At 57.6% G+C, this 55,981-nt stretch carries 40 protein-coding genes, 1 tRNA gene and 3 pseudogenes; 12 read left to right on the forward strand and 32 right to left on the reverse strand.

Annotation, left to right across the window (positions count from 1 at the left end; translation table 11 throughout):
• Positions 1 to 68 precede the first annotated feature (68 nt).
• The 6 genes from CUU80_RS07655 to CUU80_RS07680 form a co-directional block, all read right to left on the reverse strand.
• Positions 69 to 2,144 (reverse strand): LTA synthase family protein, encoded by a 2,076-nt coding sequence (locus tag CUU80_RS07655; RefSeq protein WP_100496718.1) that lies wholly within the window; start codon positions 2,142 to 2,144, stop codon positions 69 to 71.
• 273 nt (positions 2,145 to 2,417) lie between these two features.
• Complete coding sequence (locus CUU80_RS07660) at positions 2,418 to 3,311, reverse strand: metal ABC transporter solute-binding protein, Zn/Mn family (RefSeq protein ID WP_100496719.1); 894 nt, start codon at positions 3,309 to 3,311, stop codon at positions 2,418 to 2,420.
• Positions 3,312 to 3,502: 191 nt separating this feature from the next.
• Positions 3,503 to 3,895 (reverse strand): Fur family transcriptional regulator, encoded by a 393-nt coding sequence (locus CUU80_RS07665; protein ID WP_100496720.1) that lies wholly within the window; start codon positions 3,893 to 3,895, stop codon positions 3,503 to 3,505.
• 6 nt (positions 3,896 to 3,901) lie between these two features.
• A complete protein-coding gene (purK, locus tag CUU80_RS07670; protein WP_243388694.1) occupies positions 3,902 to 5,140 on the reverse strand; it encodes a 5-(carboxyamino)imidazole ribonucleotide synthase in 1,239 nt (412 codons plus the stop codon).
• Positions 5,124 to 5,624: a 5-(carboxyamino)imidazole ribonucleotide mutase gene (purE, locus tag CUU80_RS07675; protein ID WP_165775887.1), complete on the reverse strand. Its 501-nt coding sequence runs from the start codon at positions 5,622 to 5,624 to the stop codon at positions 5,124 to 5,126. The genes purK and purE overlap by 17 nt, the downstream gene beginning before the upstream one ends.
• Before the next feature lie 458 nt (positions 5,625 to 6,082).
• Positions 6,083 to 7,075, reverse strand: coding sequence for a zinc-binding dehydrogenase (locus CUU80_RS07680; protein ID WP_100496722.1), 993 nt, complete (start codon positions 7,073 to 7,075; stop codon positions 6,083 to 6,085).
• Positions 7,076 to 7,491: 416 nt separating this feature from the next.
• Here CUU80_RS07680 and CUU80_RS07685 point away from each other — a divergent pair, with 416 nt between their 5' ends.
• Positions 7,492 to 9,555 (forward strand): 1-deoxy-D-xylulose-5-phosphate synthase, encoded by a 2,064-nt coding sequence (locus CUU80_RS07685; protein ID WP_100496723.1) that lies wholly within the window; start codon positions 7,492 to 7,494, stop codon positions 9,553 to 9,555.
• Positions 9,556 to 9,755: 200 nt separating this feature from the next.
• Here the strand turns inward: CUU80_RS07685 and CUU80_RS07690 are convergent.
• Positions 9,756 to 9,829 (reverse strand) — tRNA-Arg (locus tag CUU80_RS07690).
• Between the two features lie 171 nt (positions 9,830 to 10,000).
• On the opposite strand from CUU80_RS07690, the gene CUU80_RS07695 reads away from it, so the two are divergent.
• Genes CUU80_RS07695 through CUU80_RS07710 form a run of 4 tightly spaced genes read left to right on the forward strand, consistent with a single transcriptional unit; the run spans position 10,001 to position 14,798 of the window.
• Positions 10,001 to 10,795: an ABC transporter ATP-binding protein gene (locus tag CUU80_RS07695; RefSeq protein ID WP_100496724.1), complete on the forward strand. Its 795-nt coding sequence runs from the start codon at positions 10,001 to 10,003 to the stop codon at positions 10,793 to 10,795.
• Entirely contained in the window at positions 10,792 to 11,925 is a 1,134-nt protein-coding gene (locus CUU80_RS07700; protein ID WP_100496725.1) for a COG1361 S-layer family protein, read from the forward strand. Before CUU80_RS07695 ends, CUU80_RS07700 begins: the two co-directional genes overlap by 4 nt.
• Before the next feature lie 14 nt (positions 11,926 to 11,939).
• The gene (locus tag CUU80_RS07705) at positions 11,940 to 13,439 is read left to right on the forward strand and encodes an ABC transporter permease (protein WP_100496726.1); all 1,500 of its coding nucleotides are present in this window, start codon (positions 11,940 to 11,942) and stop codon (positions 13,437 to 13,439) included.
• Between the two features lie 54 nt (positions 13,440 to 13,493).
• Positions 13,494 to 14,798: an ATP-binding protein gene (locus CUU80_RS07710; protein WP_243388695.1), complete on the forward strand. Its 1,305-nt coding sequence runs from the start codon at positions 13,494 to 13,496 to the stop codon at positions 14,796 to 14,798.
• A gap of 66 nt (positions 14,799 to 14,864) precedes the next feature.
• Here the strand turns inward: CUU80_RS07710 and CUU80_RS07715 are convergent, their stop codons facing one another.
• Entirely contained in the window at positions 14,865 to 15,734 is an 870-nt protein-coding gene (locus tag CUU80_RS07715) for a MurR/RpiR family transcriptional regulator (protein ID WP_100496728.1), read from the reverse strand.
• A 175-nt stretch (positions 15,735 to 15,909) separates the two neighbouring features.
• Positions 15,910 to 17,088: an anion transporter gene (locus tag CUU80_RS07720; RefSeq protein WP_100496729.1), complete on the reverse strand. Its 1,179-nt coding sequence runs from the start codon at positions 17,086 to 17,088 to the stop codon at positions 15,910 to 15,912.
• A gap of 603 nt (positions 17,089 to 17,691) precedes the next feature.
• On the opposite strand from CUU80_RS07720, the gene CUU80_RS07725 reads away from it, so the two are divergent.
• The 4 genes from CUU80_RS07725 (at position 17,692) to phnX (ending at position 23,757) form a co-directional block, all read left to right on the forward strand.
• Positions 17,692 to 18,504: an ABC transporter ATP-binding protein gene (locus CUU80_RS07725; RefSeq protein ID WP_100496730.1), complete on the forward strand. Its 813-nt coding sequence runs from the start codon at positions 17,692 to 17,694 to the stop codon at positions 18,502 to 18,504.
• Between the two features lie 3 nt (positions 18,505 to 18,507).
• A complete protein-coding gene (locus CUU80_RS10870) occupies positions 18,508 to 21,390 on the forward strand; it encodes an extracellular solute-binding protein (RefSeq protein ID WP_207760104.1) in 2,883 nt (960 codons plus the stop codon).
• 198 nt (positions 21,391 to 21,588) lie between these two features.
• On the forward strand, positions 21,589 to 22,797 hold the full coding sequence (gene phnW, locus CUU80_RS07735; protein WP_100496731.1) for a 2-aminoethylphosphonate--pyruvate transaminase: 1,209 nt from the start codon (positions 21,589 to 21,591) through the stop codon (positions 22,795 to 22,797).
• 177 nt (positions 22,798 to 22,974) lie between these two features.
• Positions 22,975 to 23,757 (forward strand): phosphonoacetaldehyde hydrolase, encoded by a 783-nt coding sequence (gene phnX / locus CUU80_RS07740; RefSeq protein ID WP_100496732.1) that lies wholly within the window; start codon positions 22,975 to 22,977, stop codon positions 23,755 to 23,757.
• Between the two features lie 136 nt (positions 23,758 to 23,893).
• On the opposite strand, the pseudogene CUU80_RS07745 reads toward phnX, so the two are convergent.
• The 9 genes and pseudogenes from CUU80_RS07745 to alr form a co-directional block, all read right to left on the reverse strand.
• A pseudogene (locus CUU80_RS07745) lies at positions 23,894 to 25,210 on the reverse strand (aminotransferase-like domain-containing protein); the annotation flags it as partial.
• Between the two features lie 141 nt (positions 25,211 to 25,351).
• Positions 25,352 to 25,585, reverse strand: a pseudogene (locus tag CUU80_RS11265) (GntR family transcriptional regulator); the annotation flags it as partial.
• A gap of 110 nt (positions 25,586 to 25,695) precedes the next feature.
• Positions 25,696 to 26,337, reverse strand: a complete 642-nt coding sequence (gene pdxT, locus CUU80_RS07750; protein WP_100496734.1) for a pyridoxal 5'-phosphate synthase glutaminase subunit PdxT — start codon at positions 26,335 to 26,337, stop codon at positions 25,696 to 25,698.
• Positions 26,338 to 26,423: 86 nt separating this feature from the next.
• Complete coding sequence (pdxS, locus tag CUU80_RS07755; protein ID WP_034526836.1) at positions 26,424 to 27,299, reverse strand: pyridoxal 5'-phosphate synthase lyase subunit PdxS; 876 nt, start codon at positions 27,297 to 27,299, stop codon at positions 26,424 to 26,426.
• A gap of 208 nt (positions 27,300 to 27,507) precedes the next feature.
• Positions 27,508 to 27,705 carry a helix-turn-helix domain-containing protein gene (locus CUU80_RS07760; protein WP_100496767.1) on the reverse strand — a complete coding sequence of 66 codons (198 nt, stop codon included), beginning with the start codon at positions 27,703 to 27,705 and terminating at the stop codon, positions 27,508 to 27,510.
• A gap of 77 nt (positions 27,706 to 27,782) precedes the next feature.
• Positions 27,783 to 28,430 (reverse strand): hypothetical protein, encoded by a 648-nt coding sequence (locus CUU80_RS07765; RefSeq protein ID WP_100496735.1) that lies wholly within the window; start codon positions 28,428 to 28,430, stop codon positions 27,783 to 27,785.
• A gap of 273 nt (positions 28,431 to 28,703) precedes the next feature.
• On the reverse strand, positions 28,704 to 30,806 hold the full coding sequence (gene dnaG, locus CUU80_RS07770) for a DNA primase (RefSeq protein WP_100496736.1): 2,103 nt from the start codon (positions 30,804 to 30,806) through the stop codon (positions 28,704 to 28,706).
• 82 nt (positions 30,807 to 30,888) lie between these two features.
• On the reverse strand, positions 30,889 to 32,175 hold the full coding sequence (locus tag CUU80_RS07775; protein WP_100496737.1) for a deoxyguanosinetriphosphate triphosphohydrolase: 1,287 nt from the start codon (positions 32,173 to 32,175) through the stop codon (positions 30,889 to 30,891).
• Between the two features lie 155 nt (positions 32,176 to 32,330).
• Complete coding sequence (gene alr, locus CUU80_RS07780; RefSeq protein WP_100496738.1) at positions 32,331 to 33,689, reverse strand: alanine racemase; 1,359 nt, start codon at positions 33,687 to 33,689, stop codon at positions 32,331 to 32,333.
• Between the two features lie 282 nt (positions 33,690 to 33,971).
• Between alr and CUU80_RS07785 the strand changes: the two genes are divergently transcribed.
• Positions 33,972 to 35,414, forward strand: coding sequence for an APC family permease (locus tag CUU80_RS07785; protein WP_100496739.1), 1,443 nt, complete (start codon positions 33,972 to 33,974; stop codon positions 35,412 to 35,414).
• A gap of 103 nt (positions 35,415 to 35,517) precedes the next feature.
• Here the strand turns inward: CUU80_RS07785 and CUU80_RS07790 are convergent, their stop codons facing one another.
• From CUU80_RS07790 to CUU80_RS07800, 3 genes are all read right to left on the reverse strand, one after another.
• Positions 35,518 to 36,075 carry a GNAT family N-acetyltransferase gene (locus tag CUU80_RS07790; RefSeq protein ID WP_100496740.1) on the reverse strand — a complete coding sequence of 186 codons (558 nt, stop codon included), beginning with the start codon at positions 36,073 to 36,075 and terminating at the stop codon, positions 35,518 to 35,520.
• A 262-nt stretch (positions 36,076 to 36,337) separates the two neighbouring features.
• Complete coding sequence (locus tag CUU80_RS07795) at positions 36,338 to 36,844, reverse strand: S-ribosylhomocysteine lyase (protein WP_100496741.1); 507 nt, start codon at positions 36,842 to 36,844, stop codon at positions 36,338 to 36,340.
• 138 nt (positions 36,845 to 36,982) lie between these two features.
• On the reverse strand, positions 36,983 to 38,983 hold the full coding sequence (locus CUU80_RS07800) for a RecQ family ATP-dependent DNA helicase (protein ID WP_100496742.1): 2,001 nt from the start codon (positions 38,981 to 38,983) through the stop codon (positions 36,983 to 36,985).
• A 143-nt stretch (positions 38,984 to 39,126) separates the two neighbouring features.
• Between CUU80_RS07800 and CUU80_RS07805 the strand changes: the two genes are divergently transcribed.
• Positions 39,127 to 40,839, forward strand: a complete 1,713-nt coding sequence (locus CUU80_RS07805) for a L,D-transpeptidase (protein WP_100496743.1) — start codon at positions 39,127 to 39,129, stop codon at positions 40,837 to 40,839.
• A 93-nt stretch (positions 40,840 to 40,932) separates the two neighbouring features.
• Here CUU80_RS07805 and CUU80_RS07810 read toward each other — a convergent pair whose 3' ends face one another.
• From CUU80_RS07810 to CUU80_RS07840, 7 genes are all read right to left on the reverse strand, one after another.
• Entirely contained in the window at positions 40,933 to 42,117 is a 1,185-nt protein-coding gene (locus CUU80_RS07810) for a cystathionine gamma-synthase (protein WP_100496744.1), read from the reverse strand.
• A gap of 115 nt (positions 42,118 to 42,232) precedes the next feature.
• Positions 42,233 to 43,255, reverse strand: a complete 1,023-nt coding sequence (locus CUU80_RS07815; RefSeq protein ID WP_100496745.1) for a pyridoxal-phosphate dependent enzyme — start codon at positions 43,253 to 43,255, stop codon at positions 42,233 to 42,235.
• A gap of 658 nt (positions 43,256 to 43,913) precedes the next feature.
• Positions 43,914 to 44,762, reverse strand: coding sequence for an ABC transporter ATP-binding protein (locus CUU80_RS07820; protein WP_100496746.1), 849 nt, complete (start codon positions 44,760 to 44,762; stop codon positions 43,914 to 43,916).
• Positions 44,752 to 45,564 (reverse strand): ABC transporter ATP-binding protein, encoded by an 813-nt coding sequence (locus tag CUU80_RS07825; protein WP_100496747.1) that lies wholly within the window; start codon positions 45,562 to 45,564, stop codon positions 44,752 to 44,754. The genes CUU80_RS07820 and CUU80_RS07825 overlap by 11 nt, the downstream gene beginning before the upstream one ends.
• A complete protein-coding gene (locus CUU80_RS07830) occupies positions 45,561 to 46,415 on the reverse strand; it encodes an ABC transporter permease (RefSeq protein ID WP_165775892.1) in 855 nt (284 codons plus the stop codon). Before CUU80_RS07830 ends, CUU80_RS07825 begins: the two co-directional genes overlap by 4 nt.
• 89 nt (positions 46,416 to 46,504) lie before the next feature.
• Complete coding sequence (locus CUU80_RS07835) at positions 46,505 to 47,482, reverse strand: ABC transporter permease (RefSeq protein ID WP_100496749.1); 978 nt, start codon at positions 47,480 to 47,482, stop codon at positions 46,505 to 46,507.
• Positions 47,483 to 47,659: 177 nt separating this feature from the next.
• Positions 47,660 to 49,306, reverse strand: coding sequence for an ABC transporter substrate-binding protein (locus CUU80_RS07840; protein WP_100496750.1), 1,647 nt, complete (start codon positions 49,304 to 49,306; stop codon positions 47,660 to 47,662).
• A gap of 183 nt (positions 49,307 to 49,489) precedes the next feature.
• Here CUU80_RS07840 and CUU80_RS07845 point away from each other — a divergent pair, with 183 nt between their 5' ends.
• The gene (locus tag CUU80_RS07845) at positions 49,490 to 50,263 is read left to right on the forward strand and encodes a type III pantothenate kinase (RefSeq protein WP_100496751.1); all 774 of its coding nucleotides are present in this window, start codon (positions 49,490 to 49,492) and stop codon (positions 50,261 to 50,263) included.
• A gap of 51 nt (positions 50,264 to 50,314) precedes the next feature.
• Here the strand turns inward: CUU80_RS07845 and CUU80_RS07850 are convergent, their stop codons facing one another.
• From CUU80_RS07850 to CUU80_RS07865, 4 genes and pseudogenes are all read right to left on the reverse strand, one after another.
• Positions 50,315 to 51,736, reverse strand: a complete 1,422-nt coding sequence (locus CUU80_RS07850; protein WP_165775888.1) for an ABC transporter substrate-binding protein — start codon at positions 51,734 to 51,736, stop codon at positions 50,315 to 50,317.
• 128 nt (positions 51,737 to 51,864) lie between these two features.
• On the reverse strand, positions 51,865 to 53,208 hold the full coding sequence (locus CUU80_RS07855) for an ABC transporter substrate-binding protein (protein WP_100496752.1): 1,344 nt from the start codon (positions 53,206 to 53,208) through the stop codon (positions 51,865 to 51,867).
• 373 nt (positions 53,209 to 53,581) lie between these two features.
• Positions 53,582 to 55,660, reverse strand: a complete 2,079-nt coding sequence (locus CUU80_RS07860) for a beta-galactosidase (RefSeq protein ID WP_100496753.1) — start codon at positions 55,658 to 55,660, stop codon at positions 53,582 to 53,584.
• A 153-nt stretch (positions 55,661 to 55,813) separates the two neighbouring features.
• A pseudogene (locus CUU80_RS07865) lies at positions 55,814 to 55,981 on the reverse strand (carbohydrate ABC transporter permease); the annotation flags it as partial.

Genomic DNA, 55,981 nt, shown 5'->3' on the forward strand with positions numbered 1-55,981 from the left:
CGGCCGCTCCCCTCACCTACGGACAGTCCACCGGACTGTCCGCTTCACGGCTCGGCAGGTTGTTTGCTTTACGGCAGTGTCATGAAATCGGTGGTTTTGAGGTAGTTTTTGCCGGTGGTGATGTCGTATTGAATGAGCTTGTAGTCGGCCAGCAGCTGCTTGGTCTCCTCATCGAAGTCGGTCTCGCTCATCGGATTGCCCTCGGCATCCAGATAGATGGACTGTCCTTCGGGGATACGGTCCCAACCTTGGATCTTGTTGACCACCGGTGGTTCCATCGCGGAAATTTTCGTATGCATCTCGGTCAGGAAGGCCAAATATGGCGAAACCTTGGCATTCATATGTTCGGCGGCTTGCGCCACAAAGAAATTCGGCGAGGAATAGTCGGCATTCTCGATTGAAGTGCCCTGAGACTTGGAGGCTTTGTTCGACCAGATGAAGTAGTCGGTCAGGTGCAGGGCCAACGAGTTGTTCTCATCCTGGCTGGCCGAAGAGTAGATGCCCGGCAGATGATCGCCGTAGAATACTACCGTAACCGGCTTATCCAGCTGATCAAGTTCATCAAGGAATTCCTGCGTGGCCTGATCGGTGAGTTCCACACCCTTCTGATAGGTCTCGATCGACTCCTTCTCATCCTCCTCCAGCGGAGTGCCGGTGGTGGATTGAGCAGTGTAATCGTTATGTTCATACCATTCGTGGTACGGCATGTGATTCTGCATCGTTATGATCTGAATGAACTTGCTGGCAGAACCGTCCTTGATGCCTTCAAGCGCGGAATCATAGGTGGACTTATCGGAGACGTAAGGCGACTCGTCGATCTTATCCTGATACTTGATTATATCGGGGCCGGTGAGCGTATAGAAATGCGAGAAGCCGAACTTCTTATAGTTCGTGGCACGTGAGTACATACTGGACTCGTACGGATGATAGCCCAATGAGTTGGCTGGCGCACCCCATAGCTGGTTCACGGTGGGGGTCCAATGTTCGGACGGCACGAGCTGCTGATATGGACTGGTCAATGAAGAGTCGAAATTGGCCATTGACAAACCGGTCAACCCCATATATTCGAGGTTGGCGGTGCCACCGCCGTATCCGGAAGAAAGCATAAGACCGGAGGTGGTGCTCTCCTTGATCTTGCGGATATTGGGCATCGAATCCTTGTTGACCTTGAGTCCGGGGACGCGGGAAGGATCGGAGAACGACTCCGACAACACGTACACCACGGTCGAGTCATTGAGATCGTTGGCTCTGGTGGCGTTAATCTTTTCAGCCGCCTTCTTATAGCGCGCAGCCACCTCTTTCATAGTTTCTTCGGAATAATCCGCCGGCTTGTCCATGACTTTCGGATTGAGCTGACGCGTGAACGACACGAGAGGGCCATTACGCTGGGCATCGTACACCGAATCCCACACGGAAGGCTTGTCTCCCATGACGGAGGAGAGCTTGTTGGCCCATGAATCGGTGACGCCTACCTGTAAGCAGTACAACGAGAAGCCGAGTACCGGCAGCAATATCAGAATCAGTCGCGTGGATATGTTCAATCCGACGTTCGCCGTACGAATCATACGGCCTTTACGTCCATCAAAATAACGCAATACCAGCACCAACGCCAGAACAACAGCAAATGCACCTAGCGCAACAAGAATGGCCACATGGGCACCAGCGGGAATGAAGGTGAGCATATTGCCAGTATTCGAGCCGAGGAATCCGAGATCCGCAGGCAGAATGGCCTCGTAACGAATTTCTATCTTGAAGTGTTCGATAGTGGCCACGAAAATTCCGGCACCCATGATGATCGCACTGGCAGTCCAGAACCGGTTGCACAGCATCAATACCGCCAGATACAGCAATCCGATCAACAGGACGTTAAGCAAGATCACACAATTGCCGTTAGTCCATAGTTTGGTGATGAAGTCGAAACCGGTACCTCCCGGATTAGAGAGCTGCACACGATCGGCACTGGCGGAAACACCTACCTCCAGCGTAAGCACGGTGATGATGTCGAATACGACAAACAGCACGCCATATAGCCAGCCCGGGAAAGGCTTATGCGGGTGCTTCGGAGTGACCTCATCCGCTTCGGCACGGTTTATCCAGAGCCGCCAATGGGACTTCGATGTGGTTTTGCTGATATTTTCGCTCATTCGCCTACAGTCTCTACCATGTGTAATTGTTCATTCCCATGGCATATTGTTGCCATGCAACCTTGGAAAATCCATATTCCCAAGATAGTCCTTACCGTTTCCTAACGTTTGCCCACTATTCACCCTAACGCAAAGGGTGCCTCGGATCACCCCGAAGCACCCTGAAATGTCCCTAATAGCGTGCCATTCTTTCACAACGATCGGCGCTAACCGGACAATAGTCTGCCAGCAGGCCCTTCCTACACGCCAATCGACCGGCGATCGATCAGCGACCTACTTGGCGGCAGCGGCGAAACCATCCACCAGCGCGCCCATCCAATCAAGCAGATTGCTGTACTCGGATGGCATCTGTTCGGTCAAATCCACAATCGGCACACCGGCATCCTTGGCGGCGCTGGTGATCTGATCGGTCGCGGCACTGGCCTCCTGGGAGTTGAAAATCAACATTGTGATACCGTCCTGCTTCAGCTCATCCTGGAAATCCTTGATATCGGACGGCGTAGGTTCACTTTCATTGGCCACGGCCTGAGCGTACCCCTGCGGAGTGGAGTCGTCCATGGTGAGATCGTCGGCCAAATACCAAGCCACGGACTCGGTAGCGGCGTACTTCAGGCCTTTCACCGTACCGGCGACTTCCTGAATCTTCGCCTCCAGCTGATCCTCCTTGCTGTGCCACGCCTTGTTAAGTTCGGCGTATTCGTCACTGTGATCCGGATCGGCTTTCTGATAGGCGGCGGTAATTGCATCCGCAGCGGCGACACGGACCTTGGAGGAGAACCAGACATGCGGATTGGACCCGTCCTCAATGCCGGCCGATTCGGCGGCGTTCACCAGATTCGCATTAGTCGATTGCGCGGCCTTGACCGCCCACGAATCGTAATCGGCACCGTTCACGATGGAGACCTTAGCCGACGTGAATTTCGCGATGTCTCGACTGGTCGGCTCATAATCATGCGCCTCCACATTCGTTTTGCTCATGATATTGGTGACGGCAACATACTCGCCACCGAGATCCTGCGCCACAGACCCCCATTGATTAATCGACGCCACGACTTCGAGCTTGCCGTCATTGGCACCGTTACTTGCACCGTTCGAACCACAGCCAGCCAGACCGGCCACCAATACCGCGGATGCCATGATCGCTGTGATTTTCTTCCATGCAGTCATACCGTTGTTCCTCTTCTACCTCACGATTGATTCGGTTGACGCATTGCAGTGTAACACATATTGAGAACCATTTTCATTTTCATATCGTCGGCGTGTCACCCACCACTCACACAACGCAAAAAGCCGGGCTCCGCATCAAACGGAGCCCGGCTTTCATCAGTGCCAACTCATAGCGTCAGTCTCGGTCGTCCTCAGTGTTGACGACAGTCAGGGCACAGGCCGAAAACCTCCAGCGTATGTGATTCCACGGTAAAACCGTGACCCTCGGCCACCTTTCGCAACCATGCTTCGCTGGGCGGATCGATTTCCACAGTTTTGCCGCACTTCTTGCACACCAGATGATGATGGTGCCCGTCGTCGCCGCACAGACGGAACAATTGCTGACCATCGAGACGAATCGTATCGGCCGCTCCGGCATCGGACAGCGCATTAAGCTGCCGATACACCGTAGCCAGACCGATTTTCAACCCCTCATCCTCCAACCGACGATGCAGATCCTGCGCGGAGATAAACTCCTCGCAACCGGCGAGCGCCGCACGGATGGCGTCTTTCTGTTTGGTCTGACGTTCTATATGTTCAGCCAAAACGGGTCACGCCTCCTGGCCAGCCAGGCCTTCACCGGTTGCGGAAGTCGTGGGTTCAACGAACGGGCGTGCATACGGCTTCAAATCATCCCAGCAGCCGGTCGCTTCCAGCTCGGCCACGGTACGTGCGGTGTCGTCCGTAAGCACGGTGATATGCCCCATCTTGCGATCATGCCGCACTTGGGCCTTGCCGTAGTCATGCACATTCCATTCGGGATGATCGGCAATCAGCGCACGAGTGGGAGCCACATGCTGTCCGAGCACATTGACCATCACGGCGGGGCTGAGCAGTCGCGGTTGGATCAGCGGCCAGCCGGCTATACCACGAATATGCGCATCGAACTGATCGATCGAGCAGGCTTCGATGGTGTAATGACCGGAATTGTGCGGACGAGGCGCGAGCTCATTGACGATGACACGGCCATCCTTCGTAACGAACAGCTCGATGGCGAGCGTGCCAGCCAGCTCAAAGCCCTTAGCCAGCGCCAACGCCATCTCATGCGCGGTTCGAGCGACGTCATCGCTGACTTCGGCCGGGGCGATGGTCATATGCAGAATGTTGTTGCGGTGATCGTTGCGCACAATCGGGAAGGTCACATAGTCCTTGCCGTTGCCGGAGACCAGAATGGAGGCTTCGAACGCGAAATCCACAAATCCTTCGAGGATCGAGGGAGGGAAACCGCCGCCGCGGTCGGAGCGGGCGCGAATCTTCTCCAGATCGGCATCGTTCTTCAGTACACGCTGACCGTGGCCATCGTAACCGCCCGAACGCGTCTTGAGCACGCACGGGTAATGGATTTCATCGATGGCCGATTCCAGCTGATCAAAGTCATTGACTTCACGCCAGGGCGCGGTTTCGATGCCGTGCTGGTTGATGAAGGTCTTCTCGTTGATGCGATCCTGCGTCACGCGCAGCAAGTCAGTGCCCTGCGGCGCAGCGACCAGATGACGCACCTCATCGATGGACTCGGCATCCACATTCTCGAACTCGTAGGTGAGCACATCGGATTTCTCCGCCAGATCATGAATGGCGGTTTTGTCGTCATACTCGCCAACAATCTGGAAATCCGCCACCTGAGCAGTCGGACAGTCCGGCGTCGGGTCAAGAACCCCGATGCGGAACCCCATGTATCGGGCGGACAGGGCCATCATACGGCCAAGCTGGCCGCCACCGATGATGCCGATCGTAGAGCCCGGCTGCAGCATCTGCACCGCGCCATGAGTTTCCTCAAACAAGCTGGGCATTAGACTCGGCCACCTTTTCCTTCAGTTCGTTGCGGTAATCCTCCAACTTGGAGGCCAGATCCTCATCGAATGCGGACAGCATCTGCACCGCCAGCAGACCGGCGTTCGTAGCTCCAGAGTTACCCACGGCAGTGGTGGCCACGGGGATACCGCCGGGCATCTGCACGATGGACAGCAGGGAATCCCAGCCGGAGAGGGCGTGGGAGCGCACCGGCACACCGATCACCGGCAGCGTGGTCTGAGCGGCAATCATGCCCGGCAGATGAGCAGCACCACCTGCACCGGCGATGATGACCTTGAGGCCGTTCTTGCGGGCGTTGTGTGCGAAGTCCGCCATAAGTTCCGGAGTGCGGTGGGCAGAGATGACCTGCTTATGGTAGGCCACGCCGAACTGGTCGAGGATATCGCAGGCGCGCTTCATGGTCTCCCAGTCGCTGGAGGATCCCATCACGACGGCGACTTCAGGCTTGGATTCGTTTGCCATTATCATTTACTCCCTAGTTATTGAGAATGATGGTTTCACTGTACTCCTTCGTTACGAACTTGCACGAGCACGGTTCGTTCCAGCCCCGGAGAGTATGGCGAGTATATGAGGGTGCACACAGCACCGCACGCAGCATCTCCTACAAAGTGTCGCGCTGGACCTCTCTTTACGGGGGGGCGTCACATGGGGTAGCTCTTACGGAGCATCACGCGAGTTACCATGCACGGCATCGCCAGCCCCAGCCCAAAGTCAGAAAAGTTAGATCCGAACCGACATGTTCCAGCGCAACAAATTCTCGGGTTATTCCTTAATCTCGCGAAAAAGTCACACTGCCTTCCTGTCAGCGAGACAAATTCTCGACGATGTCCCTCTTGGCGAGAATATGCCGCACTTAGCGATGGGAGTAGGTGCGGCGAAATCACGAAAAGGCCTCTGTCGCGACTCAATCGCAACCGCAATCACAGCTCAATTGCCACCTTGCCGAATACATCGCCACTGTTCAGCTTAGCGAACGCCGCGGGTGCTGCGTCAAGCCCAGTAAAAACGCTGTCAATAGCCGGATGAATATCGGCATGTTCCACGAATCGCAGCAAACGGGCAAAATCTTCGCGCGAGCCCATCGTATTGCCCTGTACACGGATATCTTGGAAGAAGATGCGCGTCAGTTCGGCACCGGGCTGGTCTCCCGTAGTGGCACCACAGATTGCAATCGTGCCGCCAGGGCGCACGGATTTGACCGAATGACTCCATGTCGCCGCCCCGACGGACTCAATGACCGCGTCCACCTTGCGAGGCAACCGCGCTCCAGCTTCGAATGCGGCATCAGCTCCCAACTCCATCGCCTTGGCACGCTTCTCCTCCGAGCGCGAAGTAACGAACACCTCAAGTCCCGACGCGTGGGCAAGCTGAATGGCTGCAGTGGAAACACCACCGCCAGCCCCCTGGACTAACACGGTGTCGCCAGGCTTGACTCCGGCCGCGTTGAATAGCAGCGAATAGGCGGTCAGCCAGCTAGTTCCAAGCGCAGCCGCCTCAACAACACTGAGATTCGAAGGCTTGGCAAACACGTTGGCAGAAGGCACCGATGTCTTACTCGCCATGGTGCCCGGATATTTTTCGGAAAGAATCGACCGCCGCTCCCCCGGTGCCACGCCGTTGCCGTCTGTTCCGATAAACGTATACAGCACCACTTCGCTTCCCGCTTTGAGCCCGTGCCTGCCGGGAATGTCTTCATCAAGAATGCCAACAGCATCAGTGCCGAGAATCATTGGCGTTTGTTCGGCAGCGAGTCCCACACCTCGCAAAGACCACAAATCATGATGATTCACGCTCACGGCGCGCACCGAAATCGTGGACCAATAGGGTCGAGACACCGGTTCGGGCTGGTCTCCGACCGCGAGCGCAGCCAGTGGATCGTCATTATTGATAGTGGATGCGTATACGGCCTTCATTGGCTTCGCTCCTTTATATATGCGTGATATGGCAACAGCTAGCTCTCATTCTTCCATACCGCAACGGTTTGTGTGGAAGCACTCGCGCGATATCTGCGTTGCAAGGGGTAGATTGGCGGAGTTCGGAACATCTATCTGCTTTACAAGGGGTACCTCACCCGTCTATGCGCATCTATAAACGGCATCAGATCTACGCCATTCCGCCATTTTGGAACACGGTCTACTCAGCAAGCAACCCCTTGTAAAGCAGATAGACCTTTCCCGACCATGAAATCAACCCCTTGTAACGCAGATAGCCGCTCATTTGATGAATATACGGAGATGTTGGGGGTATTGCCGCGTCGCTGAATCGTTCGACTGCACATGGCACTAGCATGTCGAATTCGGAAGTTTTATGAGAGGGGAGCCACACAAGTATGAGCGATGTGCTGGGTAAAGAGCTTGATGCAGCCGATTTCGATGACGTGAACGGCACGCCCGCCCCCGCAACCGACGCTCCGCTTTTGCACAACATCAGCTCCCCTGCCGACGTCAAGGCATTACCCGCCGATCAGCTCACAGAGCTATGTCGCGAAATCCGCACCACGTTGCTCAAATACGGCCATGAACACGGCGGACATATCGGGTCCAATCTTGGCATGGTGGAAGCCACGGTTGCCTTGCACCGCGTGTTTGACTCCCCTCGCGACCGTATCGTTTTCGATGTTTCCCACCAAAGCTACGTGCATAAGATGCTCACCGGCCGCGCTCTCGCCTATCTCGATCCATGCCATTTTCAAGATGTGACCGGTTTTACCAATCCCGATGAAAGCGAACACGATCAGTTCGTACTCGGTCACACCGGCACGTCGATTTCCTTGGCTTGCGGCATCGCCAAAACCCGTGATGCAGAACTCGCCGGCAACGGCACCAGTGACATCGGCAATGTCGTAGCCGTGATCGGCGACGGTTCTTTGAGCTCCGGCGTGGCATTCGAAGGCCTCAATAATGCTGCCGAGCAAGGCGGCAACCTCATCATCATCTTTAACGACAACGAGATGTCCATCGCCGGCGATTTTGGCGGCATGTATGGTCCGCTCGCCCGGCTACGCGCATCCGGCGGCACCGCGCAGCCGAACCTGTTCAACGCGTTCGGCTTGGATTATCGTTACGTCGAAGCCGGCAACGATGTGAACACACTGGTCAGGGCTTTCGCCGAGGTACGTGACATCGATCATCCGGTGGTGGTACATATCCATACGCTGAAGGGTGCAGGCTATGAAGGCTCGACCGGCAATAATCAGCCGCTTCAGCACGCCACTGCGACACAGCAGGCCGAAGGCATCCCCGCCACCAACAATGTGCTGCATGGCGAACCATGGCATTCCGATCACTGCAACCTGTCCGACCATGAACCTCACGAAGGCCAGTGCGAGGCTTCCCATTGGCAGAATCCGGATGCATCGCTCGGCAAGCCCGAAGATCCGCGCAAGTACTACGGCAAAATGGCTATGGCGGCACTTGAGCCGCGCTTCGCAACAGAGCCCGGTTTGGTGGTGATTTCTCCGGCAACCCCTGGCTCCAACGGCATTACGCACGAGTTCCGCGAGCGCGCGAATACGCACTATGTAGACACCGGCATTACCGAATCGCATGCGGTGGCGTTTGCCGCTGGCATCGCACGCGCCGGCGGCACTCCGGTAGTGGCCACTACCGCTTCGTTCTTCCAGCGCGCTTATGATCAGTTCTTCCAAGAGATGAGTCTGAATCGTTCACGTGTAACGGTGCTTGATTTTTTAGGTGGATTGTCCGGCTCCGACAACACCCACTCTGGCGCGTATGACTTGTCGATGTTCTCCAATATTCCTCAGGTGACGATGCTAGTGCCAACTTCCGGCCGCGATTACCTGGATGATCTGGCTTGGGCCACGTTGCCTGCCGATGATGCCGATGCCCCCGATGGCGCCGTGGTGATTCGCGTGCCGGGTGAAGGTATTCTAGCGGCGGAACGCGATCCGAATTTGCTGCCCATTACCGGCGGACATGAGGTTGCGCGATCCGAATTCACGACCGCCGACATGCTGGCATGGCGCGTCAATCAGTTTGGCTCGCAGGTGGCAATCGTGGGCTTGGGCAATACGTATCCATTGGCCGAACGCACTGCGGCAGCTTTGGCCGCAGACCATGGCATTGTTGCCACCGTAGTTGATCCGAGGCAGTGTACGTCACTGGATACTTCAGCGTTGGAATCTCTGCGCAGGGAGCATAGTCTGATTGTCACCCTTGAAGACGGGCAGTTGGAAGGCGGATGGGGTGAGAAGATCACCGCGTATTACGCGAATCACTTCTCGACCGACCATTCCCGCACCCCTCAGGTACTGAACTTCGGAGCATCCAAGGAGTTCACCGACCGAGTCCCATTGGCCGAATTGAATGCACGCTACGGATTGACGGTTGAGCATCTGGTTAACACCATCGCTGATGCCATCGCACGTCGCTGAATATAAAAAAGACCGGGAAACAATACGCGGCGTGAGTCCCAGAGACAATGCTGTGCTGTGGCCGGACAGGCTGGATGAGGTGGCCGAGGCCATGGAGCGGAGAAGGGCCGAGACAGTCCATCAGGGACTATCAGGGACGAAAGCAGTATAGGAGGAATAAGCAAACCCCTTGGAACCTAATGATTCCAAGGGGTTTCTCGTGACCCCGGCCGGGCTCGAACCGGCGACCCTGAGATTAGAAGTCACATGCTCTATCCAGCTGAGCTACGGGGCCAAACCTGCAACATTGTAACCGCTGGGGTGTAAAAACCCGGAACAGGCGAATCTCCGGGAACACCCTTAGGGGGTGCGCATCCTTGGCAACGACTATAGACTGGCTGAAGATGCGCTGCATACCCGGCGCAGCTCATGCCCGCCAATGGCGACGAACAGGGAAGAAGGGGTCGTGTCGCGAGCGATTATCGAAGTGAGAAACCTGCGCAAGGAATACCCCGTGGAGGATGAGACGGTGGTGGCGCTCGACCGTGTCAACCTTGCCATTCCCCAAGGCCAGATCTGCTGCATTTTCGGCGAATCCGGGTCCGGAAAATCAACGTTGCTCAATCAGCTCGCCGGCATGGAGAAGCCCACGCGAGGTGGGGTGCGCATCGGCGGAGTGCCCGTAAGTCACCTGAGCGAGCGTGAATTGGCTGCGTTCCGTCAAAAACATCTGGGATTCGTATTCCAGTCCTACAATCTGCTGCCGAATCTCACCGCAGTGGAGAACGTGGCGATGCCGCTGATGTTCCGAGGCGTTCCCAAACAACAGCGGGAACGCGCGGCTCGCGGCGTGTTGAAGCGCGTCGGGCTCGGACACCGGCTCAACCACTATCCGCGGCAGATGTCCGGCGGACAGCAGCAGCGCGTCGGCATAGCCCGCGCATTCGTCACCCGTCCTGAAGTGGTGTTCGCCGACGAGCCGACCGGCAACCTTGATTCAAAAACCAAAACCGAAGTCATGGATATGATCTGCGCGTTCGCCCGGGACTTCCACCAGACGATCGTACTGGTCACGCATGATCCGCAGATGGCCTCCTACGCGGATCGCATCGTCACGCTGCTTGACGGACGGATTGTGGACGACCGGCTGAACATGTCGCATCAACAGTCAATCACAAATGCTTCCGACAGCTCAGCGCCGCCAATCAAATCGACAACATCGACCGAACCAACCGCAAACCAGAGGAGCTCACAACGATGAAACACCTGACCAACCGCACCCTAGCTGTCATCGTCGCGCTGCTCGCAACCATCGCGTTGGCGCTGACCGTCATTTCTTTGCCGACCCCACAGGCATATGCCGTGGATGGTAGCGACGGCACGGCACAGACCGACGGCGCGGACGCCACGCCGACGGCCGGCCCCGTACCCAACATCATCATCTCCAATTTCACCTATGGCGGCGATTCGGTGGCGGCCGGCGCCAACTTCAATCTCGACTTCACTTTCCAGAACATGGGTCAGGTTGCCGTCACGAACATGGTCATCACTGTCGATGGCGGCGAAAGCTTCGCCATCGCAGGCGGCACGAACACGTTCTACGTGGACGCACTGTGGGCCGGGTATGCGATGACCCAGACTGTGCCGATGCAGGCGCTATCCTCCGCCAAGTCCGGTGCACAGCCGGTAACCGTAAGCTTCAAATATGAGTATGTGGATGCGAACGTCCGCTCCTCAAGTCAATCCGATATCAAGATTTCCGTACCGATCAGCCAACCGGATCGTTTCGAGGTCAACGATCCGGTGATGCCCGAACAGTCGTTCGCCGGCGAGGAAACCACCATCACGTTGGATTACGTGAACAAAGGCAAGGGCGATATTTCGAACGTCGAAGCCACGATGGAGGGCGAAGGCTTCGACGCCACTATGAAAACCCAGTATGTCGGCAATGTGGCTTCCGGTACGACCGGTTCCATCGGCTACGCGTTCACGCCTCAGGCTGCCGGCGAGCTCGACGCCAAACTCAAAGTCACGTACGAGGATTCCGACGGCCAGTCCAAAACCAAGGAGTTCCCGGTCAAACTCACCGTATCCGATCCGATGCCTGTCGATGATGGCACCGCCGTTGATCCGAATATGGAGGTGGACGCCAATCAGGGTCTGCCATGGTGGGTATGGGCTGTAGTCGTTGTACTCGCAATCACGGTGATCGTGGTGTTGGTGGTACTGGTGCGCCGCAAGCGCAAGAAGAAGGCTCAAAGCGACATCGACGAGGAATGGGACGACTGGTCGGCCGCCAACAGCTCCAGCGACGCTGGCAAAGACGACGGTTCTACGGCTTCCGGTTCGGCGAACACCGAAGTGATCGAACCTGCCGCCCACAAGTCCTGACGAAGGGCCCTGCCATGCGATTCGGCGATATTCTGCGACTTTGCCGCCAGAACCTCTGGCGGCGCAAATCCCGTACCATACTGACCGTGCTCGGCGTCATCGTGGGCTGCAGCTCCATCGTGCTGATGATCTCCCTCGGTCAAGGCATCAATGAACAGAACGAAAAAATGATTCAGTCCATGGGCGACCTGTCCATCGTGACCGTCTACACCGCCGGCAGCGGCATGGTGAACACCGGTTCCGGTACGGAGAGCGTCAAACTCGACGACAAGGCCGTGGAATCCTTCCGCACGCTCAGCAACGTCTCTGGTGTGACCCCGATGATGAACTTCCCATACAATGTGACGCTCAAGGCCGGTCCGGGCGGGCGCTACATCGCCGATTACGTGCAGGTCATGGGCATCGACATGGCTCAGTTCGATCAGATGGGCTACAAGACCATCGAGGGTACGCAGCCGACCAAAACCGGACAGGCCATGGCCGGCGAGTGGCTCGCCTACGACTTCATGGATACGTTGCACGGCGGCGACATGCGCTACGCCAACCGTGGTGACGGCGGTTACTCATGCACGTACAATGCCGCCACCGGGCAGTGCGAGGAGCCCGAAGATCAGGATCCGTTTTTCGACCCGATGAACACCCAGATCACTCTGGTCACCGGCACCGACTATCAGGGTGATTCGTACACAATGCAGATGTATGGCAGTAAAGGAGGAGGCTCAGGCTCCGCCACGCAATCGGAAACCATCGACGAGACCCTGTCCATCTCAGGACTGACCAAAGCCGACCAGAGCAAGGGATACGCCACTTCCAGCGGTCTGGTCATGGATTTGAAGGATCTCAAGGCGCTGATCGCGAAAGCGGATCCCTCCGCCGCCAAGAAAACCACCACATACGATCAGGTGTTCGTCAAAGCATCCGACCTGTCATCGGTACCGGAGGTGGAGTCGCAGCTCAAAGCGATGGGATATGAGACCTCTTCCTATGAGGACATGCGTAAGAGCATGGAGGAACAGTCACGTTCGATTCAGCTTATTCTAGGCGGTATCGGCGCGGTATCGCTGCTGGTGGCCGCCATCGGCATCGCCAACACCATGGTGATGTCCGTAACCGAACGCACACGCGAAATCGGCATCATGAAAGCGCTGGGATGTTATGTACGAGATATTCGCGTGATGTTTTTGGCCGAAGCCGGTGCGATCGGCTTCCTCGGCGGCCTCATCGGCTGCATACTCAGTGGATTGATATCGTTGGGCATCAATCTGGTGGGCATGACATTGTTCGCGTCAATGTACGGGTTCAGTACCCGCGACGCCGACTCATTGTCGTTTGGGCAACGGGTCTGGCAGATGCTGGTCGGAGGCGAGGATGTCACGCGCTTCTCGGTAATTCCTTGGTGGCTATTCCTGTTCGCCATTCTCTTCTCCACGTTGATCGGTCTGCTCTTCGGATTCGGACCGGCCAACAAAGCCGTGAAGATACCGGCGCTGGACGCCATTAAAAACAACGAATAGCGAACAGCAACAAGGCAATCCGCACACCGCCCCTATCGTTGCAAGCAAATCCGCGTGTCTGCTCGCAACGATACCATCGCAATCATGGGGACAAGAACAGATGCAGCGTATCGCACCGTAGACGGACAGGACGGTCATACCTCCTCTCCCCACATCTCGGATAGCTCTGGTGACAGAGCCGCCACCGCTGATCGTCGTACAGTCACCGATAACGCCAATCATGGCACTGATCATGATGCCGAACCCAACGCAACTGTGCTGACGTTCCAATACGCACAGCAGAGTTTCGCCAGCGCCGGCCTGACCTGGACTGCCGATCGACTCAAATCTTCTTTCCCGTCCGCCGCCGGTTCCAGCAACGACTCCGCTCCCCTCGACTTGTTGCTTGCCGATCAATGCCCGTTCATGACAAAGGCCGTGGTGTTCGACGGAGATGACAAAAACATCATTCGCGAACGTCATACGTTCACTGGATCGGTGCTTCGTCAACTCAACGAGGCCAGCGTTCTGTTGGCCAAACTCAACAGTGGCCGGTACCCGGCCACTGCGCTGCGCGAATCGCTGGTCAACGCGCTGGAGCATCGGGATTACACCTATTCCGGTCCGACACTGATCAACATATTTGATTCACGACTGGAAATCGTCTCTCTGGGCAGTCTGGCCGACGGCATGGCCATCAACGATCTGCTCAACGGCGTATGCCAGCCACGCAATCCCCGGTTAGCCGTCACATTTGCCGATCTGAACCTTGCCGAGAATTGCGGCACCGGTATGCAAAGGATCATGGATTCCTACGCAGGCAATGACATCAGTCCACAATTGCGCGTCGGGCCGACTTCCGTGGCTATCGTGCTGCCATCCGTGATTCATGCGGAAACATCAGACGACAACGGCACCAGCCCCTCTGACGCGCCTTCCAAGACACCTGCCAAGCAGACCAGCGAGCAAGGAACACACGCCAAGCTCTATTCGTTCCCAGCCATTCAACGCATGACCGACTACATCCCGGATGCGTTGGCCGGTGCCCGTATCTGCGGCTGTGCCCCGCTGCAGATGGTGACGTTAGGCAGCTACGGATTGGAGCTGCCCACACCAATCGATACCACGTCGGGCGAGGCGTCACAGGAGAACGCCATCGACACCGCGCTGATCAACCATGCCAATGAGACACTGGAACAGATCACATTGAACCTGCTGGCGTCAAGTGGCGTAAGTCTCAGCCGGAAAACCATCGAGCAGCAACTGGGACTCAGCCGCGATCAGGCCGCGCATCTGTTACGACAGTTGGAATTAGACGGCAAAATCGAACGACATGGCCGCTCCCGCGCCACCACATATTCATTGGCCTCACAGGCCTGAGGGCTTTATCGCCCATACGCTCGCAATTTCATTTGCGTTTCGCGGATAGGCCGCACGACACTTGTGCTAACCTTCGAACACTCGGTCGCGAATCATACGACCCGACTCGTCCAGTGCGGTGGAGAACCGTCCATAGTCGGACAGAATCACGCCCATATACAGCATGTCCACCAGCGCAATATCCGGAATACGCGAAAAAATGGCATTCCCGTAAATCGTATGCGAGTCTCGACCGGTCAGCAGCGTCACATCAGCCCACCCGGCGAGCGGCGTATTGGCAGTATTGGTGATGGCCACGGTATGCACGCCACGGGATTTCGCCAAACGCAACGCCTTCACGGTATCCGATGAACTGCCGGAATGGGAGAAGGCAACGGCCACATCATTCGTCTGCAAATGCCCGGCTCCAATCTGCTGAAGATAGGCATCCGTATTGAGTCGGCAAGACAGTCCCAGATAGCTGAGCTTGGTGAACAAGTCCATCGCCGGAACCATCGAGTTCTCCACACCGAGAATATCGACGAGATTCGCCTGGGCAATCAACGACACCGCCTTGCGATAGGCCTTGTCATCCACCGTATGACGCAACTCATCGATCAGGGCTTTGGCACCGTCTGCCGCCTTGTCGGCAATGGCATCAAGCGTATCCCACGGGTTGAGATCGAATCCGACCAACGGGTCGAACGTCACCTGATGCTCGGCCAACGGATGACGCAGCACATAACGCAGCTCACGATAGCCGCCGAATCCCAACTTGCGGGAGAATCGAATCACCGTAGGTTGGCTAACATGCGCGGCGTCCGCCAGCTGCCCTACCGTCAGCTCAGCGGCTTCATCAAGATGGTCGCGAATATACTGTGCCACCGCACGCTCCGCCGGGCGCAACGTTGGATAGACGTGGTCAATCCGTTCACGTATGCCCACTGAGGATTGCACGGCTCACTCCTGACTCTGGCCTTGAAGTATGGTGTGTTTCCGTTATCCGAGCGTACCGGGTCGAAGAACACGGCACCGCACTCTGGATTACCGCCACGTGAACGATGGTTGAATTCTGCATCCTAAGAACCGAACCACATCAGGAAGGCGCACGAAAGAATCGCTCTCGCGCAAATTATTCGATCACCCAGCTCAAACCCACCAGAGCCACCAGGAACAATACGTTCACTGCGGAGTAGACAGCCAGATAGTGGCCCTTGCGATCCGGATATTGGCGTACCACGTTTTTGTACGAGATCAGCGAAGCCATCGAGGCGATCAGCGTGCCCATACCGCCCAGATTGGTGCCGATGATCAGTTCACGCCACTGATCGCAGAAGCCGGACAGCAGAATCGTGGTGGGTACGTTGCTGATCATCTGGCTGGAGACCACCGCCACCTCCAGCGGATGACCACCGACCAGCGAGCGCGCCAATTCGTAGAATTCCGGAACACGCTTCATATTGCCGATGAAGATGAAGAACATGCAGAAGGTGAGCGGCAAGCCCCAATCGACATAGCGGAATACACGGCGATCGGTGAACAGGAAGGTGATGATTACGATCACGCACATCGCCCACAACGGAATGATGTCGGAAACGGCCAGCAGACATACGGCGAACAGCAGCGTGTAGACGACGGTGCGCCAACCGCCATAACCGGCACCGTACCCGGTGATGCGAATCTCATCCGGCTGATGCTTGCTGCGTTCGGGGGCCAGTACGCCGGTTTCGAGATTGCCGAGATTACCGACCTCCTGTCGGCCGAACACCACAGAGATCACGATGACCAACAGCACGGCCGCCGTACATGAATATGGAGCCATAATGCCAATCATCTCCATCGCCGGCATGCCGGTCAACGCTTTGAGATACAGGTTATGCGCGTTGCCGATCGGAGTGAGCATGCTGCCCACATTCGCACCGATGGTCATCAACGTGACCACCAGAATCGTCTTTTCACCTTGCCCGGCCATGATGAGCACGGCCACGGCGAACGGCACGAAGGTGACAAGCGCCACATCGTTGGTGATCAGCATCGCAGAGAAGAACGTCAGAGCCACCAGAGTGATCACAAGCCCGCGCATGGTGCTGGTCTTCTCCAACAGACGCGAACCGATGATACGAAACACACCGATGCGCTGGAAGCCGCACACCACGATCATCAGGCAGATGAGCAGGCTGATGGTGCTGGCATGGATGTAGTCCTTGTAATCAGCGTCCGGGGGAACGATGAAGCAAGAGATCAGCGCAAGCGCTGCGGCGACTATGAGAATCGTTTCACTTTTGGCCAGATTGATGAGCCAACGCCGCATCGATTCCTCCGTTTTTCAGCCGTTTGTCGGTGTCCATAGTATCGGAACACGCCGCCTAGTACGTAGTATCGGCGTGCTGTTTTCCGACGGTTTCCAAGCGAATTAGCCGCTGACACCTACTGCTTTCTGGGCTTTGCCTCCGACTTTTTGAGCGATGCCTGAGTTACGCCATCATGAACTGACGGTTAATTTCACATATGCCTAGGCTCTGGTCGCCGTCTGCCTCGCCGAGTTTCCGAACGCAGTGCCGTCACTGTTCTCTCCTGTGCCGCCGGCATCGACCTGTCCTTTAGTCTCAATCACATACGGTTCGGAGCAGAGCAAAACTACGCCAACTACATGCCGAATCTGTAGTTTTACTCGCTGTTCACTATCGCTTCGTTCAACTTTCTCTAACGTAAGATTCCCGTCGCCTGTCTTTGCCCGACTATGGAAGTACGGCGTGAGGTTCAGCCGCGATAACCGAAAAACGATAACTCAATCCATTACGACCGAACACCAATCCCGATGCCGACAATCCACGCGGCACCAATCAAGCGGACCGCCAACGCGGATGTTCATGAACGTTCGCGGCAGCCCGATCAGAAGGCAAGTTGACGAAATATGCTCGAACTGAAGAACATCACCAAATCGTTCGGTGACACCCATGTGCTGAACGGTATCTCGCTCACGCTCGCAGATGGCCAGATCATGTCCATCCTCGGCCCTTCCGGCGGCGGCAAGACCACGCTGCTCAACATCATTCTGGGCATCACGGACGCCACCAGCGGTCAGATCCTGTACAACGGCGAGGATCTGACCCAAGTGCCTATGGAGAAACGCGGCTTCAACATCGTATTCCAGGATTACGCACTGTTCCCGAATCTCACGGCCTACGAGAACATCACCTACGGCCTGAGGAACAACCCCGGCATCTCCTCCGAAGCGGAGATCAAGGAGCTGATCAGCTTGCTGGGACTTGAGGAGCATCTGGGCAAGCGCATCGACGAACTGTCCGGCGGCCAGAAACAGCGTGTGGCACTGGCTCGCACGCTGGTGATGAAGCCGAAGCTGCTGCTGCTCGACGAGCCGCTGTCCGCATTGGATGGCGTGATCAAGGAATCCATCAAGGCAAAGATCAAGCAGATCGTGGACCAGTACAAGCTCACCACCATCATGGTCACGCACGACCCGGAGGAAGCCTGCACAATGAGCGACCGGGTGCTCATCATCAATCACGGCAAAATCGCCCAGTACGATACGCCGGAGAACATCATCGAGCACCCGGCATCCGACTTCGTCAGGAAGTTCATCCTGCACCAGCTGGAAGTCAAACGCAACAACATCTACTCGCTGTTCAGCGAAGCCGAAGCCGATAGCCAAGCGGCGGCCGCGAACGGCGCCCCGGCTCACGCTCTTGCCGGGCAGGAGGCCTGAGTCATGTCCGTCGAATCCATCCAAGCGGGCAAGCAACTGCCCAACATCCGCCCGGAGATCGTCAATTACGAGCGTCGCCCCTCCAAGCCGAAGCAGACCGAACTATGGACGCTGCTGGCCATAGTGGCCTTCTGCTTCGCCGCGTTCCTCGTGGTGCCGATGGTGCTGGTCATCGTCCGCTCGTTCACTACCGCTTCCGGTTCGGCCACGCTGTCCAACTATGCGGTCGTGCTTTCCCAGCCTGAATTCGTACGCTCGATCACCAACTCTCTGGCCGTTTCGGCCACGTCCGCACTGGTGGCGGTGCTGCTCGCGTTCCTGCTGGCGTACACCATCAACTGCACCAACGTGCCGACCGGATTCAAGAAAACCGTGGGACTGCTCGCCCAATTGCCGATGCTGCTGCCGACCATCACGTACGGCTTCGCCATCATCTACTCGTTCGGCAAGCAGGGCCTGATCACCCGACTGCTCGGCGGCCACCAGCTGTTCGACATCTACGGGTTCAACGGCCTCTTGATAGGTTATGTGATCTACACGCTGCCCACCTGCTTCCTCTTGATCAACAACAGCTTCCAGTTCGTGGATAAGAAGTTCATCATCGTCTCGCACATCATGGGAGACAAGCCACTGACCACGTTCCTCAACACCGTGCTGCGCCCGTTGATCGGTACGCTGGCCGTGGCGTTCATTCAGTCGTTCTTCCTCGCATTCACCGACTATGGCATCCCGACCTCGGTTGGCGGCGAATACGACGTGCTGGCCATGACACTGTTCAACCAGATGCTCGGTTCCATACCGAACTTCAACCGTGGCGCAGTGATCGCCGTGTTCATGCTCATCCCCTCGATCATCTCCATCATTTTGATGACCGTGCTGGAGCGTTTCGCCATCCGTTACAAGCAGATCAGCCAGGTCGAGCTGCCGAAAGGTCCGAGGCGCGATTGGGCATGCGGCATCGCATCCGTGGTGGTGCTGGTATGCACGCTTTCAGTGTTTGCGGTGATCCTGTTGATCCCGTTCGTCACCGAATGGCCGTTCAACGTGGTGCCCACCCTCTCGCACATCACCAACATGTTCACCGATTCCGAGCTGACGCAAGTGTTCACCAACTCGCTGTATGTGGCCGTGATGACCGCCATCGTGGGTTGCCTGTTCGCTTACGCCGCAGGCCTGGTGACCTCCCGCTCCAAGCTGCCGAATTGGGCGAAGCGTTCGGTGGACGCGATCTCCGCGATCATCAACACCGTGCCTGGCATGGTGCTCGGCATTGCTTTCCTGTTCGCCTTCTCCGGTTCTTCGCTGCAGAACACGTTCTGGATTCTGATCATCGCGAACATCATCCACTACTTCGCCACCCCATACCAGATGATCAAGGATTCCCTGTCCAAGATGAACGCCGGGTGGGAGACCACGGCCAAACTCATGGGAGACAACTGGATCAAGACGATCGTGCGCGTGGTGACGCCGAACGCGTGGCCGACGATTCTGCAGGTCTTCGGATACTACTTCGTCAACGCGATGGTGACGATTTCCGCGGTGGTCTTCCTGACCGGTGCCCGCACGCAGGTCATAACCACCAAGATCTCCGCGCTGCAGCATATCGCCAAGTTTGATGACGTGTTCGTTCTCTCACTGCTGATTCTGGTGACGAATCTGGTGGTCAAGGGCGTGATTGCTTTCGCCACGCGTGACCGCTCCGCCGAGCGCGCTCGCGCGGCTGCACGCGTCACCGTGAAGACTCCGCAACTGGCTGCCGCCCGTGCCACAGTTGCAGCCGACACCCGACTGACCGCCGCCGCGCAGACAGCGCATAATGGCACACCAGACTTCCCGCTGCCGACTTCCGGCAACCGCAGGGCGCGCAACGCCCTCACCGCCGGATTGTCCGCCGTGCTCGCCGTGCTGCTGGTTGGGTTCGGATTCGGCTCCACTGCCACCGCCAGCACGAACGGTCAGGTGGTGATCTATACGAACGCCGACGATGAGGCCGTAGTGGCCTTCCAGCACGCTTTGGATAACAACGGCTTCAAGGACCAATACATCATCCAGAGCTTCGGCACCTCCGAACTCGGCGGCAAGATGCTGGCCGAAGGCAAGGCGTTGGAAGCGGACATGCTGACGATGAGCTCCTACTACATTGATTCCGCCCAAGAGCGCAACCACATGTTCGCCGATCTGACCGATGTGCGCTCCAAGTTGCTCGGCACCTCCGAAAACTCCAAGGCTCCCGCCTGGCGCTCCCCCACCACCGCTCAGGAAGGCGCGATTATCGTAAACACCACCGCGCTGAAGGAGGCCGGAGTCCCCGAGCCGCAAAGCTTCAAGGATTTGGCTGACCCGCAGTACAAGGGCTTGATTTCCGTGCCCGACATGGAAGGCTCCTCCACCGGCTGGCTGATGATTCAGGCCATTGCCGATGCATACGGCACCGGGGATGAAGGCCGGGCAATTCTGACGGCAATCTACCGCAACGCAGGCCCGCATCTCGAACAGTCCGGTTCCGGACCTTTGAAGGCCGTACGTTCCGGCGAGGTGGCAATCGGCTTCGGCCTGCGTCATCAGGCCGTGGCCGACAAGAAGAAGGGCCTGCCGATCGATTACGTGGATCCGGTGGAAGGCAACTACTCGCTGACCGAGTCGGTGGCTGTGCTGGACAAGGGCGCTGCCACCAACCCGAAAGCGCAGAAGATGGCCGGCGTGATCATCGACAAGGGCCGCGAAGAGCTGCTGAAGACCTACCCGACGCCGCTCTATCAGGGAGAACAGGCACCCGCCAACGCCTCCAAGCGTTCCAAGACCTTCCCCAAGCCCCTGACCGTGGACCTGCTGCAAGAGCATCAGGACTTCTCGTCCGCGTGCAAGCGCTTGGCGCAGGATGAATAAGTCCGCTCGTTGCGCTCAGTCAGTGTTTGGTTGGCATGTGTGTCGGGCATCATACATGCCAACCAAACACGCCAACACTCATCACATACAGAACTACATACGACACTCCGTCTGTCTTTATAAAACTACGTAGAAGATTACAGCAACTACGCAGCTGATTAGACTCAGCCGCAGAACCCTAAGAAAGGAAATCCACCAATGGCTAACGAATACAAGCTGCTGACCCCCGGTCCGCTGACCACCACTCGCACGGTCAAGGAAGAGATGCTCTTCGACCACTGCACCTGGGACGAGGACTACCAGCAGATCACCCAGAAGATTCGCCGTCAGCTGCTTGAACTCGCCCATGTGAACGCCGACGACTACACCGTCGTGCTGATGCAGGGCTCCGGCACTTTCGGCGTGGAAAGCGTGCTGACCTCCGTGATCGGCAAGGATGAAAAAGTATTGCTGTGCACCAACGGCGCATACGGCGACCGCCAGGCCAAGATCTGCGACCACGCCGGCATCGCCTACACCCAGTACGCCGAGCCGTACGACCGCATTCCGGATGCCGCCAAGGTTGAGGAATACCTCGCCGCCGATCCGACCATCACCCATGTTTCGATGATTCACTCCGAGACCACCTCCGGTCTGCTCAATGACATTCAGGCCGTGGCCGCCGTGGCCAAGAAGCACGGTTGCACCTTCATGGTGGATGCCATGAGCTCCTTCGGCGGCGTGGACATCCCGGTGGCCGACTGGGGCATCGACTTCCTCGTCTCCTCCGCCAACAAGTGCATTCAGGGCGTACCGGGCTTCAGCTTCATCATCTGCAACAAGGCCAAGTTGGAGGCTTCGCGCGGCAAGGCCCGCTCCCTCTCCCTCGACTTGTGGGATCAGTGGAACACTTTGGAAAAGGCCAACGGCAAATGGCGTTACACCTCCCCCACCCACGTGGTGCTCGCCTTCTCCAAGGCCCTCGACGAGATGTTCGCCGAGGGTGGCATTCCGGCCCGTTCCGCCCGCTACGCGCTGAACAATCACCTGCTCATCGCCCGCATGAAGGCGCTCGGCTTCCGCGTGTTCCTCAAGGATCATCAGGGCCCGATCATCACCACTTTCCTCTACCCGGAAGGCACCAAGTTCGACTTCCATGACATGTACGAGTTCATCAAGGAACGCGGTTACGCCATCTACCCGGGCAAGCTCACCAACGAAGACACCTTCCGCTTGGGCAACATCGGTGAGATCTACACCGACGACATCGAAAAGGTGACCGAGCTGCTGGCCCTCTATATGGGCGAGCGTGGACTGCTCGCCGCGGCAACTGGCTCTGACTCCGTGCCGGAAGCCATCGCCGCCATGGATGCCGCGGGCGCTCCGATCAAAGCCGCCGCCCCCGCCAACGTCAAGCTCGTCGCCTGACTATTGCCAGCTTGGTGATGTGGTGTGTGCTTCCCAACACACTCAAGGCCGTTTGGCCTCGCTCCGGCGCGTGCTCGCAGAGCTTAGCACACGCCTACGCTGCTTACAGTCGGGAAGCACACACCACATCACCAAGCCTTCCTTACATACCGCATTCAACGATAAAGGAATCCTCAAATGACCAACCGTTTTGAAGCTGTTATTTTTGATTGGGCCGGCACCACTGTGGATTATGGCTGCTTCGCCCCGGTCCGTGCCTTCCAGGAGGCATTCAAGGAGTTCGGCATCGAGCCTACGATGGCCGAGACCCGCAAGCCGATGGGCATGCTCAAGCATGACCATATCAACACGATGCTGCACATGAATCGCATCGCCCGCGCTTGGGAAGACGAACACGGTGCTGCTCCCACCGATGCTGACGCGGATGCCGTCTACAGTCACTTCGAACCAAAGCTGCTCTCCATCCTCGACGGTTTCGCCGATCCGAAGCCGGGCGTGGTGGACGCTGTCGCCGCATTGCGCGGGGCAGGCATCAAGATCGGCTCCACCACCGGATACACGGACAAGATGATGGAGATCGTGGTGCCGAAGGCCGCCGAAAACGGCTATGCTCCGGACTTCTGGATCAGCCCGGATGGCACCAACGGTTTCGGACGTCCATACCCGTACATGGTGTTCAAGAATCTCGAAAAGCTTGGCGTTACCGACGTACGACGCGCGGCTAAGGTGGGTGACACCCTTTCCGATATCCGCGAAGGCAAAAACGCCGGCGTCTTCACGATTGGTGTCACTGAAGGCAGCTCCCAGATGGCGTTGTCCGAGGATGAGTTCAATGCGCTGTCTGATGCCGATAAGGCCAAGGCTCGTGCCGCCGCCCGCGACGCGTTCGTGAATGCCGGCGCCGACGCCGTCATCGACACAATGGCCGAACTGCCGACGCTCCTCGCTCAGCTCGCCTGAAGTGGTTTCGAGAATTTACCGCACTGACGAACTCTTAGCGCGGTGAAATCTCGAAAAGAACCCATTGCCCGAGAATTTACCGCACTGACGACTGCTCAGCGCGGTAAATTCTCGAAATCCACAGTATTTGGCACTATCACATCGATTCGCAGATCATCCGGATGCCGCGTTCAATATCGCCGGCATCCGGATGCACGATATTCAGGCGAATATGTGAATCATCCGTCTCATCCACATCAAATACGCTGCCGGGCATGAACGTGACGCCCTCGGCACGGCAGCGGTCAAGCACATCCAGCGAACGTACCCCATCGGGCAATGTCACCCAAATGTAATAGCCACCCTCCGGCACATTCCACGTCATACCTTGCATCGCATACCGTTCCAAAGCGGCCACAGCCGTGTCCCGTCTGCCACGGTAGGCGGCGGTTAATGTGGTGACATGTTCCGCGATGCGCCCTTCTTTGAGCAGTTCCAGACAGATGCGCTGTGATGATGTGCTCGTATGTTGATCGACCATGCGGCGCAATGCGGCCAGCCGGTCAATCACATGCGGGTCGGCCACGATCCACCCAGTTCGCAGCCCCGAGGTCACCGTTTTGGAGAACGTGGATAAATACATCACATATCCTGCGTTTTCCATGCCCTTCAGCGGCACCGGGCGCTGGCCACTATGGCCACCAGCCTCGTCACTAGCCTTGCAACGGTTCTCGCCACCAGTGGCCCCACGGCTCTCTCCACCAACTGCACCGCGGATCACCCCGTCAGCTACGGCAGCGCTCTCCTCATCCGCTCCCCCATACCACAGCTCACCATAGGCATCGTCCTCAATAATGAGGCACTGATAACGACGTGCCACATCGATGAGTTCCTTGCGGCGCGCGGCAGGCAGCGTCGAACCGGTCGGATTCTGGAACGTTGGGATCGTATAAATAAACTTCGGATGGAAGCGGGCACAGTAGCCTTCCAGCAAATCAGTCCGCATGCCATAGTCATCCATGGGCATGCCCACAATGCGGGCATCAGCGGAGCGGAAGGCCTGCAACGCTGGGAAGAACGTGGACTGTTCCACCAGCACACAGTCACCAGGGTTGATGAACGCGCGCACGCACAGGTCGATGCCTTGTTCCGAACCGGACAGCACCATCACATTGCGCGCATTGCAGTGCACACCACGTGTACGCATGTGCGCGGCAAGCAGCTCACGCAGTTCCGAGAATCCTTCAATCGGCGACTCCGGTTGCCCATCGAACTCATGCGAGGCGAATGCTTCCAGACTCACCGAACGCAGCAGGTCATCCGGAATATCGGCCGGATTGGGCGATCCAGTGGCGAAATCGATTACCGTATCACCCCGCTGCGCGCGTTCCGCGGAAGCGATGTCATGGTAGGTGAATCGGTTGGAATAGTCCGAGAACAATACGGACCACGGAGGACGAACAACAATCGGCTCGGCGTGATCCGACGATGACACACGACGTATAACCTGCACTTGCGTATGCGCTGACGAACCGGCGTTCGGAATTGCCGCCGAAATCGGAGAAGTCAACAACGCCTGTTCCGAAGATGCCGGCAAAGTAGACTCAATTGCTTGAGGTAGCACGAACGTGCCTTTGCCTACTTTGGAAGCGATAAGGCCTTCATCTTTCAATTGCTGATAGGCCTGCAATATGGTAGTGCGGTTGACTTCAAGACGTGCGGCAAGCTCACGCTCAGGCGGTAAACGGTAACCTTCGGCAAGTTCTCCGGAGATAATCTGCTCACGCAGTTGGGTGGCCAGCTGCCGATACATCGGCACACTGCTGCGCCGGTTCAACTGCAATTGCATGAATCACCTCCCATGCCGCGCCACCCCATTCCCGTACTTTTCGCACGAATCGTACGTTAAACCGTCTCTCTGGAGGCTATTTACGTACTTTTCGCGCGAAAAGTGTGATTTTACAACGAAAGGAACAGCTCGTGGATGCGGGTGTCGTCCGTAAGCTCGGGATGGAACGCAGTGGCAAGAATATTGCCTTGTCGCAAGGCCACAGGATGGCCATCAACCTCGGTCTCCACCGTAGCCTCCGATCCCACGGAGACCACGTATGGTCCGCGAATGAACACCAGCGGGAAGTCGGCGATATACGCATCCCCGTCTTCAGGACTGCCGAAGTCGGCGTTAGCGGCGAAACTTCCCAACTGACGTCCGTAGGCATTACGACGCACCACGGCGTCTAACGCACCGAAGTACACGTTCGGATCGTTGTCCAGTTCCCGAGCGAGCAGGATCATGCCGGCACAGGTGCCGAATACAGGCTTGCCGGCCTTGATATGTGCATCGATCTTGTCGAACAGACCGGTGGAGCGCAGCAACTTCCCTTGCGTAGTGCTTTCGCCACCGGGCAGAATCACACGGTCGATGGACTCGTCGAAGTCTTCGGCGGCACGCAGCAGCTTCCAAGGCGCGCCCAGCCGGTCCAGCACGGCCGCATGTTCGGCGAATGCGCCCTGAACCGCCAGGATGCCGGTCACACCGTGCTTTACAGCCTCGGCACCGTCGGATTCTTCTTTAGATATGTATTCAACAGCTACAACCATTGCTTACCTCTGTGCACAATGATGATCGTCCCAGTCATCTCCACCGGCAATATCACTGATCCGCCGGCTTTCGGACAGGAAAGCCATCACTCGCCGCGAGCGGCCATGATGGTCTGGATTTCGTCCTCGTTGATACCGACCATGGCCTCGCCCAAGTTCTCGGAGAGCTTGGCGAGCAGGTCTGCGTCCTGCCAATTGGCGGTGGCCTTCACAATGGCGGCGGCGCGCTTGGCCGGATCCCCGGACTTGAAGATGCCGGATCCTACGAACACACCTTCTGCACCGAGTTCCATCATCAGGGCGGCATCGGCCGGAGTCGCCACGCCACCCGCGGCGAAGTTCACCACAGGCAGACGTCCGTTGTCGTGCACATACTTGGCCAGATCGTACGGTACGGCCAACTGCTTGGCCGCTTCGTAGACCTCATCGTCGCGCAGGGAGACAAGCTCGTGAATCTGCTTGTTCATCGTGCGCATGTGACGTACGGCCTGAATCACGTCGCCGGTGCCAGGCTCGCCCTTGGTGCGAATCATGGCAGCGCCCTCGGCGATACGACGCAACGCCTCGCCCAGGTTCTTTGCGCCGCACACGAACGGCACATCGAACTGGTTCTTGTCGATGTGATACACATCGTCGGCCGGCGAGAGCACCTCGGATTCGTCAATGTAATCGATGTCGATGGCCTGCAGGATGCGAGCTTCGGCGATGTGGCCGATGCGCACCTTGGCCATGACCGGAATGGACACGGCTTCCTGAATACCCTTGATCATGGCCGGGTCAGACATACGGGAGACGCCACCGGCTGCGCGAATGTCGGCGGGGATACGCTCCAGCGCCATCACGGCGCATGCTCCGGCGTCCTGGGCGATCTTCGCCTGCTCGGGCGTCGTCACGTCCATGATCACGCCGCCCTTGAGCATTTGGGCCAGATTACGATTGAGTTCCGCACGATTCTGCGTCATGAGTTTCCCTTCGTTCGACGCTGTTTGATGCCGCGCTTTATTATTGAACGAATTGGATTGCCCCACCCAAACCAGTCCAATTTGGATGGGGCCAATTCGCAACTTCTACACCCATCCAATCCATATAACGCCTGAAGCGTCCGCCCCTCTGCACCAGCGTTGAACATCGCAGCGCCTGATCATCCACCAAGCAACCATGCCGTTCGGCTCAATCCTTCACGTATTCGAGGATGTCACCGGGCTGACAGTCAAGGGCTTCACAGATGGCGGCGAGGGTGGAGAAACGAATGGCGGAGACACGGTTGTTCTTGATTTTCGACAAATTGACGTTCGTAATGCCCACCTGCGCGGCCAGCCAGTTCAGCGAGCGCCCACGCTCCACCATGATGCGGTCAAGCCGAAGCATGATGCGCCCACCATCTTCATGCTCCGATGCATCAGGTTCATGCGGCTCGCGAAGCCCGTAATCTCCACTCACCGCGCTCATAGCAGACCGTCCACCTCCTGCTCCAGCGACATGCCGTAGTCGAAGATGCGCGACAGCAGCAGCAACATAATGCCGATCATCACCAGCAGACCACTGAGCCATACTCCTGCACTGCCGGAAGCTCCAGCAAGCGTGCACACGATGTAGTTGGCCAACGCCACGACCGGAGTCGCAATCAGATACCACCCCATATGGGAGAGCCGTTCTGAAATCACCGCGCGGAATGGCGATGTCGATGGTTGTTCGGCATGCCTCACCCAAGTGTTCAGTTCATCGCACAAGGCCGCAACCTGACCGAACGCCAGTGCCAGCAGGGCAAAGATGGCCGTTCTGGACACGCCAGTGGCAATGACGGCCACCGTGTTGATCGGGGCATCGTCATACTGCTGCAGGTATATCGAATAGTCAAGAACCTGACCAGTGATGCTGATGCTGAATACACCACCGACGTTGAGGCTCAGCCGGTTGTAATCGGCGGTCAACGTCCCGGATGCCACGATAAAGGCCACCAACACGACGGCCGTCGTCGCAGCCGCTATCCACAAGAACACCGTACCGATGCGCGCGATGACAAGAGCCGCCGTGCCCGCACGTCCCAGCAGCTCGGTTGGTGCGGAAATGGAGTTGCCGTTTTTCGCTGCCATGATGCCCTCCGTTCAACCCTTTCCTCAGAGACGGGAGCCGTTCAGCTGACATCGCCTCAATCAAAGAGAAAAATCGGACTATATTGGCATCATTATAGCATGATTTATCGTTTGTCGTTAAGTATTTAATGACAAACGAATATAAGACAGTCAATGAATCAACGATCTTCAGCACTCCACTTGTGCCCTCAACACTAATTGTCGCAATCGGCGGAAACGCATTCGCACATAAGCACACAAGCACATAAGTCAAGCGGGAGCCGACGCACACCGTCAGCCAACGGTATTGCCGTACACCTGTGCCTGAAGATCCTTGCGGGCGGTTTCCATACGGGCGATTTGCCCAAGCAGCGCGATTTTCTCCTCGCCATCCGGCAATTGGGCCATGTGACGCCTCGCCAAGCCGATCTGACGCATGAAGCCCATATCCAGCAGACGAGTGAGCAGTTCAGCGGCATACCGCTGTTCTTCCTTGGTGGCGGGACGCAATTGCACAGCGGCCGCCTCTCCTGGCATGCCCTGCGAGCTCGGCGGTATCGGCTGGGCTCCGCTGCCTTTGTCATCGCCAGGCAGCGGCAACGGCATGACAGCCAGCTCGTTGATCACTTGATTGAGCATCGGCCCGCCGGCCTTGGTGAGGTTGTGCATCCACAACCCTTGGGGAGTATCATCGGTCGGCAATCCCCCTGCAGCCACAATGGCCTGAAACAACGTGCGAAACACCGGACTCATGAAATGATCCAACGTAAGCTGGCTGAACATGGTGCGGTCGATGGCACGCGGCACCTGAATAAGCGTGGCCATGAACTGCTGCTCAGCGATGAACACGGCATCATCAATCTTGAAATATGTCTGCTCAGCGGCATCACGGCGCTCCAAAGCCTTACGAACGGCTGGATTGGCGTACGGATTGGCCCCCGGCTCCATGCGCGGCTCATCCTCACGGACGGATTTGCGGCGAGACGCATACGCATCCTCATCACGAACCCGCAGTTGACGGCGTGCGGACATGACCTCGCGGCGCATCACCTCCAAGTCCACGCCGATGCGTCCAGCGGCCTTGCGCGCATAGGCGTCCCACAGCGAGCGATCGCGAATCTGCGCCACCAACGGCGCTACGGCTTTCATGGCACCCACCTGACCGGGAGTATAGGTCAGGTCGAAACGGTTGATGGCCGCATCAATGACAAAATCGTACAGCGGCTTGGCTCCGGCAATCAACGAACGCACCGCTTCATTGCCGCGTTCGATGCGTAAATCGCAAGGATCGAGGTTGCCGTCCGCCACCGCGACAAAGGTCTGCGACAGGAACGCCGAATCCAGCCCGAAAGCATGCAATGCCGCCTTCTGCCCGGCCGCATCACCGTCGAACGTGAACACGATGCGCGAGCTCAGCGGCTGATCCTTGACCTTCAGAGGACCGACCAGCTGAACCGCTCCCAGCGAATCATCAGCAATGAGTCGGCGTACGATTTTGGCGTGCTCGGCACCGAACGCCGTGCCGCAAGTGGCGATAGCCGTGTCGATGCCGGCCAAATGCATGGCCATCACATCCGTATAGCCTTCGACGATCACCACCTGCCGCTTCTTGACGATGGCGGACTTGGCCAGATCAATGCCGTACAGCACCTGATTCTTGCGGTACAGCTGCGTATCAGGCGTATTGATGTACTTCGCCGCTATCTGGTCGTCCTCATACAGCTTGCGAGCGCCAAAACCGAGCGTACGACCGGTCGAATCACGGATCGGCCATGTCACACGGCCGCGGAAATAGTCGTAGATGCCCCGTTGCCCTTGCCGTGCAAGCCCGGCATCCAAAATCTCCTTCTGCGTAAAGCCCTTGGATGACAGGTGTCGGACCAGATTATCCCAGCCTTGCGGCGCATATCCGCAACCGAATCGCTCGCAATCCGCCTGCGAGAAATTCCTGCCTCCGAGCAGCTTTCGGGCGGGAAGTGCCTCTTTAGTGAAAATCTGGGCGACAAAAAAGCGTTGGGCTTCCTCGCAGGCCTCCAATAGTCGCGTACGCTTGGAACCGGTGCCGTCCGGCCGCCCAGAGGCATTGCCGGAATTCTCGTAATGAAGCTCGATGTGGTATTTATCCGCCAGAAGCTCCACAGCTTCACGGAAGTCGATGTTCTCAACCTGCTCGACATACTTGAACACATCACCGCCCAAGCCGCAACCGAAGCAATGCCACACGCCCAAGGAAGGCCGCACATTGAAGCTGCCGGTCTTTTCATCATGGAATGGGCATAACCCCACATAGGTGCCGGTGCCCGAAGGCTTGAGCGTCACGGTCGCGGATACGATGTCATACAGGTCCGCGGCGGCGCGCACCTTCTCAACGTCTTCTTTCTTAATCATCCCGACCATAGCTCACTAGACTACCGCCAGAACCGGGACACGGTAAAATTTTACCGTCAGCGACACAGTCAAGCCGTTTCCGCCTGTCGGCTCAACACAGAATAGAGTGCAGCGCCAGCGCCGAGTTATCGGTCAACGATGCGACCTGATCGATGGCCACGCGCAAACGTTCATCGTCATTAGTCGCCTCATACCAGTCATCCAAAAACTGATTCTCCAGCGCATCAGACGGCCGTGGCGAGGCTGCCATCAGCACATCCACCAAATCTTCCACAATCTTGAGCTCTTGCTCGTGGAATGGCTCTCGCTCCCTCGGTTCCATCACAAAGTACACGGCAATGCCTTTCAGCGCCACAATTTCGTATGAGGTGGCTTCGGGAATCACCACGTTCGCAGAATACCGTGTTAACGGGCCGGTGCCGTATGTATCGCGCGTGGCGGTTTCAACGGACCAGCAGAAACGTCCGATCAGATCGGAGGTAATGTTCTTCAGCTGTGCGAGCGCGTAGCGAGACCCGTTGAAATGAGCGGGGAACAGCTGTTCCTGACGCAATCTGCGGTAGGCGGCGAGCAATCCGTCCGGATTCCACCGTACCCCGTACCAAGCACGTGTGGCTTCCACGATATGGTCCAGCACCTTCGGATCGTTCAGCACAATCGGGTCGAACGCCCCTGTGGCAATGGAATCCTCCACATCGTGTACGGAGTAGGCGATGTCGTCCGCCAAATCCATGATCTGGCATTCCATCGGCTTGGTCGCCTTGGGCGCGTGTTGCTTCAGCCAGCGGAATACCGGCTCATCATCGGGATAGACACAGAATTTCTTGGACCGCTCCCCTTTGGGATGCTGGTCGGCTTCGGCCAAGGTCCATGGATATTTGACCGCTGCGTCCAATGCCGCACGCGTGAGATTCACGCCGGCCGAGCGACCATCCGGATGAAAGATCTTGGGCTCCAATCGGGTCAAGATACGCATAGTCTGCGCGTTACCTTCGAATCCACCGATATTATTGGCGATTTTAGCAAGCGCACGTTCCCCGTTATGTCCGAATGGCGGATGCCCCAGGTCATGGGCAAGGCAAGCGCAATCCACCACGTCCGGGTCGCAGCCCAACAGAGCGCCGATCTGGCGGCCGATTTGAGCGACTTCCAACGTATGCGTCAGACGGGTTCGGGCAAAATCATCGGTGCCGGCCACCAAGATCTGGCTTTTTGCCCCAAGGCGGCGAAGCGCCGAGGAATGAATCAGACGAGCGCGATCGCGTTCAAAAGCGGTGCGTGATTTGGATTTCGGCGGCTCCGGAGCCCAGCGCTCCTCATCAAAGGCGCTGTACCCTTCGTTGACCAATACCGGTTCCCCATCCCGCGTCATTTCCATAAGCCCATAGTACGAAATGATTCCCCGTCGCGAGAAAAAACCGCGCTGAGCAGCTGTCAGTGCAAGAAATTCTCGCGCTCAAGCCGCATTTCGAGAAAAAACCGCGCTGACAGACGCTCAGTGCGGCTTTTTCTCGGGAACCTCATCTCATGGCCTCACAGTAGCGTCGAAGCATCAAGCTTGACCAAATCCTCGGACGGCAACACTTCGGCGGCATGCTCGTAGAGACGCGGGATGCGGTTTCTCAGGCAGGTGAAAATCTCGTAGCTGATGGTGTCGGCCGCACGAGCCCAATCATCGGCGGTCGGTTCAGCGAAGTCCTCGCCGCGCCCCGGGCCGAACAGTTCGACCGTATCACCCTCGTGTACTCCAAGCTCGTCGGCGGAACCGTGCAGATCCACAATGAATTGGTCCATGCACACACGACCGCACACACGCAGCAGACGCGCACCCTGCGTGGTCATGATACGTACCGGGCCGCCGTGCTTCTCCACATGCTTGGCACCTTCCATATCGAAACCGGAGGCGGAACGATGAATACCATCGGCGTAACCAAGCGGCACGATGGCGGTGGAGGTGTTGTCCGGCGTGAGGTACGTACGGCCGTATGAAATGCCGTGACCGGCCTCCACATCCTTGACTGTGCCCAGCTGCGCCTGAAGACGCATGGCCGGTGTCAAATGCCAGTCACGCGGAGTGCCCATGGCGGGATCAGGCTCATAACCATACAGCCCGATACCCGGACGAGTCAGTTCAAAATGGATTTCCGGACGATCCAGTGTGGCAGCGGTATTCGCCAGATGACGGATTTGGGGCGCAATACCGGCCGCTTCCATACGCCGGGTGAAGTCTTTGAACGTTTCAATCTGACGATCGGTGGAGGCCACGAATTCAGGGACATCCGGCGAATCAGCTACGGCCAAGTGGCTCCACTGGCCGATAATCTCAATCACGCCTTCCTTAGCGAGCGGCACCAGCTTGGCGAGCGCCGCATCAAAACCGGCCGGAGTGAACCCGTTACGTCCGAAACCGGAGTCGACCTTGACGTGCACACGAGCCGGCTTGCCAAGCTTACGCGCGGCAGCGGCCACGGCATCAATACCGGGCAGCGAGCCGACGGACACATCAATGTCGGCAGCGATCAATTCATCGAACGGCACCTGCGTACCGTTGTAAACCCAAGTCAAAATATGGCAACGCTCCGGACCGATGCCGAGTTTGCGCAGCAGCAACGCCTCATGAGACTGCGCAGTACCGAGCCACGTGGCACCGCCGGCAAGCGCAGCCAGCGCGGAGGGCAACAGACCGTGGCCATAGGCATCGGCCTTGACCACACCCATCACCGCCGTACCAGAATGAGGGCCGCCAACCACGGAAACCAAGTGTGCCATATTGTCTCGCATGGCTTTAAGATCCACAATGGCCTGCGCGGGGTATTGCCGCAGGGCGGCCGCGTAATTGACCTTGCCCTGTTCGCCGGAGAAACTAATTTCGGGTGCTACATTCATGCTCATGATTCCCTATTCTTGCGCGACAATGTGACGTGTGAACGAAGAGGCCACATTCCAGCGAACTTTGAACGAAAAGTAACCCAAAAGTTACACATACACGACCCTTATCGCGGACTCAAGGCATCGTTGTCCGCAAGTCAAGCGTAGACTATCCGAACTATACAGCTCTTAAGCATTATTACTTGATTGCGCGAACTGTTGTCTGATTCCCGGCGTTGAGGCGTGCCGGGATCCCGGAAATCCGTCCGGTTTAGCCCCATAAACCAAGTTCATGAGAGAAGAACTATGGATCTCTTCCGCAAAAAAAGCGTGGATCAGCTTGTATCCGAATCCACTCCGCTCAAGCGCACCATGCACACCTTTGATCTGACGATGCTCGGCATCGGCGCGATCATCGGTACCGGTATCTTCGTGCTCACCGGCAAAGGCGCACTTACCGCCGGCCCGGCACTGTCCGTCTCGTTCCTGCTCGCCGCCATCTGCTGTGGTTTCGCAGGCCTGTGCTACGCCGAATTCGCTTCCATGGCACCGGTTTCCGGTTCCGCTTATTCCTACGCCTATCTGGCATTCGGCGAACTCATCGCCTTCATCATCGGCTGGGACCTTATCTTGGAATACGCTCTGCAGGCGGCCACCGTATCCGCCGGCTGGTCAGGCTATTTCAACAAACTGCTCGAAAATTTCGGCCTGCATCTGCCGGTTGAATTGACCGCCGCCTACGGCACAACCCCCGGCGTCACCACATACTTCAACCTGCCCGGCTTCGTGATTGTGCTGCTGATCACCTGGGTGCTGTCCATCGGCATCAACCAGACCAAGCGCACCAACGACATCATGGTGATGATCAAGCTCATCATCATCGTGCTGTTCATCGTCTGCACAGTGTGGTTCGTGAACCCGGCCAACTGGCACCCGTTCTCCCCGTACGGCATCTACACGTTCCAGCCCGGCTCCACGCAGCCATACGGCATCGTGCCGGCCGCTTCGATTGTGTTCTTCAGCTTCATCGGCTTCGACGCCGTCTCCTCCTCCGCCGAGGAGACCGTGAATCCGAACAAGACGCTGCCGAAGGGTATTCTGCTCTCCCTGGCCATCTCCACCGTGCTCTACATCGTGATGACGCTCATCATGACCGGCGTGGTGCCATACGAGAAGTTCGCCGACTTCATTGACGCCCCGGTCGCCGGCGTGATTCTGGCCACCGGTCTGAACTGGCTGGCCGTAATCGTGAACCTCGGCGCCCTGATCGGCATGACCACGGTGATGCTCGTGCAGCTCTACGGTCAGTCCCGCATCTGCTATGCCATGAGCCGCGATGGTCTCTTCCCCGAGTTCTTCGGTCACGTGCACGAGAAGTACCGCACCCCGTTCAAAGGCACCTGGTTCTTTGGCATCCTGACCGCCATCGCCGGTGGATTCATCAACATCAATGTGCTGTTCGAGCTGGTGAACATCGGTACGCTCTCCGCGTTCATCATTGTGTCCGCAGGTATTCTGTGGATGCGCAAGACACAGCCGGACGCCCACCGTGGATTCAAGGCTCCGCTCGTACCGTTCACCCCGATCATCTCCATTGTGTTCTGCTTCGTACTGATTGCAGGCCTCAACTGGGAGACTTGGGTACGATTCGCCATCTGGTTCGGCCTGGGTCTGATCGTGTACTTCGCCTATAGCCGCAAGCGCTCCAAGCTTGACCCGGTGAACGTCAAAGCTGAGGTCAAGGCCTGAACGATCAGGCAACTCCTGCAATATGGATAGATATAGGAAAAGCTTCTCGCGAAGAGGAGCTTTTCCTATATCCGCCGATTGCGCGTGAAATAGCACGTGCAACTCACCATTCGTGACGCTGGTAGGCGATTCTGGTGGTATCGGTCGGCCGGTCAAGAAGCTGAATCAGCCCACAACGAGCGAATCCCGCTGATTCAAGCACATGCTGCATCGCTTTGTTGTTGGGATGGGTATCGGCACGCACATTGCCATAATGCTTCAGCGCCCACTTGATGCAGTCGCGAGCGGCATGACGTACCAGCCCTGCGGATGCGATGCGGTGAATGGTCACGTACGTGTTGTTGTCCAGCCAAGCGCCGTCGATGTTGAGATATGTGGGATCCTCCCCCGGGCAGAGCGCAAACTGCGCCAGAATACGCTCCTGACCGTCATATTCATCTACCAGCAACATGGCACGCTGCTTGGCGATATCGTCGAGCACTACGGATTCTCGGGGAAACTGGGTGCCCCATTGTGTCGGATTGCCGTTGGCGGCCATCAACGCGCGAGCACGCGCATAAATGCGCTGCATCTGCGGAAAATCACGCATAGTGGCATGGCGGAAGCGGCGGTTCGTGGCCTTGCCTGCAGCATCGGACTGAACCCGTGTGGTATGAGTCATCTCCACCTCTCGACAATGACGGCTGTCAGTCATAATAACCGACGCACAACTGACGGCAAACCTACCATGTCATAGGCACAAAGCCACGGTTCTTCGCTCCCCTCGTTCTTCTTTCCTTTCGTCTCTCCTCCTCCCCCACCCATCTCTTTTTCCCTCTCGCGAATATGACTCACTGATTCGAGCTCAGCGGTACATATTCGCGAGGAACATACGATAAGGGGGAGCGACGAAGAACGACAGCGGACCCAGAACGACGAAAGACTCACACCACCTTGCGCTCGAACGGGTCGGAGCTGATGCCTTCCTCAAGAATCTGCTTGCACCACTCCTTGGCGGTGAACAGGCTGTGATCGCGATAGTTGCCGCAACTCACCTCGGTGGTGGCCGGGACATCATCCCAAGTGGCTTCGTAGGCGATGAACTCCAACGATTCCTTGAGCGCGCGAGCCACCTCCTCGGTGGGGTGTTCGCCCCAGGTGAGCAGATGGAAGCCGGTGCGGCAACCGAACGGCGAGCAATCAATGTAACCGGGGATACGTTCGCGCAGCAACACGGCAATCGTGTGCTCAATGGTATGCAAGCCGCCAGTAGGAATGGCCTGCTTGTTCGGCTGGGTCAGCCGCAGATCATAATTGGAGATCACATCTCCATGAGGGCCCTTCTCCGTATCGATATAGCGTACATAGGGTGCCTTGACCTTGGTGTGGTCCAACTGGAAGCTTTCCACTACCGGCTTACCGGCCGGCTGTGCGCTCGTCTCGTCTGCCATTCCTTATTCCTTTCCGACTTTCCATATGGTTCGATCAGCAACTGACCGATCTGCCCAATATTGTGGATGTGGTAAGCAATCGTAGTCGGGTTCTATAAGAAGGCCCGAAAACACCCCGTAAACCGCTATACGAGATAGTTATTGCATATTCCCTGCATTGAACGAGGCAACGGTTTGCATGAATCGTTGCCCGTAGAGATCAAGCTTATGCTGGCCCACGCCGTTGACGGCAAGGAATTGGGCGTCAGTGACCGGCCTGATGCGAGCCATATCCCGCAGAGTTTTATCAGAAAACACGATGTACGGCGGCTTGCCGATCTCTTGGGCGATGGTACGGCGCAAGTCGCGCAGTTTCTGGAACAGCATCTCCTCGTCATCATCCGGGACATACACGCCCAATGCCGGACCGGCCAGCGCATCATCGGATATGGCGGAAACGCCGCCGCGAAGACGGCTTCGATTGGATCCAACGCCGTCAGCCTGTGCTCTCCTGCGCTCCACCCGCTTGATTTCATAATGGAAATCAGCTGCGGCGGTCTCTGCGGCGCGCTTGCCGAACATCACGATGGGCAAACGTCCCTCCGCTATGAACAGGAACCCGTCTGTGGCCATCTGGCTCAATACATCACGAATACGCGCCTCATTCACATCCTTCAGCATGCCGAAGGTAGGCATCTGCTCAGGGTTCAGCCACGCCAAATCCTGAGCTTTGGAGCCACGCAAAATCTTGACGATCTTGCCGGAACCTACGCGCTGGTTCACGTCATGTACGCAACGGCTGATGGCTCGCGCCACGCGAGTCACGTCAATGGTTTCAAACGTGCTTTCACAATTCGAACAGGCACCGCACTTACGTGGCGTCGCCCCATGTTCACTGCCGGTATGACGGTCAGCATTATCACGATCCGCATCGCCACGATCCACGCGATCGAACGAATCCTCCAACTCCTGCCCGAAATACCGCGTCATATATCGGTGCAGACAGTCTGTGGTACGACAGTATCCCACCATGCCGTCAAGCAGACGCCGCTTAGACTGGCGTACGATCTCCTGCTCTTCAGGAGTCAATCGCTCATTCTCATAATCAGTGTCCAGCAATCTGCGCCGGGTGACGATATCGGATTCATTCCACAACAGCGTGCAACGGCTGGGCTCACCGTCACGCCCCGCGCGCCCGGCTTCCTGATAGTAGGCTTCGATGGATTCAGGCATATTGTGGTGGATTACGAACCGCACATTGGATTTGTCGATACCCATGCCGAAAGCATTCGTAGCCACTACCACCGGCACCCGGTCCGTAATGAAGTCACGCTGCGCCTGTTCACGTACTTCCGGTGACATGCCGCCGTGATAGGCAACTGCCGGATGTCCCATCTGATTCAGGGTGGCAGCCAACGCCTCAGTCTCCTTTCGGGTGGCGCAATATATGATGCCGGACTCATCCTCATGATCGGCCACATATCGGGCAATCCACGCGGCTTTATATTTGGATTCCAGCTTGACCACGTCAAAGTACAGATTCGGCCGATCGAAACCGGTTACGGTCACGGCTGGATCACGCAGTCCTAGAATCGTGATGATGTCCTGGCGCACGCGCTCGGTGGCGGTGGCGGTGAACGCCCCAATCGTCGGCCGGGTCGGCAGCGAAGCGATGAAATCCCCGATACCCAAATATGACGAACGAAAATCCTGCCCCCATTGGGAGACACAGTGCGCCTCGTCCACGGCAATCAACGAAATCGGCGTACGCGCGGCAAAATCGCGGAATCGCCCGGTTTCCAAGCGTTCCGGAGCCACATACAGCAACCTCACTTGACCTGCGGTCACTTGGGCCAACACCATCGATTGCTCGTCCGGCGTTTGGGTCGTGTTGACGAAAGCGGCGGTAAGACCAAGATCGTTGAGGGCGTCCACCTGATCACGCATCAGCGAAATCAGTGGAGAAATCACGATAGTGATACCCGGCAACAAGGCGGCAGGCACCTGATAGCACACCGATTTACCTGCACCTGTCGGCATGACGCCCAGCACATCCTGGCCTTCCAGCAAGGATTCAACAATCCCCTGCTGCCCCGGCCGGAACGAATCGTAGCCGAAATACCGTTTGAGCGCCCCCAGCGCCGCCTGTTGCGATGTCATAACTGTCCAGTGTATGCGTAACGCAAGCCCGTCATGCTCACCAATTTCCGCGCGTGGCCGAACCAAGCCGCCGACCTCGTAGCCTGCAGGTATTATGATGCGGCAAAGGACATGCAGTCAAAAGAGAGTTTAGTGGGGCACCTATGGCCAGCGAAACAACTTCATTCTCATTTCCGGACGATCTCCCGGATAATCAGGAAACTGCGGTAATCAAGCCGATTCAGGCGGACGGTATGAGCGCGATCGCCGACGCCGTCTTCACCGGCGCATCCGGTATCGCAGACGCCAACGCCAAAAACACCCCATACGTTGGCGCACATGCCGCACGACGCGGCAAAGGTCGCAGCAGCGGAGGCAAGGTCGGCGTAATCGCCGCCGCCGCAATTTTCGCACTGTTGTTGGCCTCCTTGGTAGCCTACTTCTTCGTAGGCCGCTGGTATTTCCAAGACAAGGCGGCACCCGGCGTATATCTGGGCAATGTCTCCGTAACCGGTCAGACTCGCGAGGAGCTCAAGGATACGGTTGCCCAGCAGACGAAAAGCACGTCTGTGACGTTGAGCGCCAACGGCAAGACAGTGACCGCATCGCTGAAAGACCTTGGCGTAAGCGTAGACGAGAATAAAACCGTGGACTCGCTGCTGAATGCCAAAACCGGCGACGTGGCGAAGCTGAACGTCTTCAATCGTGCACACGTGGCGCTCGTCGCAACCACGAACAACGCCACCGCCGAGCAGTTCGCCACCAATGGCTTGGTCGATGAGGCTGAGCGTGCGCAGAATACCAGTCTGGTATACAACCGGGAATCCGGACAGTTCGACGTGGTGGAAGGCAAGGATGGTCAGGAACCAAATCCCGCTACGGTCAAGTCCGCTGTGGAGCAGGCCATAGCCGCTCCGGGAGAGACTCATACGGTTTCGGCGAAACTGGTAACCGCACAAAATCCGGTAGATGACGCCAGCGCGCAACAGGCTCAGGCAGACGCCAACGCCAGGCTAGCTCTCAATCTGACCGTGGATAATGGTGTCAACAGAAACGTTACGATCCCGGCGGAAACCATTGCCTCGTTCATCACCACGAACATTGATAAGAAAACCGGTGCGATGAGCTTGGCAATCAATCGTGATGCAATCACCCAATACGTGTCCAGTGAAGCGGTGACCAAGGAACTGACAGTAAGCAAGGTGACTCGCGAAACCTACATCACCCCGAAGTCCGAAGGCGGCGTAGAAATCGGCGCCGATAAGACACTCGGCGTAGATGGCATTACGGTGACCGGTCCGGGCAATGCCCCAGACCAGTTGGCCGGCGCCATCGAATCCAATCAATCTTCCGATTCGACCGTCGCGGTTAAGGATGATCCATACGACGTCAAGCAAGTCGAGGTGCCGCATAACTTCGATGTGGCCAACGGCGACAAATGGGTCCACGTGGATCTGACCAATCAGACCGCCACCGCTTATCAGGGCACTACGCCGGTCAAGACGTTCCTCATCGCCTCTGGTCTGCCCACGCCGGATCGTATTTCCGACACCGGCACGTTCTATGTGTATCTCAAATACGAACAGCAGACGATGACCGGCCCCGGCTACTCCCAGCCCACCCCGTGGATCTCCTACTACAACGGCGGCGAGGCATTGCATGCCGTTCCCCCGTACATGTGGGGCGATCACCCGATTTACGTGCAGCAGGGCATCCCCGGCTCGCACGGCTGCATCAATATGCAGATTGCCGACGCCAAGTGGATGTATGACTGGGCGGTTATCGGCACCCGAGTGGTGGTCGATGGTACGACGCCTACCTCCGGCCAGCCGTTGCGTGAGGCCGGTGCGGATGCCACCGGCTGGCAGGGAGCCTGATCAGAACATAAGTCCATTGAATAATCCCTTGCTCCACATGGGGCAAGGGATTATTCATATCACATCTCACATCAATTTGCTGTTCGTCTTACTTCACAGCCGATCCAGCGCCTGCTTGAGATCGGCGATGAGATCGTCCGCGTTTTCGATGCCCACGGAGATACGCACCAGGTTGGCGGGCACCTGCAACGTGGTACCGGACACGGAAGCATGAGTCATGGCTGCGGGCACTTCGATCAGGCTTTCCACGCCGCCGAGTGATTCAGCCAGCGTAAAGATCTCGGTGTGGTCCACGAACCGCTTGGCAGCTTCTGCACCCGCCGCCAACTGCACGGACACGATGCCGCCGAAGCCGCCGTGCATCTGGCGGGCGGCGATCTCATGGCCCGGATGAGATTCAAGACCTGGGTACCAGACGCGTTCAATCACGTCGGAAGGCTGGGATTCCAACCATTCGGCCACCTTCAACGCGTTGGCGCTGTGACGCTTGACGCGCAGGTCCAGGGTCTTGAGGCCGCGAATATCCAGCCAGGAATCAAACGGGGAAGGCACGGCACCGGCGGCATTCTGCAGGAAGGCCACCTTCTCGCGGGTCTCCTCGTCGTTCAACACCACGGCGCCACCCACCACGTCGGAGTGTCCGCCGATGTATTTGGTGGTGGAGTAGACCACCACATCCGCCCCTTCGTCCAGCGGATGCTGAAGCGCCGGCGAGGCGAAGGTGTTGTCCACCACTACCTTGGTGCCGTACTTGTGCGCCACTTCGGCGGTGGCAGCAATATCCGTGATGTTGAGCAGCGGGTTGGATGGCGTCTCAACCCACACGTACTTGTACTGCTTGGCGGCCAGCGCCTGCTCGACAGCAGCCGTGTCGGTGATGTCCACCACGTCGAGGCCAATGCCCCACGGCACGAACACCTTGGCGAGCAGTCGGTAGGTGCCGCCATACACGTCGTTGCCGAGCAGGATGTTATCGCCGGGCAGGATGGTGGAGCGCAGCAGCACGTCGATGGCGGCCAGGCCCGAAGAGAAGCTCAATGCGTACTTGGCACCTTCCACGGCGGCGAGTTGCTCGTCAAAGCTGGTGCGGGTGGGATTGATGGAGCGCGAGTAGTCGTGGCCGCCCCTGAGACCCAAAACGCCATCCTGCTTGAAGGTGGAGGTGGCGAAGATCGGCGTCACCACGGCACCGGTAGTGGGATCGGGCTCCTGGCCAGCGTGGATGGCGCGGGTGGCGAGCGCGGTGGATGCAAACTTGGCGTTGTATTCAGCGGACATATGAGTATTCCTTCCTGATATTGACTGATGGTTATTGCTTAATGATCGTTGATTGAATAGGTCGGATGATGCGTCGACGGACTACGGCGCAATAACGGCGGTAGTATAGCGCGATTTACAAGTACCGCTCGGCCAGCGAAGGCTTGGTGGTGCGATCCACCACGTCGCCATAACCGTTGGCGCGCATCCAATCGTCGTTAAAGATCTTCTCCAGGTAGCTGCGGCCGGAATCCGGCGCGAGCACCACCACAAGCTGGTTTTCGTCCAAGTCGTTGGCGAGCGCGTACTTGATGGCGCTGGCCACGGCCATGCCGGAGGAGCCACCCACCAGCAGGGCCTCCTCACCGGCCAACCGACGAGTCATTTCGAAGGCTTCCGCGTCACCGACCTTGACGATGTCGTCGGTGATGTTGCGGTCGAAGGCCTTGGGGTAGAAGTCCTCCCCCACGCCTTCGATGTCATACTGGTGCACGTCGGCGAGCGAGTCGGCGGAGTATATGGAGCCTTCCGGATCGGAACCAATCACCTTGACCGCGCCGTTCGAGGCTTCCTTCAGGTACTTGCCGGTGCCGGAGATGGTGCCGCCTGTACCGATGCCGGCAACAAAATGAGTGACTTTGTGATCGGTGGCCTCCCAGATTTCCGGGCCGGTGGTGTAGTAATGGCTTTCCGGGCCGTTCGGATTGTCGTACTGGTTCGGACGGAATCCGCCGGGGATCTCGTTGGCGAGTCGTTCGGCCACTTGATAGTAGGAGCGCGGGTCGTCCGGTCCGGCATCGGTGGGAGTCACGATGACTTCGGCACCGTACGCGCGCAGTACGGCGCGCTTGGATTCGGAGACCTTGTCCGGCAGGGTGAAAATCGTACGATAACCGCGCTGCTGGGCGACAAGAGCCAGGCCGACACCGGTGTTACCGGAGGTAGGCTCGACGATGACGCCGCCGGGCTTGAGCTGGCCGGATCGTTCGGCTGCGTCGATGATGCGCTCGGCGATACGATCCTTGGAAGAGCCGCCTGGGTTGAAGTATTCGACTTTGACGGCGATGGTGGCCTTGACACCGGCTGCTTGGGGAATATGGTTCAGCTTGACGAGCGGGGTGTTGCCAATGAGTTCCGCGAGGCTGTTGTACACGGTCATATTGAAGTCCTTTGTCCGGGGTTGATTGGGTTGACGATGATGCGATCTCTTGTTTTCGTGAACCGACGTTCCCGGCCGAACGGACATTGACCTGTGATTGATTGGAGCACCCGACCCTTCACTCGCTCAAGGGCTATGCGCGATTCCATGTGTTACGAACCATCCGATGAGGTGTCTTATGCGTTTTGGCAAACCACCGCAACCGCGCCAACTTCGCGGTACATCGGATTCATGGAGGATTCGCAGCAGAACCACCGCGATTCGAATGCTCTTCTCTCAAGTTATGCGTCACTGACCGTGCGCCCGGGGGCGTCGGTTAGCGACAACAACATGAGAAAATCTGCATGTCTCACACCATAGCACAGGGTAGGACACCGGCGTGTCTCATCTGTTCGCATGGCGGAAGGAGCTGCGGCCGAATCAATCCTGAACCGACTCATCGCATTATCCTCCCGCAGATGCGCCATCACGAACCAAACAAAACCGGTTCTGGGCATATACCCACCAGATATTCTGGGCATAATGACACCGCAAAGCGAGTTCTGGGCATATACCCACCACGAGGCGGCATCAATCAGCTGTTTCGCGGTACGGATATGCCCAGAACAGAATCGGTACGGATATGCCGGCGCGCGAACTGGTGCTGTTCCAGCACCGCCTATAGCGAGGCGGCGGCGATGAGCTGACGAGTGTAGTCGGACTGGGGATCGCCAAGTACAGCTTCAGTAGCGCCGGATTCGACTACCTTGCCTTCGCGCAATACCACAATGCGATTGGCGATATGCTGCACGACGCCGAGGTCGTGGGAAACCATGATGATGGCCGGTTTGACAGGCTGGCCGGTAGTTGGGTCTACAGCTCGCGAACCCGCTCCAGAAAGAATTAATTGGAAGGTTTCGAGAATCTGCACGCGGGCGGCCACATCGATGGCGCTCATCGGCTCGTCGGCCAGAATCAGGCGAGGTTCGTTGACTATGGCTCTGGCGATAGCAACGCGCTGGGCTTGTCCGCCAGACAAATCGCACGGATAGCGGCCCATGAATGTTCGTGGATCCAGACCGACTCGGGCCAATGCCTGCGCGGTTTTACCTGCGACTTCGTCAGTTGCGAATCCGAGCGCACGGCGACGCAACCAAAGCGGCTCGGAGACCGAGCGTTCGACGGTCCAACGCGGGTCGAGCGAAGAGAACGGGTCTTGGAACACAATAGAGGATTCGGCTCGCAATGCGCGCAAGCCTTCCGAACCGCGACGAACCTCAGCGCCACGATATTCAATCTGGCCGGAATCAGCGGCAGCAAGACCTAGCATGATACGGGTCAGCGTGGTTTTTCCCGAGCCGGATGCCCCAATGACAGCTAGGCACTCCCCCGCGCGAACCTCGGCAGACACGTCGAAGAGCACTTGACGGCGAGGCATGCGGCCGAAGTCGAACAGTCCGCGATGCATATTGCGGTCCATGAAAGATGCGTTGATGTTGCGCGCAGCGAGCAGCGATTCATCGCTCATGGGAATCCCCCTTGGCACTCTGGAAGCCGTCGGCACTGCGGAGGGTGAGGCTGCGGGCTGCGGACACCAAACGCTCGGATTCCGGCGTCTTCGGATCCGCCAATACTTCGGCGGTTGCTCCGGACTCCGCAATACGCCCGGATTCCAACACATAGCAGCGCGTAGTGGCGCGCGCGAGCACAGAAAAATCATGCGTGATGAACAGCATTGAAGCACCAGCATCATCCACCAGCGAAGTCAGCAGATCGACAATCTGGCGCTGCGACATCGAATCCAGCGCAGTAGTCGGCTCGTCGGCGATGATGAATCGCGGCGAAGTAATCAGCGCCGTGGCAATGCCGACACGCTGCTGCTGGCCGCCAGACAGTTCGTGCGGGTATTTGACGGCAATCTCCTTTGCAAGCCCGACTTTGGCAAGCATCGCACCCACACGTTCGACTCGTTCGTCCTTGGTGAGATCATAGTGTAACTTCAGCGGTAAACCGATCTGCTGCCCTACCGTCATCACCGGATTCAGCGAAGCGGCCGGATTCTGGAACACTGTGCCCACATAGCGGCCTCGCAAATCCGCAAGCTCACGTTCAGCGGCACCGACAACCTGCATATCGTCGAGCATAATCGATCCGGAAACCGTGGCATTCAGCGGCAACAGTCCCAGCATCGCCTTGGAAATCATGGATTTACCGGAACCTGAGGAACCAATGAGTCCGACGCGCTCGCCATCGGCGATGCTCAGAGCCGCATCAGCAACAATCGTTGTGCCGCCGATGGCGATATTCAAACCTTCTACGGCCACACTCATCGCTCATCTTCTTTCTCGGCGGAAGCAGCTGTCTGCCGCAATGCGGGATTCGTCACCGGGTCAATGGCGTCACGCAGTACATCACCGAATATGTTCAGCGCCACGACCACCACCGTGACAACCAAACCCGGCCAGAGCACAGTCAGAGGAAACACGTTGATCAGTTTGACTGACGTGGCCAACGAATGTCCCCAACTTGGCATCCCCGATGGCACGCCAATGCCCAGATAGGTGAGCCCGGATTCAGCCAGCACCGCGGTTCCCGCTGAAAGCGAGAGCTGCACGGCCAATACCGGCACAATGTTGGGGATGATATGGCTTACCAAAATTCGCCATCCACTCGCCCCGTTGGCCAACGCCGATTCCACATAAGACGAACGCGCCGCCAACAGCGCGGACGGCCGTGCCACACGAGCCAGATTCAGGCCGTACCCAAAGCCGCAAGCGATCACAATCACCGTGATGGAAGCGCCCAGCGGCACCGCAAGAATCAATGCGAGCAGCACAGTAGGGATGGAAATCAGTGCATCGATTACCACTACTGATGCACTGGCGAGCGCAGAGGCCCGCGCCACCATGGCCGAGACAAGCAACAGCCCCCAAAGAGCGGAAAACGCTACGGTCAGCACCACAATCAGCAGATTGGTGCGCGAACCGGCCATCAGCCAGCTGAACACGTCAGCTCCCGTGCCGTCCGTACCGAGCCAGTGCGAAGCAGATGGTTTGGCCCAGACATGGTAACCGTCTGTAGCCCACAATGATTGCGGCGTCCAGATCAAGGAGATCAGCGCCACAACCAGCCATAATGCGAGCACGATCAGCGTGAATTTGCCTTCGCCTCTGCGCCACATGGTTTTCAGCACGATAGCGGCACGGCCGGCAAACCCATACCGGAGGCGTCCACCATCATTATGGGACACCGTGATCTGCGTATTGTTGCTCATGCGCTTACCTCCGAAACACCGCTGGCGTTCTTCAGACGCGGGTCAAGCAGTCGGTGCAGCACGTCCACAATCAGACCGATAGTCAGGAAGAACGCAGCCAACAGGAACAGCTCACTTTGCACGGCGATCAGATCACGATTGCCCACGTCGGTGACAAGACCATTGCCGATGCCGGGTAAGGCGAAGAGATTCTCGATAACCATGACGCCGGTAACCATCGAGGCGAAGGTCAGGCCGATCACCGACACCAACTGCGGCATGGCCAGTCGCAATCCGACGCGCAGCACGGCTTGGGTGCGCGTCATACCACAGGAACGGGCCATGTCGATGTAGCCGGAGTTCGCCAGATCACCCAAGGCTGCGCGCGTATAACGCATCAGGGAAGCACCGACGATGATGCCGACCGTGAACGCCGGCAGGATCAGTGACAGCATTGCGCCGACCGGCTCGCCCCAACCGTCCAACGGAAAGCCTTGCGAGGGAAGTATGCCGACAAGGCCAACGCCTTTGCCGAACAGCAGAATCAGCAGCAGACCACCCCACAATGCAGGTACGGAACCGCCGATAATAGCCAATACATGGAATGCCATGCGCACGCGAGGCGAACGCGCCAATACCGCTGCACAGCCGAGCGGCAGTCCAATGAGCATTGCAATCAGCAGGCCCACGATAATCAACGGAAAGGTGATGGATGCGCGTGCGCCAATCAACGCGGTGACCGAACGGCCGGTCAGGATCGACGTACCGAAATCGCCGGTAACCAACGCTCCCATCCAATCGAAGTACTGTGCGACAAGCGGTCGATTCAAACCGAGCTGTTCACGCAACTGGGCCACACGACTGGCGGGAGCGTTGATACCGGCCATAATGGAAGCCACATCGCCAGGCAGAATGCGCAGCGCCGCAAACACCACCACGGAAATGCCGAACAGTGCCACTACAAACAGCAGCAGTCGGCGAATCACAAATCGCATATGCAGCTCCTTTGCTTAATCGTTCAGTTCAACCGACCTATACATGTCACGTTTGCTGAAACAGAGTGTGGTTGAAAGATGTTCTGTTTCAGACCGTAAAGACTTGGTCTGAGCGGCCCGGAGCGTGTCGGAAATAGAACATCTTTCAACCGCACGGTCTGACTACATAGTCAGACACTATTTCTGGCTGAATTCAGCCAGCGAATAGGTCACGTTGTAGAGGGGCAGAACGGTCTGGTTCAGATCGAACGGGAAACCTTCCACGCCCTTGGCCGTGGCGGTGGTGATGCGGTAGTTGAACAGCCAGTCGGCGGGCGCGTCCTCGGAGATGAGCTTGGCGGCCTCGGCAAACTTGGCGTCGCGTTCCTTGTCGGTGGTGGCGGCGATGCCTTCCGCGTACAGCTTCTGCACGTCCTTGTTGTCGTAGCCGAAGTAGTAGGTGGGGTCGGTCCACGTGTAGAAGTCATGGCTTTCGTTGTGGTCCACCAGCGAGATGTCGAAGTCATGGTTGGTGTACACGTCCTGCAGCCACGTGGAGAACTCCACCACGTTGACCTTCAGGTCGATGCCGATGGGCTTCAACTGCGAGCGCAGCTGGTCGCCGAGTTCAGTGCCGTAGATGTTGGCGTAGGTCAGAGTGAGTTCCAGCGGCTTGTCTTCGGAGTACCCCACTGCGGCCATCAGCGACTTGGCTTTGTCCTGATCGTACGGGTAGAGGTCGGTCAGATCCTCGTAACCGGGGTCCAGGGACGGGATCGGGCCGCCCAAGGCCTTATCCGCGCCGCCGCGGGAAGCGATGAGCTCATCATGGTTGATGGCGTAGCGGATGGCCTGACGGATACGCTTGTCGGCAAGCTTGGAACCGGAGGCGTTGTTGAAGCCGAGCACGTACTTGTCGGTGCCATCGCCGGCCTTGACCACGTACTTGGACGGGTCGGAGGTGAACGGTTCGGCCAGATTCTCGGTGATCGGCGCGAGCACCTGCACGTCGCCGGACTTCAGCGCGTTCACCGCAGCGTTATCGTCTGCCAGATACTTGACCACGATGGTCGGGGTCTTGGCCTTGTTCTTGCCCCAGTACTTCTCATTGGCCTTGAGCGTGATCGAATCGTTTTCGACGAACTTGGCCACGGTGTACGGACCGGAGCCTACGGCCTGAGTCTTCAAGTCATACTTGGCATCCTTATCGAATACCAAGCCGGCGCGGCCGGTCAGGGTCCACAGCAGGTTCGAGTTCGGGGTCTTGAGCGTTATGACCACGGTGTCGGCGTCCTTGGCCTCCACCTTGCTGACGGCTTCAAGCGCGTCGGCGTCGTGGTACTGCTTGGCGATCAGCTCGTTGATGGACCAGGCCACGTCCTCAGCGTCGAGCGTATCGCCATTGGAGAAGACCATGTTCTTGTTGAGATGGAAAGTGTAGGTCAGGCCGTCCTTCGATTCCTCCCAACTGGAGGCGATGGCCGGGGTCACCTGGTTCTTCGAGTCGCGGGCCACAATGCCTTCGTACACATTGCCGATCAGGATCTGATCGAGTGCGGAGCCTGCGGTGTTGCGAATGTCAAGGTTGGTGGGGGCCAGTTTAAGGCCGATGGTGACGGTGTTTGCCTGTGCAGCGCCGTTGCCGGAAGCAGTGCCGTTGTCTTTTTTCGCGTAGGCCAGCGTGACGCCGATCACGACGGCGACCGCCACGATGACGGCGATCAGTGAAATCAGCCACCACTTCGGGCCGTTCTTCTTTGGATTCTTGGCGCGCGAGGCCAGGCTCGCGTCCGTAGTTGCACCGGTTGCGCCGCTTTCAGCGTGCGCACCATTGTCTTGAGACATGGTTCTTCCTCTGTGATTCCTTATGCATGTATTGTTGCGATTGGTTGGCCGCCCGAACCGGGTCGACCACCAGAGCCCAATCATAGACGCGGGACTGTAATTCTTGACTTCTGTTGCATCAGACGCATCCTGCATTGCGGTAGGATGGCCGGTGAAATCCATCTTGGCTTAGGGAGGGTTATCATGCTGGTCGCTGTTGACATCGGCAATACGAATATCGTGCTTGGTTTTCTGGATGACGGCGGTGAGATTGCCGGCACTTACCGAATCACCACCAAGGCCAATCACACGTCCGACGAATACGGACTGTTTCTCACTGAATTTCTGCGAATGAGCGGGTTCACTCCCGACGATGTGGATGATGTGATCATCTGTTCCGTGGTGCCTAAAGTTATGCACTCCTTCCGCTCTTCGATTATCAAATTCCTCGATCTGGAGCCGATGGTGATCGGGCCGGGCATTAAAACCGGTATGAATGTGCGTATTGATGATCCCAAATCGTTGGGTGCCGATATTCTCGCCGATTGCGCCGGCGCGTACTACGAGTATGGCGGGCCCGCTCTTGTGGCTGATTTCGGTACGGCCACCACGTTCACCCACGTGGACGGACACGGTGTCATCGACTCGGGTGTGATCACCACCGGCATACGGACCGGAGCGGCCGCATTGTGGGGAGATACCGCGCAGTTGCCCGAGGTGGAGATCACCCGTCCGAGCACAATCCTGGGCACGAACACCAAAACATGCATGCAGGCCGGCTTGTACTACACATTCCTTGGCGGAGTGGAGCGCACGATTCGGCAATTCCGCAAGGAATTGGACGACGAAGGGTTCAAGGTGATCGCCACCGGAGGCCTTGGACGAGTCTTCGCCAACGATACGGATCTCATCGACGTGTACGACCCGGACCTTATTTTCAAAGGTATGGCGCATATTTATTCGCGCAACGTGCAGTAGGTGCAGCAGGTGCAACGTGCAGTAGATCGGGCTGGCTATGCCAATGGCAGGCTATTTGATGGTAAAGCCCTGATTGAAACCGTATTCCTTGAGGTCTTTCTGCCATCGCGCCAAACCTGAGGCAAGAGCGACCTTTGCACCGGGGTCATCCAGTGATTTGAGCGGATTGCCTTTCGCGTCTTTCATGCCCTGCTCAATCTGAGCTTCCCGGCGCTGATACGCCTGGAAGCTCGACGCCCAGCTGTAGGCCTTGCCTACCGTATTTTTGAAATCGGAGCGGGCGTATACCTCGAACGGCAGATACTGATAGCCGGCGGACACGTCTTCAGCCGCCTCGGCAAGCACACGATTGAATTTCTGCCCACCGAAGTAAGGGATCTCCAGACCGTTTTCATTGGTGATCGTGGTCTTATTCAGGAATTCCGATGAATTGAGCGTGGTGTAATCCGCGGGGAATGCGCCGCCGGCCACACGGGTGGCGATGCCCTGAGCATCATGGGATACGAAATCCACGAATCGATAGGCCGCATCAGGCTTGCGTGTCCGTTGCAACACGGCCAGCGCCGAACCGCCGTTCTCAGCATTGGTGGGAGTCCCGTCATGGGTAGGCATGGCAGCCACTCGCCATAAGCCTGCGGCACCGGGCACATTGGCCAGCAACAGCGAAGGCATCCATGCACCTGAAAATACAGAGGCTATGGTGCCGGTGCCCACTCGTCGCTTCCATCGGTCGGACCATGTGGCAGTCGTGGTGTCCACCAGATCTTCATCGATCATTTTCTGCCAGAATTCAGTGAACCGTTGCGTACCGGCGTCCTCGTCCAAATCGATGGTCACCGTTTTGCCATCGAGCGAGGTATGGAAAGGGCGACCGCCGGCGAGCCAGATCATCGCGTCATAGAAGCTACCATCACCGGCATCGGCGGCGATATATACGCCTATCTGCTTGAGTTTCTTGGCGGCTTCGTAATAGTCGTCCCAAGTCTTGATCTGATTGGCGTCCACGCCGGCCTGATCGAACACGTCTTTGTTGTAGAAGAAGCCCATGGGGCCGGAATCCATCGGCAAGCCGTATGTGCGCCCTGCAAGCTGCACGGAAGACCAGGTACCCAACGTATAGAAGTTGGGATAATCGGATCCGATGCGATCGGTCAGATCGAGCAGCTGTCCGGAAACGGCGTACTGCATCAACGCATAGTACTCAATCTGCGCCACATCCGGCGTTCCGTATCCGTCCTGAATGGCCGCGTTGAGGTTGTCGTAGCCGGATATATTGGTCCATTCGACACGAATGTCCGGATTGGCTTTTTCGAATTGCTGGATGACTTTGCCCATGCTGGGCTCCCAGCTCCACACGCTGATGACGGTACGGTTGTCCGTCTCGGCCTGTCCGCAGGCAGCCAGAGCCACGGTCAGGATAGCGGCCAGTGCCGCAGCCGCCGTTCTTCTGATGTGCCGTCCAATCATGCGCATGGTGCCGAGTGTACTAGTTGCCGGGTATGGAAGGTGGAAAACAAGGAACCCCGCTCACAATCGGATGCGAGCGGGGTTCCGGTTGACTATGCCGTAGTCAATCTTAAGTCAGTCGTGACCTACTTGACTTACTTCACAGTGAAGCCCTGATCCTTGCCGTAATCCTGCAGGGCCTTCTGCCAAGCAGCCACGCCATCAGAGAGCTTCTGGTCGCCGGTGTAGGACTTGCCGACGTAGTCGCCGAAGATGGTGCGGGCCTTGACTTCGAAGGGTAGGAACTGGTAGTCGGAGGACACGTTCTCAGCAGCCTGAGCAAGGACCTCGTTGTACTTCTGACCACCGAAGTAGTCCACATCCTCGCCATCGGCGTTCTTCACAGTGGTGGCGTTCTTGAAGGAATCGGATTCCATGGAGGCCTTGTCAGCCGGGAATGCACCGCCGGCCACACGGGTGGCTACACCATCACCGTGGTTGGCGTACTCGATGAACTGATAGGCGGCATCGGCCTTCTTGGAGGAGGCGAGCACAGCCAGCGAAGAACCACCGTTCTCGGAGTTGGTTGCGGAACCGTCAGCGGTCGGCATCTGGGTCACGCGCCACTTGCCGGCACCGCCAGCAGCGGAGTTAGCAAGGTTTGCAGGCATCCAAGCGCCGGTCAGCAGAGAGGCGATGGTGCCGTCGACCATGCCCTTGAACCAATCCTCGGACCAGCCGGCGGTCTTGGTGTCGAGCAGGCCTTCGTCCAGCATCTTCTGCCAGAACTCGTTGAACTTCTGCACGTTCTCGTCACCGGTCAGGTTGATGGTGACTTCGGAACCGTCGGAGGAGGTCTTGAACGGCTGGCCACCGGCAAGCCAGGTCATGGAGTCGTAGAAGCCGGCGTCGCCGGTGTCGGAGGTGATGTAGTAGTTGTCGCCAAGGGCGTGAATCTTCTTGGCGGCCTCGTAGTAGTCGTCCCAAGTCTTGATCTGCTCGGCGTCAACACCGGCCTTGTCGAAGACTTCCTTGTTGTAGAAGAAGGCCATTGGGCCGGAATCCATCGGCAGACCATAGACCTTGCCGGCGAACTGCACGGAGGCCCACGGGCCAGGGGTGTAGAAATCGGAGAAGCCGGAGGTCTTGTCGGTGATGTCCAGCAGGTTGCCCTTGATGGCGTACTGCGGGATGGCGTAGTACTCAACCTGAGCCACATCCGGAGCGCCGTTGCCGGCCTCGATGGCGTTATCAAGCTGGGTGTATTCCTTGGTGTTGGTGCCGACGTTCTTGAGGTCGACCTTGATGCCGGTCTTCTTCGTGAAGTCCTTGGCAACCTGGGTCAGCGTAGGCTCCCAAGCCCAGACGGTGATTTCGGTGACGTCCTTTTCCTGAGCCGGCTGGCTGCTCGCGTTGTCGGAACCGCAGGCGGCAACGGAAACCAGCATGGCGACGGCACCCGTGAGCGCGACGGCCTTCTTGGCGGTGGTGAACTTCATCGTTCTGTTCTCCTTCCTCGAATCGTCCAGAACGATTCAAATATCTATGTCGTTCGTAATCATCGTTTCCAGTTGATTCAAATTCCTTGGAATTCTCCTCAACTTCGAGAAGTGGCTCCTCTCGCCATTTCCAAAACCTATGATTGCGATAACATTTATAAGTATACACAGTTTGTTTCCTATCGCAAACGCGACCAATCGGCGTGTTATCGCAAACAATTACACCCACATCGCATGGCACGACGTCGGTGACAACGAACAACGATCTCGACGCTCTGCCATACCGTCCGACAACGCAACGAGCCCCGCCAGACGGATTGTCTGACGAGGCTCTGTATGGCTGTTGCGCTGGCGCTAAGCTACCGACTACGGCCTACAGCTTCACCACCAGTACGCCGTTCGGTTGGATGGCGGCCGTGTGTTCCGACTCATTGACCTGAGCCAAGGACGCAACCAAAGGTTCACCTTCCAAATCAACGACAGCAACATCATGCGTACGGTTGAACAGGAACACGAAGTGGTTCTCATCAGTGGAGTCCGCGCGCTCGACGCGCAACACCTCGCCACGATCGTCCTCGGCCGGAGTCTCGATACCAAGCTCTTCCAACAAAACAGGCAGGGACTTGGCCAAGCCTTCACGACCCAAGCGAGCACCGACATATGCAGCTTTGCCGTCGCCGTATTCGTTCACGGTGATGGCGGGAGCACCATCGAAACCGGTCCATTTATCGGCCTTGAAGGAAGCCACCACGTGAGCGGTCGGCGCAACCGAGGCGATTACGTCGGCGAAATCATGCGCCACCGTGCCATTGGTCAGATCCAAGTGATCCATGGCACCCGGGAAGTCGTTGCCCATCGGGGCGAATTCCTCCACGCGTACGCCCACCACATCGCGAATGGAACCGGGGTAGCCACCAAGCCAGACGTGGTCCTTCTCATCCACCAGACCGGTGTAGTAGGTCACGAACAGTTTGCCACCGTTCGCCACATACTCGCGCACGCGGCGCGAGGTCTCCTCGGAGAGAATGGTCATGCTCGGCAACACCACGGCCTCATACTCGTCCCACGGGCCACGAACCGGCACCACGTCGGCAGTGAGACCGTTGTCCGCAAGCGCACGGAACCATGCGAGCGGTTCGGTCCAATGGCGTACCTCCTGAGTAGGCGTGGCGGTGTGTTCCGTAGCCCACTGGGACTCATAATCGAAGACCACAGCGACCTTCGACTTGACCAACGTGGTATCGAGTAGACCCTCGTCGGCGAGCTTGTTCAAATCGGCACCCAATTCGCACACGTCACGGAAGATTTGGGAATCCGGGCCCGCGTGCGGAACCATCGACGAGTGCCACTTTTCCGCACCGGCCTTGGACTGGCGCCACTGGAAGTAGCAGATGGCGTCAGCGCCCATGGCCAAGTGGGCAAGCGAGTCACGGACGAGTTCGCCCGGCTCCACACGGTAATTGATCGGACGCCAGTTGACGGCCGACGTGGAGTGTTCCATGAGGAACCATGGCTTCTTACGAGCGATGCCGTCGGTAAGGGAGGCCGAGTAGGCCAGCTCGTCGAAGTGTGCCTCACCCGGCGTGAAGTAGTGGTCATTGGACACGAAGTCCACGTCGTAGCCCCACTTGTCATAATCCAGACCGGTACCACCGGCGGACACCATGAAGTTGGTGGTCTGCGGCTTGCCGGGGGTGATTTCGAGCAGGGCGTCACGCTCGGCTTTGTAGAAGTCGAGCAGAGCGTCGGAGCTGAAACGCTTCCAGTCGAGTAGCTTGCCCGGGTTCATGAAGTTGCCGTCGCCGATGAAACGCGGCGGTATGATCTCGGAGAAGTTGTTCATACGCTGCGCCCAGAAGGCGGTACCCCATGCGTCGTTGACGGCATCGATGGTGCCGTACTTCTTCTCACACCACTGCTGGAACGCGCGCTCGGCATCTTCGGAGTAGTCGAAACGGTTGTGACAGCCGTATTCATTGCTCACATGCCAGGACACTACATATGGATTATCTTTGTAGTGCTCGGCCATTTTGCGGCACAGGTTCAGCGCGTAGTCCAGGAAGACCGGGCTGGTGGCGCGCCAATGCTGACGGGCACCGGGCTGGCAGACGTCGCCACGGTAGTCCACCCACAGAATCTCCGGATGGGCTTGGGTGAGCCACATCGGCGGCGATGCAGTGCCAGTGGCGAGGTCGACTGCAATGCCGGCCTTTCCGAGCTTATCGATGACCCGGTCGAGCCAGTCGAAATCGTAGACACCTTCCTCCGGCTCAAGCTTGGCCCAGGAGAAGATGGCCACGGAGACCAAGTTGACTCCGGCCTTCTGCATCAGTTCGATGTCTTCATCCCAGACCTCTTCGGGCCACTGGTCCGGATTGTAGTCGCCGCCGTACCAGATGCGCGGGCTTTTGCCGGCAAGAGGCTGCGGCCAGTTGAACGCTCTGTGTTCCATAATTCTTCATTCCTTACATATTCGCCTAGTTATCAACAGTGATGGAATAGGGCCGATGAATCGGAACCAAGCCGGCTCATCGACCCTTGTATTAGGCGTAGAGATCAGGTGGCACCTGAACCATGATTGTCAGAGCAATCGCCCTCACAGGCGTCATTCCTTGACGGCGCCGGCGGCCAGGCCGGACTGCCAGTACTTCTGCAAGCACAGGAACGCGATCACCAACGGGACGATCGTGATCAACGAACCCGTGATCACCAGGTTCTGGATCGCCTGACCACCGGCCGTGGACGCCTGGTCCTTCCACTGGTTCAAACCGAT

This window comes from Bifidobacterium scaligerum (genome assembly GCF_002802865.1).
In the GTDB taxonomy this organism is placed as follows: Bacteria; Actinomycetota; Actinomycetes; order Actinomycetales; family Bifidobacteriaceae; genus Bifidobacterium; species Bifidobacterium scaligerum.

Excerpts from the sequence above, each read along its gene's own strand:
- CUU80_RS07655 (WP_100496718.1), bottom strand. The coding sequence starts at position 2,144 with ATGAGCGAAAATATCAGCAAAACCACATCGAAGTCCCATTGGCGGCTC.
- CUU80_RS07660 (WP_100496719.1), bottom strand. The coding sequence starts at position 3,311 with ATGACTGCATGGAAGAAAATCACAGCGATCATGGCATCCGCGGTATTG.
- purK (WP_243388694.1), bottom strand. The coding sequence starts at position 5,140 with ATGCCCAGCTTGTTTGAGGAAACTCATGGCGCGGTGCAGATGCTGCAG.
- purE (WP_165775887.1), bottom strand. The coding sequence starts at position 5,624 with ATGGCAAACGAATCCAAGCCTGAAGTCGCCGTCGTGATGGGATCCTCC.
- CUU80_RS07680 (WP_100496722.1), bottom strand. The coding sequence starts at position 7,075 with ATGAAGGCCGTATACGCATCCACTATCAATAATGACGATCCACTGGCT.
- CUU80_RS07685 (WP_100496723.1), top strand. The coding sequence starts at position 7,492 with ATGAGCGATGTGCTGGGTAAAGAGCTTGATGCAGCCGATTTCGATGAC.
- CUU80_RS07700 (WP_100496725.1), top strand. The coding sequence starts at position 10,792 with ATGAAACACCTGACCAACCGCACCCTAGCTGTCATCGTCGCGCTGCTC.
- CUU80_RS07705 (WP_100496726.1), top strand. The coding sequence starts at position 11,940 with ATGCGATTCGGCGATATTCTGCGACTTTGCCGCCAGAACCTCTGGCGG.
- CUU80_RS07720 (WP_100496729.1), bottom strand. The coding sequence starts at position 17,088 with ATGCGGCGTTGGCTCATCAATCTGGCCAAAAGTGAAACGATTCTCATA.
- CUU80_RS07725 (WP_100496730.1), top strand. The coding sequence starts at position 17,692 with ATGCTCGAACTGAAGAACATCACCAAATCGTTCGGTGACACCCATGTG.
- CUU80_RS10870 (WP_207760104.1), top strand. The coding sequence starts at position 18,508 with ATGTCCGTCGAATCCATCCAAGCGGGCAAGCAACTGCCCAACATCCGC.
- phnW (WP_100496731.1), top strand. The coding sequence starts at position 21,589 with ATGGCTAACGAATACAAGCTGCTGACCCCCGGTCCGCTGACCACCACT.
- phnX (WP_100496732.1), top strand. The coding sequence starts at position 22,975 with ATGACCAACCGTTTTGAAGCTGTTATTTTTGATTGGGCCGGCACCACT.
- pdxT (WP_100496734.1), bottom strand. The coding sequence starts at position 26,337 with ATGGTTGTAGCTGTTGAATACATATCTAAAGAAGAATCCGACGGTGCC.
- pdxS (WP_034526836.1), bottom strand. The coding sequence starts at position 27,299 with ATGACGCAGAATCGTGCGGAACTCAATCGTAATCTGGCCCAAATGCTC.
- CUU80_RS07760 (WP_100496767.1), bottom strand. The coding sequence starts at position 27,705 with ATGCTTCGGCTTGACCGCATCATGGTGGAGCGTGGGCGCTCGCTGAAC.
- CUU80_RS07765 (WP_100496735.1), bottom strand. The coding sequence starts at position 28,430 with ATGGCAGCGAAAAACGGCAACTCCATTTCCGCACCAACCGAGCTGCTG.
- dnaG (WP_100496736.1), bottom strand. The coding sequence starts at position 30,806 with ATGGTCGGGATGATTAAGAAAGAAGACGTTGAGAAGGTGCGCGCCGCC.
- CUU80_RS07775 (WP_100496737.1), bottom strand. The coding sequence starts at position 32,175 with ATGGAAATGACGCGGGATGGGGAACCGGTATTGGTCAACGAAGGGTAC.
- alr (WP_100496738.1), bottom strand. The coding sequence starts at position 33,689 with ATGAGCATGAATGTAGCACCCGAAATTAGTTTCTCCGGCGAACAGGGC.
- CUU80_RS07785 (WP_100496739.1), top strand. The coding sequence starts at position 33,972 with ATGGATCTCTTCCGCAAAAAAAGCGTGGATCAGCTTGTATCCGAATCC.
- CUU80_RS07790 (WP_100496740.1), bottom strand. The coding sequence starts at position 36,075 with ATGACTCATACCACACGGGTTCAGTCCGATGCTGCAGGCAAGGCCACG.
- CUU80_RS07795 (WP_100496741.1), bottom strand. The coding sequence starts at position 36,844 with ATGGCAGACGAGACGAGCGCACAGCCGGCCGGTAAGCCGGTAGTGGAA.
- CUU80_RS07800 (WP_100496742.1), bottom strand. The coding sequence starts at position 38,983 with ATGACATCGCAACAGGCGGCGCTGGGGGCGCTCAAACGGTATTTCGGC.
- CUU80_RS07805 (WP_100496743.1), top strand. The coding sequence starts at position 39,127 with ATGGCCAGCGAAACAACTTCATTCTCATTTCCGGACGATCTCCCGGAT.
- CUU80_RS07810 (WP_100496744.1), bottom strand. The coding sequence starts at position 42,117 with ATGTCCGCTGAATACAACGCCAAGTTTGCATCCACCGCGCTCGCCACC.
- CUU80_RS07815 (WP_100496745.1), bottom strand. The coding sequence starts at position 43,255 with ATGACCGTGTACAACAGCCTCGCGGAACTCATTGGCAACACCCCGCTC.
- CUU80_RS07820 (WP_100496746.1), bottom strand. The coding sequence starts at position 44,762 with ATGAGCGATGAATCGCTGCTCGCTGCGCGCAACATCAACGCATCTTTC.
- CUU80_RS07825 (WP_100496747.1), bottom strand. The coding sequence starts at position 45,564 with ATGAGTGTGGCCGTAGAAGGTTTGAATATCGCCATCGGCGGCACAACG.
- CUU80_RS07830 (WP_165775892.1), bottom strand. The coding sequence starts at position 46,415 with ATGTGGCGCAGAGGCGAAGGCAAATTCACGCTGATCGTGCTCGCATTA.
- CUU80_RS07835 (WP_100496749.1), bottom strand. The coding sequence starts at position 47,482 with ATGCGATTTGTGATTCGCCGACTGCTGCTGTTTGTAGTGGCACTGTTC.
- CUU80_RS07840 (WP_100496750.1), bottom strand. The coding sequence starts at position 49,306 with ATGTCTCAAGACAATGGTGCGCACGCTGAAAGCGGCGCAACCGGTGCA.
- CUU80_RS07845 (WP_100496751.1), top strand. The coding sequence starts at position 49,490 with ATGCTGGTCGCTGTTGACATCGGCAATACGAATATCGTGCTTGGTTTT.
- CUU80_RS07850 (WP_165775888.1), bottom strand. The coding sequence starts at position 51,736 with ATGCGCATGATTGGACGGCACATCAGAAGAACGGCGGCTGCGGCACTG.
- CUU80_RS07855 (WP_100496752.1), bottom strand. The coding sequence starts at position 53,208 with ATGAAGTTCACCACCGCCAAGAAGGCCGTCGCGCTCACGGGTGCCGTC.
- CUU80_RS07860 (WP_100496753.1), bottom strand. The coding sequence starts at position 55,660 with ATGGAACACAGAGCGTTCAACTGGCCGCAGCCTCTTGCCGGCAAAAGC.